Origin of the sequence: Streptomyces sp. NBRC 110028 (assembly GCF_001417735.1) — a bacterium.
GTDB lineage: Bacteria > Actinomycetota > Actinomycetes > Streptomycetales > Streptomycetaceae > Streptomyces.
The window spans coordinates 691535-748366 of the sequence record NZ_BBUZ01000024.1 but is presented as its reverse complement, the minus strand read 5'-3'; the positions used below and the strand labels follow the sequence as shown (position 1 = coordinate 748366).

Genomic DNA, 56832 nt, shown 5'->3' with positions numbered 1-56832 from the left:
CCGACCGCTTCCTGGACCTGCTGGAACAGATCAGAGGCAAGGCGCCGCAGGCGGGCGCCCGGTCGAACTTCATCGTCGGATTCCCCGGCGAGACCGAGGACGACGTGGCCGAGCTGGAGCGTTTCATCAGTGAGGCGCGGCTCGACGCGATCGGCGTCTTCGGATACTCGGACGAGGACGGCACCGAGGCCGCGGGCTACGAGGACAAGGTCGACCCGGACGAGGTCGCTGAGCGGCTGGAGCACATCTCGCGGCTCGCGGAGGAGCTGACCGCCCAGCGGGCGGACGAGCGGCTCGGCGAGACCGTCGCGGTGCTGGTGGACGAGATCGACGACACCGGTGCCGTACTGGGCCGGGCGGCCCACCAGGCGCCCGAGACCGACGGGCAGACCCTGCTGCGCACGTCGGCCCGGCCCGCCGTGGGACGTATGGTCGAAGCGAAGGTGATCGCGGCGGAGGGAGTGGACCTCGTCGCGGAGCCGCTGGAACCGCTGGAGCAGCGGGGCGGCGGCGTGTGTACCGAGGAGGCGGCCAGATGACAGGCGTCCCGGCCTCCGCCGCGGGGAGCCACCACCGGACCGCCGCGGCCGCCCGGCCGGCCGGATTGTGGAACATCGCCAACATCCTCACCATGGCGCGCCTGGTCCTGGTGCCGGGGTTCGTTTTGTTGATGTTCCACAACGGCGGGTACGACCCGGCCTGGCGCGCCTACGCCTGGGCCGCCTTCGCGATCGCCATGATCACCGACCTGTTCGACGGGCATCTGGCCCGCCGGTACAACCTGGTCACCGACTTCGGCAAGATCGCGGACCCCATCGCGGACAAGGCGATCATGGGGGCGGCGCTGATCTGTCTGTCGGCCCTCGACGACCTGGCATGGTGGGTGACGGGCGTGATCCTCCTCCGTGAGCTGGGGATCACCCTGATGCGGTTCTGGGTGATCCGGATCGGGGTCATCCCGGCCAGCCGCGGCGGAAAGATGAAGACCCTCGCCCAGGGCGTGGCCGTGGGGATGTACATCCTCGTGCTCACCGGGCCGCTGGCCACGCTGCGGTTCTGGGTGATGGCCGTGGCCGTCGCCCTGACCGTCCTCACCGGCCTCGACTACGTACGGCAGGCCCTGGTGCTGCGCCGGGCGGGCCGCGCAGCGCGGAGCGGCGGTGTGGGGGAGGAGCCCGGGCAGGAACCGGCCCTATGAGCGGCGAGGAGACGGCGGCGGTGCGAGGCGGTGCGGCGGCCGGAAGCGGTGCGGCCGGGGGCGGTGCGGCCGAGGTGCTGGCGCTGCTGGTGCGGCGCGGGCAGACCGTGGCCGTCGCCGAGTCCCTGACCGGCGGCCTGGTGGCCGCCGAGCTGACCGCCGTGGACGGGGCCTCCCGCGCCTTCCGCGGCTCGGTGACCGCGTACGCCACCGACCTCAAGCGCGAGCTGCTGGGCGTGGACGGCACCCTGCTGGTCGAGCGCGGCGCGGTGGACGCGGAGGTAGCCCGGCAGATGGCCCGGGGCGTACGGCGCGCCCTGGGCGCCGACTGGGGCGTGGCGACCACGGGTGTGGCGGGTCCCACACCGCAGGACGGCCAGCCGGTGGGAACGGTCCACGTGGCCGTCGCCGGGCCCTCGAACGGCCCGGCGGCCGCGGCGCTGCGGCTGGAGGGGGACCGGGCCGGAATCCGCGCACAGAGCGTCCGCGCCGCGGTCAAGCTGCTGTTCAGCGAATTGATCGCGACAGCGGGGGCACAGGATACGGAACAACACGGCGAATTTTGATGTTTGCAGCCCTGAGTGAACACGACATCGCTCCCCGCACGGGCAGAGCCAGAGGCGGTACGGTGGGGCGAGAAGGATCCGGATCCGAGGTCCGAGGAGGGAGCCAGCGATGATTCTGCTCCGTCGCCTGCTGGGTGACGTGCTGCGCCGGCAGCGCCAGCGCCAGGGCCGTACTCTGCGCGAGGTTTCCTCCTCCGCCCGGGTGTCGCTCGGCTATCTGTCAGAGGTCGAGCGCGGGCAGAAGGAAGCCTCGTCCGAGCTGCTGTCGGCGATCTGCGACGCCCTGGACGTACGGATGTCACAGGTCATGCGCGAGGTCAGCGACGAGCTGTCGCTCGCGGAGCTGGCGGAGTCGGCCACGGCGAGCGAGAAGGTGCCCGCACCGATGCGGCCCATGCTCAATTCGGTGTCCGTCACCTCCGTGACGGGCGTCCCGGACGAGCGGGTGACCATCAAGTCGCCCAAGGAGGCAGTGGACGTCGTGGCGGCCTGACGGCCTCCACGTCAGCGCGGAAGCTCTTCGAGCCCCGGTCGGTAGCGATACCGGCCGGGGCTCGATGTTTGATGGGCGGCTTTCCGGTCACCTGACTGGTGGAGAGGTAATCAAGGGGGGCAAACGGTCGAACAGGAGGAAGTGGATGTCTGTGGTCAAGAGCCCGCTCGCTGAGGAAAATCTCAAGGTCGTCGGCGACGCTCTGCAAGGCGCCCTCGTCGACCTCGTCGACCTCGCCCTGGTGGGCAAGCAGATCCACTGGACGGTCATCGGACCGCGTTTCCGCACGGTTCACTTCCAGCTCGACGACGTGGTGTCGACCGCCAGGACGCATGCCGACACCGTTGCGGAGCGTGCCGCGGCGCTCGGGATCGCGCCGGACGGACGGGCCGAGACGGTGGCCAAGCAGAGCGCGGTCGGCACGGTCAAGGACGGCTGGACCCAGGACACGGATGCCGTGAGGGCGCTCGTGGACGCACTGGGGTCCGTGATCTCGCGCATGCGCGAGCGCGTCGCCGCGACGGATGAGCCGGACCCGGTGACCCAGGACATTCTCATCGGGGTCACTCGTGACCTGGAGAAGCACCACTGGATGTTCCAGGCGGAGAACGTCAACGGACACTGAGTGACGAGACAGGCAGGACAGCGGTAGTTCCGCTCGCACCCTGTGTGGTCATCGCCGGGGCACGGCCCCCCGGCCTCCGGCGATGGCCGCACAGTCTGCGAGCTGACGGATGTCGGCTCAGGGGGCGGCCGCGGGTGTGCCCCGCTCTGGGTGCGCCCCGCGGTGCGGCTGGGCACACTGAGGGAGCGCGGGGGTCCGACACGCGCTGACGGGCCTTCTGTGCGCCCTCCCGCCGCGCGCGAACAGGCGTCTAGCGTCGCCCGCTAGTCCCCCGAAGGAGGCAGCATGGCAGCCGTGGGAGGGGCCGGCACGCTGCGCCGAAGGCCGGTTCGATGGGTGATCGCGCTCGTTCTCGGCTGTCTGTGGTGGTGGTCCGTGCTCCGGCTGGCGGTGCAGCCGTCCGGGGCCGGACCGATCGAGGGGGCGTTCGCCGTCGGCGGCTGGGGGCTGAGCCTGCTGCCCGTGCACTGCGGACCCTCGCCCCGGCGCGTAAGCGTGCGCGAGCGGATCACCAGGGCATCGCGACTCCGCCATTCGGGCGCAGGATCTGGCCGGTCGTGAACGCGGAGGCGTCCGACGCCAGGTGCAGGACCGCGTGGGCGACGTCCTCCGGCTCGCCCACCCGCCCCAGCGGTGCGTGGCGGACCATGGGAGCCTCGACGCGCCGCTGCTCCTCGGCGGTGCCGCGCCGTGTCATGGGCGTACGGACCCAGCCCGGGGCGACCGCGTTGACACGGATGCCGTGGGGTCCCACCTCGGCGGCGAGAGTCCGGGTCAGCTGGACCACGGCGGCCTTGGCGACGCCGTAGCACAGCAGGCCGGGGGTGCCGGAGTCGATCGCGCCGGAGGCCATGGTGACGATGGACCCGCCGGCGCCGTGGTCGACCATGGCGCGGGCCGCCTCCTGGCAGCCGTACAGCACCCCCTTGAAGTTGACCGCCAGCACCCGGTCCAGGTCGTCCTCGGCGGTCTCCAGGACCGTGCTGCGGTGCATGATCCCGGCGATGGCGGCCATCACGGCGAGATGGCCGCCATCGCGGACGGCCGCCGTGGCGGCGGCGGAGACGACCGCCGCGACCTGGGCGCGGTCGGTGACGTCGAGAGGGTGGGCGTGGGCGCCGCCGCCGTCGGCGGTGATGCGCTCCGCGGTCCGCCGGGCGCCCTTCTCGTCCAGATCGGCGCAGTGCACGACCGCTCCGGCCGCCGCCAGCAGGACGGCGGTCGCCCGGCCGATGCCGCTCGCGGCGCCGGTGACCAGTGCGGTGCGGCCGGTGAGGTCGTACGCCGTGACGGTCATGCGCCGACGGTACGACCGGATCTGACGACCCGTCAATTACTCTGGCGGGGGCGGCTCCGGCTGGCACCCCGGACACCAGAAGGTCGTACGCTCCTGACCCGCGGTGCCCTGGTCCGTCGCGCGCACCGGCGAACCGCAGCGCGGACAGGGCCGCCCGGCACGGCCGTACACCCACAACCGCCGGCCGGGGCGATCGTGGGGCGTGGTGACCCGGGCCCGGCGCGTCCGGTTCGCCTCCAGAAGCCGCTTGGCGAGGACCACCAGCCGCTCGGGGGAGGGGACGCGGCCGATCGGCAGCCAGGGCGGGATCCGCAGCAGGAAACACAGCTCGCACTTGTACACATTGCCGATCCCGGCCAGGTTGCGCTGGTCCAGCAGCGCCTCGCCCACCGTGCGGGACGGATCGGCGAGCAGCCGTCTCAGCGCCTCGTCCGGATCCCAGTCCGGGCCGAGGAGGTCGGGCCCGAGATGGCCCACCGCACGGTCTTCCTCCGCGGTGCGCAGCAGCTCCAGGACCGGGAGGCGGTAGCCGACGGCGGTGCGCTCGGCCGTGGCCAGGATGGCGCGGATCTGATGGTGCGGGCCGCCGCGCCAGCGCTCGCCGTGGCCGTACACCAGCCAGGCGCCGTCCATCCGCAGATGGGAGTGGAGGGTCAGCCCGCCCTCCACCCGGGTGAGCAGGTGCTTGCCGCGCGCGACCACCTCGAAGACCCGGCGGCCGGTGAGGTCGACGGTCGCCAGCCGGGGCACCCGCAGGTCGCAGCCGGTGAGCGGCGGGCCCGCCAGCGCGTCGTGGAGGCGCCGGGCCGTCTGCCAGACGGTGTCTCCCTCGGGCATCTGGCCCCCTCAGGGACGCAGCCGCAGGCCGCGCGGGGTCGCGTGGAAGCCCGCGGCCTCCAGGACGCGGCCGATCGGCGAGGACAGCGCCGCGGCGCCGTTGACCCGCTCGACGGTCACCGAGCCGAGGGCGCCCGCGCGGGCCGACTGGGCCAGGGCCTCCACCGCGGTACGCAGCCGGGCGTCGTCCTCCGGCGACGCCGCCTCCGCCTCGCCCGCGGGCCAGGCGAGCAGGGTCTTGCCGCCGCGCTCCATGTAGAGGCTCAGCTCGCCGTCGGCGAGCACCACCAGCGCACCCGCCTTGCGGCCCGGCCGGTGGTTCGCGCCCTCGGGCGGATCGGGCCAGGGGAGGGCCGCGCCGTACGCGTTGGCGGGGTCGGCGGCGGCAAGGACGACGGTGCGCGCGGAGGACGGCCCCGGCTGACCGCCGAAGGCCGCGCCCGCCGCCCGGTCGCGCGCCGTGCTGACCGCGCGCAGCCGGTCGACCGCGCCGTCCATCGCGAACTGCGCGGCGCCCAGCCCCTCCACCACATAGCCGCGGCGCGCCTGGCCGGTCTCCTCGAAGGCGGACAGCACCCGGTACGCGGCGGAGAAGCCGCCCTCGACCCCTTCGGCGGCGACCGCCCCGCGGGTGACCACGCCGTGCCGGTCCAGCAGGGTGCGCGCCAGGGCGTGCGCCCGGTGGGTGGGCTCGGGCTCGCGCTCCGGCAGCAGCGACCAGCGTCCGGCGACGGTCGGCGGCCCGCTGCGCGAGGCGGTGGGGCGGCCGGTGCGCCCGGTCAGCGTGCCGTACCGGCCCCGGGGGACCGAGCGCTTGGCGCGGTGGGCGGTGGCGCCCGCGGTGCGGCCCGAGCCGAGCAGGGAGCGCAGCGGGGCCAGGGTGTCGCCGGTGAGCCGCCCGGACCAGGCCAGATCCCATATCGCCTCGGCGAGCTGAGCGTCCTGGAACTCGTGACCGGCGGCCCGGACCTGCTCGGCGATCTGCCGGAAGAACAGACCGAAGCCCCCGGCCAGCGCGTCCAGCACGGCCTGGTGGAGCGGCTCCGCCTCGAAGGGGTGGGGGATGTGCAGGAGCAGCGGCGCCGTCTCGGCGAGATGGAGGCTGACCCAGCCGTCCTTGCCGGGCAGCGCGCCCGCCCCGGCCCAGACGACCTCACCGGTGGCGGTCAGCTCGTCAAGCATCGTCGGGCTGTAGTCGCCGACCCGGGAGGGCAGGACGAGCTTCTCCAGGGCGGACGCCGGGACCGGCGCGCCCTGCAGCTGCTCGATGGCGCGCACCAGCCCGTCGACGCCCCGCAGGCTGTGGGTGCCCAGATGCTGCCACTGGGGGAGGAAGGCGGCGAGCGCCGAGGGCGGTACGGGCTCCAGCTCCTGGCGCAGCGCGGCCAGCGAGCGGCGGCGCAGCCGGCGCAGCACGGCGGCGTCACACCACTCCTGTCCCAGGCCCAAGAAGGAGGGCGCGCGAAGCGCATCGTCAGAAGGGTGGTGGTGGGCGACGGGTGGGCGGAATTCGCCCTGGACGACGCGGCCGCTCGCGGCCAGGCGCTGCAGCGCGCCGTCGGTGACGGCCGAGCCCAGGCCCAGCCGGGCGGCCGCCTCGGCGGAGGTGAACGGGCCGTGGGTGCGGGCGTAACGGGCCAGCAGATCGCCGAGCGGGTCCGCGACCGGTTCGGTGAACGCCTCGGGGACGCCGACCGGCAGCGCCGTACCCAGCGCGTCGCGCAGCCGCCCCGCGTCCTCGACGGCCGCCCAGTGCTCCTCGCCCGCGATACGGACCCGGATGGCGCGCCGGGCCCGCTCCAGCTCCTCCGCCCACGCCGGTTCGGCGCCGCGCCCGGCCAGCTCGGCGCCGGTGAGCGGGCCGAGCAGCCGCAGCAGATCGGCGACGCCCTCGGCGTCCTTGACCCGGCGGTCCTCGGTGAGCCATTGCAGCTCGCACTCCAGCTCGGCCAGGACATCGGCGTCCAGCAGCTCGCGCAGCTCGGCCTGGCCCAGCAGCTCGGCCAGCAGCCGCGAGTCCAGGGACAGGGCCGCGGCGCGCCGCTCGGCCAGCGGCGAGTCGCCCTCGTAAAGGAACTGCGCGACGTAGCCGAAGAGCAGCGAGCGGGCGAAGGGGGACGGCTCCGGGGTGGTCACCTCCACCAGCCGCACCCGACGCGCCTCGATGTCGCCCATCAGCTCGGTGAGGCCGGGCACGTCGAAGACGTCCTGAAGACATTCGCGGACGGCCTCCAGGACGATGGGGAACGAACCGAACTCGCTCGCCACCTGGAGGAGCTGGGCGGCGCGCTGGCGCTGCTGCCACAGCGGGGTGCGCTTGCCGGGGTCGCGGCGCGGCAACAGCAGGGCGCGGGCGGCGCATTCGCGGAACCGGGAGGCGAACAGGGCCGAGCCGCCGACCTGGTCGGTGACGATCTGGGACACCTCGCCCTGGTCGAAGGCGACATCGGCCGCGCCGATGGGGCACTGCTCGCCGTCGTACTCGGTGCCCTGCCGCATCGGATCCGCGTCCAGCAGGTCCAGGCCCATGAGGTCCGCGTCGGGCAGCCGCAGCACGATGCCGTCGTCCGCGTGCATCACCTGGGCGTCCATGCCGTACCGCTCGGACAGCCGCGCGCCGAGCGCGAGCGCCCAGGGGGCGTGGACCTGGGCCCCGAAGGGGGAGTGGACCACCACGCGCCAGTCGCCCAGCTCGTCACGGAAGCGCTCCACCACGATCGTCCGGTCGTCCGGCACATGGCCGCAGGCCTGGCGCTGTTCGTCGAGGTACGCGATCACGTTGCCGGCGGCCCAGGCGTCGAGCCCGGCGGCCAGCAGCCGCTCCCGGGCCTTCTCGGGGGCGAGGGCGCCGACCTCCCGCAGGAACGCGCCCAGTGCCCGGCCCAGCTCCAGCGGGCGGCCGAGCTGGTCGCCCTTCCAGAAGGGGAGCCGGCCGGGGACGCCGGGAGCGGGGGAGACCAGGACGCGGTCGCGGGTGATGTCCTCGATCCGCCAGGACGTGGTGCCCAGGGTGAACACATCGCCCACCCGGGACTCGTAGACCATCTCCTCGTCCAGCTCGCCCACCCGTCGCCCGCCACCGCCCCGAGTGGAGGCGCTTCGCGCTGCTGTATCGGATTGGCCGCCGCCCTTCTTCGGGTCCGCGCCCGCCAGGAAGACGCCGAACAGCCCGCGGTCGGGGATGGTGCCGCCGGAGGTCACCGCGAGCCGCTGCGCCCCCGGCCGCCCCGTGACCGTATGGGCGACCCGGTCCCACACCAGGCGCGGCCGCAGCTCGGCGAAGGCGTCGGAGGGATAGCGGCCCGCGAGCATGTCGAGGACCGAGGTGTACGCCGACTCCGGGAGCGAGGCGAACGGGGCGGCGCGGCGGACCAGGGCCAGCAGCTCCTCCACGTCCCAGCTGTCCATGGCCGTCATGGCGATGAGCTGCTGGGCGAGCACGTCCAGCGGGTTCGCGGGCACCCGCAGCGACTCGATGGCTCCTTCCCGCATCCGCTCGGTGACCACCGCAGCCTGCACCAGATCGCCGCGGTATTTGGGGAACACCACACCGGTGGAGACCGCGCCCACCTGGTGGCCCGCCCGGCCCACCCGCTGCAGCCCGGAGGCCACCGAGGGCGGCGACTCGACCTGGATCACCAGGTCCACCGCGCCCATGTCGATGCCCAGCTCCAGGCTGGAGGTGGCCACGACGGCGGGCAGCCGGCCCGCCTTCAGATCCTCCTCGACCAGGGCCCGCTGCTCCTTGGACACCGAGCCGTGGTGGGCGCGGGCGAGCAGCGCGGGCGCGCCACGGGCCGCACCGGCCTCCGCCATCAGCTCGGCGGGGGAGTGGTCCTCGGGCAGCGCCTCACCGGTGGCCCGCTCGTAGGCGATCTCGTTGAGCCGGTTGCACAGCCGCTCGGCCAGCCGGCGGGAGTTGGCGAAGACGATCGTGGACCGGTGCGCCTGGACGAGATCGGCGATCCGCTCCTCCACATGCGGCCAGATCGACGGCTTCTCGCCCGGCTGCCCGTCCTGGGCCGGGGAGCCGCCCAGCTCCCCCAGATCCTCGACGGGGACGACCACCGACAGGTCGAACTCCTTGCCCGAGGGCGGCTGGACGATCTCCACCGCGCGCCGCGGCGACAGATAGCGCGCCACCTCGTCCACCGGGCGCACCGTCGCCGACAGGCCGATCCGCCGGGCGGGCCGCTCCAGCAGCTCGTCCAGCCGCTCCAGGGACAGGGCCAGATGCGCGCCGCGTTTCGTCCCCGCGACGGCGTGCACCTCGTCCAGGATCACCGTCTCCACGCCGCGCAGCGCCTCCCGGGTGGCGGAGGTGAGCATCAGGAACAGTGACTCGGGGGTGGTGATGAGGATGTCCGGTGGGCGGGTGGCCAGGGCGCGGCGCTCGGCGGCCGGGGTGTCGCCCGAGCGGATGCCCACCCGGATCTCCGGCTCGGGCAGGCCCAGGCGCGCCGATTCGTGCCGGATGCCGGTGAGCGGGCTGCGCAGATTGCGCTCCACATCCACCGCCAGGGCCTTCAGCGGCGACACATACAGCACCCGGCAGCGCTTGCGGGCCTCGGCGGGCGGAGGCTCGGCGGCCAGCCGGTCCAGCGCCGCCAGGAACGCCGCCAGCGTCTTGCCGGAGCCGGTCGGGGCGACCACCAGCACGTCCGAGCCCTCGCCGATCGCCCGCCAGGCCCCCTCCTGGGCGGCCGTGGGCGCGGTGAAGGCGCCCGTGAACCACCCGCGGGTGGCCGGGGACAATGCGTGCAGCGCCGACCGTGCCATGCCCCCCATCGTGCACCGCCCCACTGACAACGAGTCGTCTTCGCAGGTCAGTGCGGCGACCTCTCAGACCGCCCGCCCGTAGGCGCGCAGCGTGAGCAGCGCCTCGACGGTCACCACCGGCCGCCACTCCAGAGCCGCCCCCGCGGTCCAGGTCCGCCGCCGGACCGGCCAGCCGCCGTCCTCCCGCTGCGCGTCCGCCAGGAAGTCCAGCGAGCGCTCCACCTCCGCGTCGGTGAACCAGCGGCGGGCCAGCGAGCCGGGCGTACGGGCGATGTCGTACACGAAGGTGTGCTCACCGGGGCCGTGGCCGGGCGGCGGGGGGTCGTCCTCGGCGCGCTCGGGGTCCAGCACCACCAGCCGCCGCTCCCGCACCCGGCGGCCCAGCCGCTCGGCCATCTGCTCGGCGCGCGCCCGGTCCGGCGCGCCGTCCAGGAAGGCGACGGCCGCCCCCACCTCGTACGGACGCGCCGGCGCGCCCTCCTCCAGCGCCGTCACCGCCGCCCAGCAGAAGTCCGTGGCCCGGAACAGCCAGGCGTGCCACACCTCGTTGCGGTGCAGCAGCCCCACCACAGGACCGGTGGTCAGCAGATCGCCGCGCGGATGGTCCGCCGGCCGGATCCAGGGGGCGGCCGGGTAGTCGCGCAGCGACGGGTGACACGCGGGCAGTGCGCCGTCCCGGGTGGAGATCGCGGTCAGATAGCGGCACAGCCGCTCGACCCGCTGCCCGCCGCAGCGGCGGATCCCGTCGAGCACCCGCAGGGCGTGCGCGGCGTGCTGCGGCTGGCTCACCGGTCCGCGCAGATCCGGCTCCAGGGCGTGGCCGTAGCCCCCATCGGCGCCCAGGTACGCGGCGAGCGCGGTCTCGACCGGCTCGGCGTCGGCGTCCTGGAAGTGATACGCGAACCGGCGCTGCTCGAGCACGCGTGCGGTCAGCCACACGAACCGCGCGGCGCGCGCGAGCGGCGAGGCGGGCGCGGGCGGCGTGGACGGGGAGGAGGGGACTGCTGCGGATCGATCCATGGGACAGACCGTAGGGCGGAAAACGCCCCCGGAAGGGGGCTCACGCCCCGGTGCACCCCGGGAGCGCGATACTGGTCGCATGCGGTTGACGGTCTTCTGGCAGCGGATGGCGGATCACTTCGGCGAGGCCTACGCCGACTCCTTCGCGCGCGATCATGTGATGTCCCAGCTCGGCGGCCGGACCGTCCACCAGGCGCTCGCCGCGGGATGGGATGCCAGGGACGTCTGGCGCGGGGTGTGCGCCGCGATGGAGATCCCGGCCGAGAAGCGCTGACGCCAACGGGCGGCCGGCGGGCGCCGAGTACGGTCCGGGACGTGGGAGAGGGAGGCGGACTCCCGGGGCGGCCGGATTTTTTGGACGGGTGTACGCCACACTTGCCGGGTGGCCCCGACCGAAGAGACCCTCTCCCCCGACGCCGACGGCGTCCCGACCACCGCACAGGCCCCCAAGGACGCGTCGGCGCAGTCCGCGCGCATGCCGCGCTGGCTGCCCCGAGCCATGGTGCTCGCCCTCGCCCTGGTGGCCTGTTATCGGCTTGCCACCTGGGCCTTCGATCAGCTGACCGGACTGCTGCTGAACGTCCTGATCGCGTTCTTCCTGGCCCTCGCGGTCGAGCCGGCCGTGGACCGCATGGCCGCGCGCGGCGTCCGCCGGGGCCTGGCCACCGGGCTGGTCTTCCTCGGCATCCTCATCGGCGCCGCGGGCTTCTTCACCCTGCTCGGCTCGATGCTGGCCGACCAGATCATGACGATGGTCCAGGACTTCCCCAAGTACCTCGATCAGGTGGTCAGCTGGGTCAACGACACGTTCCACACCCGGTTGTCGCGGCTGGAGATCCAGGACAGCCTGCTCCACTCCGACTGGCTGCAGAGCTATGTGAAGAACAGCGCCGACAATGTGCTGGACGTCTCGACGCAGGTGCTCGGCGGGCTCTTCAAGCTCCTCACGGTGACGCTGTTCGCCTTCTACTTCGCCGCCGACGGCCCCCGGCTGCGCCGCGCGCTGTGCTCCGTCCTGCCGCCGAACCGGCAGACCGAGGTGCTGCGGGCCTGGGAGATCGCGGTCGCCAAGACCGGTGGCTACATCTACTCGCGCGGCCTGATGGCGCTGATCTCCGGGGCAGCGCACTACATCCTGCTGGAGAGCCTGGGCGTGCCCTACGCCCCGGCGCTGGCCGTCTGGGTGGGGCTGATCTCGCAGTTCATCCCGACCATCGGCACCTATCTGGCGGGTGCCCTGCCGATGCTGATCGCCTTCACCGTCAACCCCTGGTACGCGATCTGGGTGCTGGTCTTCGTCGTGGTCTACCAGCAGTTCGAGAACTACCTGCTGCAGCCGAGGATCACGGCGCGGACCGTGGACATCCACCCCGCGGTCTCCTTCGGCTCGGTGATCGCGGGCACCGCGCTGCTCGGCGCGGTGGGGGCGCTGATCGCGATTCCGGCGACCGCGACGCTGCAGGCGTTCCTCGGCGCGTACATCAAGCGCTACGACGTGACGGACGACCCGCGGATGCACGGGCGCACGCGGCGGCGCGGTGCCTCCGCGCTGGCGCGGGTGCGGCACGCGCTGTCCCGGCGCAGTTGACACAAAAATCGAACATCCATTCTCATGGAGGCCCGGCCCGGTTATCCACAGGCCGAGCACGTCCGGGCCGCTTGTCAGTGGCAGGCGCTAGCGTCATGGACGTGAAGCGATCGACTCAAGCAAACCGGGTGGAACCCATGGCAGGAAACGACCGCGAGAAGGCGCTCGACGCCGCGCTCGCACAGATTGAACGGCAGTTCGGCAAAGGCGCCGTGATGCGCATGGGCGACCGGCCGAACGACCCCATCGAGGTGATTCCCACCGGGTCGACCGCTCTCGACGTCGCCCTCGGTGTGGGCGGCATCCCGCGCGGCCGCGTGGTGGAGGTCTACGGCCCGGAGTCCTCCGGTAAGACGACCCTGACCCTGCACGCGGTGGCCAACGCGCAGCGGGCGGGCGGCGCCGTGGCCTTCGTGGACGCGGAGCACGCGCTCGACCCCGACTACGCGCAGAAGCTGGGCGTGGACACGGATTCGCTGATCCTGTCCCAGCCGGACAACGGCGAGCAGGCGCTCGAGATCACCGACATGCTGGTCCGCTCCGGTGCCCTCGACCTCATCGTCATCGACTCCGTCGCCGCGCTGGTGCCGCGCGCGGAGATCGAGGGTGAGATGGGCGACTCCCACGTCGGACTCCAGGCCCGGCTGATGAGCCAGGCGCTCCGGAAGATCACCAGTGCGCTGAACCAGTCCAAGACCACCGCGATCTTCATCAACCAGCTGCGCGAGAAGATCGGCGTCATGTTCGGCTCTCCGGAGACGACGACCGGTGGCCGGGCACTGAAGTTCTACGCCTCGGTCCGCATCGACATCCGCCGTATCGAGACCCTCAAGGACGGTACGGAGGCAGTGGGCAACCGCACCCGCTGCAAGGTCGTCAAGAACAAGGTCGCGCCGCCCTTCAAGCAGGCCGAGTTCGACATCCTCTACGGCCAGGGCATCAGCCGCGAGGGCGGTCTGATCGACATGGGCGTCGAGCACGGCTTCGTCCGCAAGTCCGGCGCCTGGTACACCTACGAGGGCGACCAGCTCGGCCAGGGCAAGGAGAACGCCCGCAATTTCCTGAAGGACAACCCCGATCTCGCCAATGAGATCGAGAAGAAGATCAAGGAGAAGCTCGGGATCGGTGTGAAGCCCGCGGACCCGGCCGCCGAGCCCGGCCCGGACGCGGCGGGTGCCGCGCCCGCCGCCGCGCCCGCCGCCGCGCCGGCGAAGGCCGCGGCCGCCCCGGCGGCCAAGTCCGGGGCGAAGGCGGCCAAGACCGCCGCCACGAAGAGCTGATCCATGACACGGCGGACCGACTGGCCGGACGGCCCGGGCCGTCCGGAGCCCCCGGACCGTCCGGATCGCGGCGCCCCCTCCTCGTCGAGGGCCGAGCAGGGGACGCCGCTCGGCCCGGAGGAGCAGGCGCGGGCGATTTGCCTGCGCCTGCTCACCGGGACCCCGCGCACCCGTAAGCAGCTCGCGGACGCCCTGAGCGCCCGTGGCATCCCCGACGAGGCGGCACAGGAGGTGCTGTCCCGGTTCGAGGACGTCGGGCTGATCGACGACGCGGCGTTCGCGGACGCCTGGGTGGAGTCCCGGCACCACAGCCGGGGCCTGGCCCGCCGGGCGCTCGCCCGAGAGCTGCGCACCAAGGGCGTCGACTCCGCGGTGATCGCGGAGGCCGTGGAACAGCTCGACGCCGACCAGGAGGAGCAGACCGCCCGCGAGCTGGTCGAGCGCAAGCTGCGCACCACCTGCGGCCTCGACCGGGACAAGCGGCTGCGCCGCCTCGCCGGAATGCTCGCCCGCAAGGGGTACCCCGAGGGCCTGGCGCTCCGGGTGGTGCGGCGCGCGCTGGAGGAGGAGGGCGAGGACCCGGAGCTGCTGGAGCACCATCTGCCCGACGCCTGACCCTGCGGCCCGCGGGCCCGAGGCCGCTACGGGGGCGGTCCGGCTCGGTCAGTGCACCGGGAGACCGGCCGCTCGCCATGCCTGGAAGCCGCCGACCAGATCGGTCGCCCGCGTCAGGCCCAGCTGCCGTAGCGAGACCGCCGCGAAGCTCGACGCGTAGCCCTCGTTGCAGACCACCACCACCCGCAGATCGTGGTGCGTGGCCTCGGGCAGCCGGTGGTCGCACTGCGGGTCGAGCCGCCACTCCAGCTCGTTCCGCTCGACGATCAGCGCCCCCGGGATGGTGCCGTCGCGCTCCCGCAGCGCCGCGTACCGGATGTCGACCAGCAGTCCGCCCGCGGACTGCACGGCAACGGCCTCCTCGGGGCCGAGCCGGTCCAGCCCCTGGCGGGCCTCGGCCAGCAGTTCGTCCACGCTCCGCTTCGTCGCGCCCATCGTCGCTACTCCCATTCCTGCGGCCGCTCGACCTGCTCCAGCCGCAGCACCTGGCCGGTGCGGCTGTAGCGCCGCATCAGCGGCAGCGGCGGATAGTAGGCGTGCACCGACACCGCGTGCCGCTCCGACGACGGGTTGATGACCTCATGGACATGGTGCGCGCCGAAGGCCCGGCCGAGCCCGGCGGACAGCCGCCGTTCGCGGTCCACGTCCTGAGCCAGTTCGAGGGTCTTCCAGCCTTCGGTGGGCAGGCTGACGGCCAGCGACTGTTCGTTCAGCTCACCGGCCGCCGTCACGAACGCCCCGTGCGAACCGCCGTGGTCGTGCCAGCCGGTGCCGGTGCCGGGCGGCCAGGCGATCAGCCACGCCTCGCTGCCGCCCGGACCGTCCAGCCGCAGCCAGGTGCGGCCCTCTGGATCGAGCGGGAGCGAGGCGACGAGGTCGGCGTCGGCGGCGGTACGACGGACGAAGTCCAGCAGATCGGCCGCGCTGGGCGGCGCGGCGGGACCGGCCGGAGAGCGCTCGGAGGAGAGAAGGGATGCGTCAGACACGGGAACCGTCCTGGGTGATCGCGAAAGAGGCGCGGCCGGGCCGCGCGGGAGGAAAAGCGGATCAACAGGACGGACGACACACGCAGCCCGCGTAGCGGAGGAGGTCCAGGTGGACCCTCCGCCAGAAGCGAGGCAGGCCGGTGTCAGTCACGCTCCGCAGTGAAGCATGATCTGGAAGGGAAGGTCAATCGTGTAGGCGCGGGCCCGGAGCGCTCACACCACGGCGTGCGACGTCAGCGGCATGGAGCGCGCGAGGGCGCGTGACTCACTCCTCACTACCGGCGTGCCGTGGCCTCTGTGTCCTGATGGTCCCGCTGCTCCGCGTCCGTACCCCGGGCGGTGTCCCCGCCCCGCGCCGCGTCCGCGCACGCGTACAGCTCGGCCGGCCGTACCCCGGACAGCGCCGCGGCGAGGTGACCGTCCGGTCGCACCAGCAGCACGGTGTGGGCCGGGGCCCCCGGGTACTCCTCGGCGACCAGCAGTTCCGTGCGCATCGGCAGGGCCGTGACGGCCGCCGCCAGCCGGGGCATCAGCCCGGCACGCATCCAGTGGCGGCGGTCCCACACCCCGGTGCCCGGGGCGACCAGCACCACCAGCAACTCCCGGCCCAGCCGCTCCCACAGCCGCACCACCGCGCCGTCCGGCGCGGTCACGCGGACGTTGGCCACCGGCGCCCCGGTCGGCGTGCCCACCGTGACGGAGCCCTCCGGCGGCGCGGCGGCGGCCAGCGGGGAGCGGTTGTAGACGGGGGGCGCCCCCAGCGGGCCGCGGCCGAGGTGACCGTCGGTGAGCAGCGCGTCTTGGCCGCGTGTGCCGCCCGGCAGCACCGTGCGCCGTACCGCGTGCCACCCTCCGGCCGCCCGGACCAGCGGCAGCGCCTGGTCGGCGGTGCGCAGCCGCGCGGCGAAGGCCGTGCGCCGCTCCGCCTGATAGCTGTCGAGCAGGGCGTCGGAGGCGCCGTGGTGCCAGGCGAGGGAGAGCTTCCAGGCCAGGTTGCCGACGTCCCGCAGCCCTTCTTCCAGCCCCTGGGTGCCCAGGGCGCCGTGCAGGTGGGCGGCGTCCCCGGCGAGGAAGGCGCGGCCCACGCGCCAGCGCCGGGCGAGCCGGTGGTGCACGGTGTGCACGCCGGTGTCCAGAAGCTCGTAGGGGACCGCGGCGTCCTCGCACCACCCCGCGAGGGTGTCGCGCACCCGGACCATCAGGGCGTCAGGGGTGACGAGGTCACGGCCGGGCGGGAGCAGCCAGTCGATCCGCCAGACGCCGTGCGGCAGCGGCCGGGCGGTCACCTCCGCGTCGATGCTGCGCCACGGCGGGGAGCGGTGCAGTACGGCCTCGCCGGGCCAGGGGAGGTCGGCGCGCAGGGCGGCGACGGCGTGCCGTTCCACCGCCGTACGCCCGGGGAAGCGCACCCCCAGCTGCTTGCGGACGGTGGACCGGGGGCCGTCGCAGCCGACCAGATGGCTGCCCCGCCACCAGGTGGCCTGGGCGCCCCGGGTCCGTACGCTCACCCCGCGCGCGTCCTGCTCGACGGTCTCCACGCGGGTGCCGGGGACGATCCGTACGAGGTCCTCGTCACCGATCGCGGCCAGTGCCGCCCGCAGCGCCCGGGTCAGCTCGTGCTGCGGCAGATGCAGCGGCGAGGACACCGTCGCCTCGGGCTCGTCGTCCCGCGCGGCCCCGTCCCGCCGGTCGCCCTCCTGCGGGCCGCCGTCCCCGGGGGCGCTCGCCGCCGGGGGAGGGGCGCCGAAGAGCGGGCCGGGTTCCAGGGGTACGTGCCGGACGAGCTGGCGCCGGCGCAGCGTGCGCCACCCCGTCCACGGCCGCGCGCCGGCCGCGGCCCGGCAGCCCAGCCGCTCCAGCAGGGCGGCGGTGTCCGGGCGCAGCACGACGGTGCGGGCCAGGCGTGGCTCATCGCCCCCGGTGGTCTCGTCGAACAGCACGACGGGGACGTCCAGACGGGCGAGTGCGAGGGCCAGGGTGAGCCCGACCGGGCCCGCCCCGGCGACGATCACCGGGTCCACGGCGCGGTTCCCATGGCCCTGCGGGGCGTACGTGACGTACGGAAACTGGCAGTTGAAACCCGGTGAGCGATCACAGAAAGCATGCAACCGATTGCGAGTGCCCGCGTCAAGCGGCGACGGGCGGTGGCGCGCGCGCCACCGCCCGTCAGGACCCGCTTGCCTCAGTTGGCCTTGCCGGCCGGCAGCTCCGGCGCGGGCTGATCCACCGTGTCGAGCGCGTCGACGGCCGCGAGCGGCTGGGCGGCGTCCGCGACCGGGATGCCGGTCTTGGCGCGCCGGCCGCGCCGTTCGATCCAGGTGGCCAGGGCGGAGAGGGCCAGACACATCGCGATGTAGATGGTGCCACCGACGATGATCACCGGGACGTACGGATTGTCGTCGTTGACGACGATGTTCCCGGCGAGCTGCTGGAGCTGGAACAGCAGCTCCTGGTAGGTGATGACGTAGCCGAGCGAGGTGTCCTTCAGGGTCACCACGAGCTGGCTGATGATGGTCGGCAGCATCGCCCGGACGGCCTGCGGGATCAGGACCGTCGTCATGACCTGGGTCTTGCTCATACCGAGGGCGTAGGCGGCTTCACTCTGCCCGCGGGGCACCGAGTTGATGCCCGCCCGCAACACCTCGGCCTGCACCGAACCGTTGTAGACGGTCAGCCCGACGACCAGCGCCCAGAAACCGGTGCTGTCGCCGGTGAGGCCCAGGTCGGAGCGGTAGGTGAGGAGGAGTACCCACAGCATGTAGATGGTGATCAGCAGCGGGATGGCGCGGAACAGCTCGATGAATCCGGTCGCGAACCAGCGCACGGGCTTGTGGTCCGAGAGCCGGGCGACCGCGAGCACGACGCCCAGGGCCAGCGAGAGCACCGACGCCACGGCGAACACCTGGAGAGTGGTGAGCACGCCGTCACGGATGCTGGTCCGCACGCCCGCGTAGTTGAAGATCTCCCACATCTCCGGCGCGAACTGGCCCTTGGCGTTCAGCCGCAGGACGACGAAGACGATCAGGCCGAGGACGGCGAGGGTGCCGATGGCCGAGTAGACGCGGTTACGGATACGGGCCTTGGGGCCGGGCGCGTCGTACAGGACGCTCGCGCTCATCGGGCCACCTCCAAACGGCTCTCCAGCAGTCGGAAGGCACCGCTGATGGTGAAGGTGATGACGAGGTAGCACAGGGCGATCCACAGGAAGGTCCACCCGATCGCGAAGCCCTTGTCGGTGAGCAGCTTCGAGATGTTGAACAGTTCGGCGTTGCTGAAGGCGCCCGCGATGGCCGTGTTCTTCGTCAAAGCGATGAAGATGCTGCTCATGGGAGGGATCACGGTCCGGGTGGCCTGCGGAAGGACGATCATCCGCAGCGTCTGGGCGAAGGTCATGCCCAGGCTGCGGGCGGCCTCGGCCTGACCGAGCGGCACGGTGTTGATACCGGACCGCACGGCCTCGCAGACGAAGGACGACGTGTAGCAGCCCAGCGCCAGCATCGCGAGAACGAACGGACTCGTTCCCGGGAAGAAGATCTGCGGGACCACGAAGAAGGCGATCAGGAAGAGCAGGGTCAGCGGGGTATTGCGCAACAGGGTGACCCACGCCGTGCCGAAGGCGCGCAGCGGCGGGATGGGGGACACCCGGAAGCCGGCCATGATGATGCCCAGGACGAGGGCGAGCGCCGCACTGGCCGCCGTGAGGGCGAGGGTTCCGAGGAACCCCTCACGGAACTGGGGCAAATGATCGAGGAGTACGTTCATCGATTCTCCGCGGTAGCGGTCGGGTCAGCGGCGTGCGGAGCGCACCGGCTTCACGGGTGAACGGGGTACCGGGGGCCGGCTCGCTCAGTAGCGGGGCAGCGGGGTCTTCGGCGCGACGTAGGAGGAGCCGGACTTGCCGAGCGTGCCTTCGTACGCCTTCTTGTAGTCGCCGTTCTTGATGTGCTTCTCGATCGAGTCGGTGATCGCGTTGCGCAGCACCTTGTCGTTCTTGTTCATCCCGACGCCGTACGGCTCCTCGGTGAACGGCTTGCCGACCAGCTTGAGCTTGGAGGGACGCTGGGCCGCGTAGCCCTTGAGGATCGCGTCGTCGGTGGTGACCGCGTCGACCTGGCCGTCGAGGAGCTGCTTGACGCAGAGCGAGTACTTGCTCAGCTCGGTGGTCTCGGCGCCGTACTTCGGCTTCTTGATCTCCTGGAGCGGAGTGGAGCCGACGATCGAGCAGACCTTCTTGCCCTTGACGCTGTCCGGGCCGGTGATGCCCTTCTCGTCCTTGCGGACCAGCAGGTCGGCGCCCGCCTGGTAGTACGGGCCCGCGAAGCCGACCTGCTTCTTGCGCTCGTCGTTGATCGTGTAGGTGCCGACGTAGTAGTCGACCTGGCCCTTGGAGATGGAGGTCTCGCGGACGTTGGTGTCGACCGTCTTCCAGGTGATCTTGTCCGCGGAGAAGCCGAGGTCGGCGGCGATCATCTTGGCGATCTCGATGTCGAAGCCGGAGCGCTTGCCATCGGTGTCCGCGAAGCCCAGGAAGGGCTGGTCGGCCTTGGCGCCGATGATGATCTTGCCGCGCTTCTGCGCCGCCTTCAGGGCCGGCGAGTCCAGCTTCACGTCCTTGGCGACCGTGTACGAGCCTTCGTACAGCTCGCCGCCCTTCGGCTTGTCGCCGGCGGTGCCCTTCTCGCCGCCACAGGCGGTCGCGGTCGCCGCCAGAGCGAGTGCCACCGCTGCGGCCGCTGCCGCGTTACGCATCCTCATGGTGCTGCCCCATCCTTGGTTCCGTACGTCTTCGCAAACGTGGTGACTGTCGTGGCCACATGTCTCAGTGGTGGAGGATCTTCGAGAGGAAGTCCTTGGCCCGGTCGCTGCGCGGGTTGTTGAAGAACTGGTCCGGCTCGGCTTCTTCGACGATCCGGCCGTCCGCCATGAAGACCACCCGGTTCGCCGCGGAGCGCGCGAAGCCCATCTCGTGGGTGACGACGACCATCGTCATGCCGTCCCGGGCGAGCTGCTGCATCACTTCCAGCACCTCGTTGATCATCTCCGGGTCGAGCGCCGAGGTGGGCTCGTCGAAGAGCATCACCTTCGGGTCCATGGCCAGCGCGCGGGCGATGGCCACGCGCTGCTGCTGGCCGCCGGAGAGCTGCGCGGGGTACTTGTCCGCCTGGGCGCCGACGCCCACCCGGTCGAGCAGCTTGCGGGCCTTGTCCTCGGCGGCCTTCTTGTCCGCCTTGCGGACCTTGATCTGGCCCAGCATCACGTTCTCGAGCACTGTCTTGTGCGCGAAGAGGTTGAAGGACTGGAAGACCATGCCGACGTCCGCGCGCAGGCGGGCCAGCTCCCGGCCCTCCTGGGGCAGCGGCTTGCCATCGATGGTGATGGATCCGGCGTCGATGGTCTCCAGCCGGTTGATCGTGCGGCACAGTGTGGACTTGCCGGAACCCGACGGCCCGATGACGACGACCACTTCGCCGCCGGATATGGTCAGGTCGATGTCCTGGAGGACATGCAGCGCGCCGAAGTGCTTATTGACTCCGGACAGCGCGACCAACGCGTTCGCCACCGGTGCAACGTCCTTGGTCACCGATACTTCGCTCATTCGGCTTTCCGCTCCCGTCCTCCTTGGTTGGGAGGACATTAATGAGCTGTCACGATCAGCGTCATTACATCTGAGCGGAAATTGAGGATAACGATCTGGCTTCGGCTGGGCACTCTGTGTAAAAACGCGCCGCGGCGTCGTACCGGCTGCATAACGGAAACCTTCCTGTGACTGTATGCGTCTTGACGCATGGGCGTGGATCGGAGTGGATTCCCTGGGGCCGTGTCTTCGGTCACGTTCGGGCCGCGCGCGGCGGAAGGCGCGCACCCATGAGAGGGAAGGTGGGGAGGGGCTGGTGAGGCTGCTGCTCGTCGAGGACGACAACCATGTCGCCGCGGCTCTGAACGCGGTGCTGTCCCGGCACGGCTTCGACATCACCCACGCCCGAGGCGGTGAGGAGGCACTGCGGGCGCTGCTGCCCGGTGCGGGCGCGCCCTTCGGCGTCGTGCTCCTCGACCTCGGCCTGCCGGACCAGGACGGTTTCGAGGTGTGCGGCCGGATCCGCAAGCTCACCGCGACGCCCGTGATCATGGTGACGGCGCGGGCGGACGTACGGTCCCGCATACACGGGCTCAACCTCGGCGCCGACGACTACGTGGTCAAGCCGTACGACACCATGGAGCTGCTCGCCCGCATCCACGCCGTCAGCAGGCGCACCCTCCCGGCCGACTCCGGCGCCGGGGGCGGGGGCGCGGCCGGCGCCGAGGAGGGCCGGGACGGCCCGCAGCCGCCGCTGAGGCTCGGTCCGGTCACCATCGAACTGCCCACCCGCCAGGTCTCGGTCGACGGTGCGACGATCTCGCTCACCCGCAAGGAGTTCGACCTGCTCGCGCTGCTCGCCCAGCGCCCCGGCGTGGTCTTCCGCCGTGAGCAGATCATCAGCGAGGTGTGGCGCACCAGTTGGGAGGGGACCGGGCGCACCCTGGAGGTGCACATCGCCTCGCTCCGCTCCAAGCTGCACATGCCCGCCCTGATCGAGACGGTCCGGGGCGTGGGCTACCGTCTCGTCGCCCCGGCCGGCTGAGCGGCCAGGGCTGCCCACGTGCGCACTCGTCTCCTCCCGCTGCTGATCGTCCTCATGGCGGGCGTACTGCTCGCGCTCGGCTTCCCGCTCGCCGGGAGCCTGGCCGCCCGCGAACAGCAGCGCGTGGTCGTCGACCGGATCGACGACACGGCCCGCTTCGCCGCGCTCGCCCAGTTCGTCACCGCCGGTCCGACGGCCGTGGCGAGCGAGGAGGGCAACGAGCGGCTCCATACGCTGAGTTCGGAACTCACCCGCTACCACGACCTGTACGGCATCCGGGCCGGGGTGTTCTACCGGGACGGTCTGCGGATGGCCAAGGCCCCGGCCGACTGGCGGCTGCCCCGGAGCGGAAACGGCGCCGAGGCCTTCGAGGAGGCCCTGGCCGGGCGCCGCAGCCACGATCCGCCGCAGGTCTGGCCCTGGCAGGAGGGCAGGCTCGCCGTCGCGTCCCCCGTGGTCCGGGACGGGGACGTGGTGGCCGTCGTCGTGACCGACTCGCCCACCGGCAGGATGCGCTCGCGCATCCTGCACGGCTGGCTGGTCATCGCGGGCGGGGAGTGCGCCGCGATGCTGCTCGCGGTGGGGGCCGCGTTCCGCCTCACCGGCTGGGTGCTGCGGCCCGTACGCATCCTGGACACCGCCACGCACGACATCGCGACCGGGCGCATGCAGTCCCGGGTCGCGGCCGCCTCGGGCCCGCCGGAGCTGCGCCGGCTGGCCCGCTCGTTCAACGAGATGGCCGACAACGTCGAGGAAGTCCTCGAGCAGCAACGGGCCTTCGTCGCCGACGCCTCCCACCAGCTGCGCAACCCGCTCTCCGCGCTGCTGTTGCGCATCGAGCTGCTGGGTCTCGAACTGCCCGAGGGCCATGAGGAGATCGCCTCGGTGCGCACCGAGGGCAAACGCCTGGCCCGCGTCCTGGACGACCTCCTCGACCTCGCCCTGGCCGAGCACACCGCGGCCGACCTGCGGCTGACCGACATCGCCGCACTGGCCGCCGACCGGGTGGACGCCTGGCTTCCGGTCGCCGTCCGCGAGGAGGTCGGTCTCGCCTATACGGGCCCCTCGGCCATCACCGGCTGGGCCGACCCGATCGCCCTGTCCAGCGCGCTGGACGCGGTCGTCGACAACGCGCTGAAGTTCACGCCCCCGGGGTCGCACGTCGAGGTCTCGGCGCGGACCGACGGCGAGACCATCGCCCTGACCGTCGCCGACGGCGGCCCCGGCCTCACCGAGGACGAGCTGGCCCGGATCGGCGACCGCTTCTGGCGCAGCAGCCGGCACCAGAACGTCTCGGGTTCCGGGCTGGGCCTGTCCATCTCCCGGGCGCTGCTCATGGCGGGCGGCTCCACCATCGCCTACGCCCCCAACGAGCCCCGCGGACTGCGCGTCACCATCACCGTGCCGCGCGACAAGCCGCAGTGAGGCGGCCGCGCCGCCGGGGCGTCGGGGCTTCTCCGGGCGGCCGGGGCCTCAGGGCTTCTCCGAGCGGTAGTAGCGCGCGGCGCCCTGGTGCAGCGGCAGCGGATCGGTGAAGACGGCCGTCCGCAGGTCCACCTTCTGCGCGGCGTGCACCTTCGCCCCGATGCGGTCCCGGTTCTCTATCACCGTGCGCGTGACGCCCTTCGCCAGCTCCGGGTCCACCCGGTCCGTGGTGACCAGGAGATTCGGTACCGCGATTGTCTTCACGTCATCCGGCTGGCGTATCTCCAGGTACGCGTCGGCGGGCACGGTCGCCGCCCGGTAGTAGCGCGTCACCCCGCCCTGCCGGTGCAGCGGTCCGGTGAGGTCGCCGAGCTGGACCAGCCGGATCGGATACTCCCGGGCCAGGGTGCGCACCGCGGTGGTCGGCAGTCCGCCCGACCAGAAGAAGGCGTCCAGCTTTCCCTTCCGCAGCAGTCCCGGCATCTTGTCGATACCGGAGCGCACGGCGGTGAAGTCCTTGTCGAAGCTCAGCCCCGCGGCCTTGATCAGCGCCCGTGTGATCAGCTGCACGCCCGAGCCGTCGTCCCCGACGCCGACCCGCAGGCCCCGCAGATCCCGCGCCGAGCGCACCTTCGAGCCGCGCGGCACGACCAGCTGCATGTAGTCGTCGTACAGCCGCGCGCAGGCACGCAGCCGCCCGGCGCCCTTGCCGTGGTAGGCGGCGACGGCGTCGGTGGCGGCGACGGCGAAGGTGGCCCGGCCCCGGGCCAGCCGCTCCACGTTGTCCGGCGACCCCCGGGTCTCCAGGAGGCTGACATCCAGATTGGGCAGGTCACGGGAGAGGTCCCGCTTCAGCATCTCGCCGTAGGTCTGGTAGACCCCGGTGGACACCCCCGTCGCGAAGGTCACCTTCCCCCGGGGCTTCTCCTCGCCGCCGACCGGCAGGAGCCACCACAGCAGCAGTGCGAGGACGACCAGGCCCGCCGCGGCGGACTGCAGGGCGCGGCGCCGGTCCGGGCGCGGAAGTTGGACGGCCATGGGCAGGATCCTGCCAGTACCCGTCCCGGGAAGGGAGGGGCGGGGGAGCGGGACGAACACGTACCCTGGTCGATTGAGATGAGTGCGAAGACTTACGAGGTGCGCACCTACGGGTGCCAGATGAACGTCCACGACTCCGAGCGCCTGTCCGGCCTGCTGGAAGGCGCCGGTTATGTCCGTGCGCCCGAAGGCACCGGTGAGGGAGAGGCCGACATCGTCGTCTTCAACACCTGCGCGGTGCGGGAGAACGCCGACAACCGGCTGTACGGCAATCTCGGCAGGCTCGCACCGATCAAGGCGCGGCGCCCGGGCATGCAGATCGCCGTGGGCGGATGCCTGGCCCAGAAGGATCGCGACACCATCGTCAAGAAGGCCCCCTGGGTCGACGTCGTCTTCGGCACCCACAACATCGGCAGCCTGCCGGTGCTGCTGGAGCGCGCCCGGGTCCAGGAGGAGGCCCAGGTCGAGATCGCCGAGTCCCTCGAAGCGTTCCCCTCCACCCTTCCGACCCGGCGCGAGTCCGCGTACGCCGCGTGGGTCTCCATCTCCGTCGGCTGCAACAACACCTGCACGTTCTGCATCGTCCCCGCGCTGCGCGGCAAGGAGAAGGACCGCCGCCCGGGCGACATCCTCGCCGAGGTGGAGGCGCTGGTCGCCGAGGGCGTCACCGAGATCACCCTGCTCGGCCAGAACGTGAACGCGTACGGCTCCGACATCGGCGACCGCGAGGCGTTCAGCAAGCTGCTGCGCGCCTGCGGAAAGGTGGACGGGCTGGAGCGGGTCCGGTTCACCTCGCCCCATCCGCGCGACTTCACGGACGACGTCATCGCCGCCATGGCGGAGACGGAGAACGTGATGCCGCAGCTGCACATGCCGCTGCAGTCCGGCTCGGACACCGTGCTGAAGGCGATGCGCCGCTCGTACCGGCAGGAGCGCTTCCTCGGCATCATCGAGAAGGTGCGCGCCGCGATGCCGGACGCCGCCATCACGACCGACATCATCGTCGGCTTCCCCGGTGAGACCGACGAGGACTTCGAGCAGACGCTGCACGTGGTGCGCGAGGCGCGGTTCGCCCAGGCGTTCACCTTCCAGTACTCCAAGCGGCCCGGGACGCCCGCCGCCGAGATGGACGGGCAGCTGCCGAAGGCGGTCGTCCAGGAGCGGTACGAGCGGCTGGTCGCCCTCCAGGAGGAGATCTCCTGGGAGGAGAACAAGAAGCAGGTGGGCCGCACGCTGGAGGTGCTCGTCGCCGAGGGCGAGGGCCGCAAGGACGACGCCACCCGGCGGCTGTCCGGCCGCGCCCCCGACAATCGCCTGGTGCACTTCGCCCGGCCCGAGGAGCCGGTGCGCCCCGGTGACGTCGTCACCGTCGACATCACCTACGCCGCACCGCACCACCTGCTGGCCGAGGGCCCGGCGCGGGGCGTCCGGCGCACGCGCGCGGGCGATGCCTGGGAGCGGCGGAACACGGCCGAGGAGAAGAAGCCGGCGGGCGTGATGCTGGGACTGCCCACCATCGGCGCCCCGGCTCCCGCCCCGGCGTCCGCGGCGGGATGCGGCTGCGACTGACGAGCGGCGGGTGACGCGCGGCGCTCACGGCGCCGCACAGGACCGACGGGGGATGGGATGACGACGTGGTGGGGCCTGCTGGTCGAGGACTACCTCCAGATCATGGGCCCGGGGGCCCGTAACCACTCGATCACGGCGCTGGGGCATGTCCGGGGGACCCGTGAGGAGGCGCTGGAGGCCCTGCGCGAGCGCGTGCTGCGGTACGAGCCCCGGCACCCGGTGAACCCCTACCGGAAGCTGGTGTACCGGGACGGGGACGTCTTCCTGATGGTCCTGGAAGCCGCGACCGGCAACTACTGCTACCGGTTCAGGGTGGCCGAGCTGCTGTGGGACTCCGCGCCCCGCCCCGAGCCCGCCGGATAAGCTGGCGATCATGCTGATCGCCGCCGCCGTCTGTCCGTGTCCGCCGCTGCTGGTGCCCGAGCTGGCCGCGGGAGCGGCCCCCGAACTGGACTCGCTGCGCGCGGCGTGTCTGGACGCGGTCGCGGCGCTCGCGGCGGCCCGGCCGGAGCGGCTGATCGTGGCAGGTCCGGCGGAGCACTCCGGGCGCGGGTCCCATCCGCAGGGCGCGACCGGATCCTTCAGCGGCTTCGGCGTGGACGTGGAGGTACGGCTCGGGGGCGTGGCGCCCGCGCCGGGGGCGGGGGCGGGCGCGGGTGCGGGGGCGGGCGCGGACCAGGGTGGTGAAATCGGGGACGGGGGGCCCGGGCGGCCGCTGCCGCCGTCGCTGGCGGTCGGCGCCTGGCTGCTGGAGCGCGCGGGGTGGGACGTTTCGCCCGTCGAGGGGCTGGGGGTGGGGGAACCTCTCGCGGCCGAGCGGTGTATCGAAGTCGGAAGGAAGCTCGCCGCGTCGGCGGAGCGGGTCGGGCTGCTGGTCATGGGTGACGGCAGCGCGTGCCGGACGCTGAAGGCGCCGGGCTATCTCGACGAGCGTGCGGCCGCGTTCGACGCCGAGGTGGCGCGGGCGCTGGCGGCGGCCGACACCGCGGCCCTCGCTGCGCTCGACGAGGAGCTGGCCTACGAGCTGAAGGCCGCGGGCCGCGCCCCGCTGCAGGTGCTCGCGGGGGCGGCCGAAGGGGCGGGGCTGAAGGGGGAGTTGCGGTATGACGAGGCGCCATACGGCGTGGGGTATTTCGTGGCCCGCTGGGCGTAGCGCGGGCATCGCCCGGCGCGGGCGCCGGACCACGGCGCCCCGGGGTGCACCGCTGCTGGAGCGGCGAGACGTGCGGTGGCGAGACGTGCGGTGGCAAGACGTGCGGTGGCGGTGTGCGGGGGCGCGGGACCACCGCGGCCGCGAGGCATCCGCTTCGCGGCCGCGTACCGGCGGTGATCAGGCGCTGTCGCCGCCCTGGTCCTTGCCCTCGGTCCGGTTGTGGTCCTCGTTCCGGTGGGAGAGGCGGCTGAGGGCGTCCTTCGCCTTGCCCGTGCCAGTCTCGATCTTCGCGCTGTACTTGCCCTTGGTCCTGGTGTCGACCGTCTTGGCGGCCTTGTCGAGGCCTCGCCCGATCCGGGCCTCGTGCTGCTGGGCGAAGCTGCCGGCCCGGTCCTTCATGACACCGGCCTTGGCCTTGAGGTTGTCCATCAGGCCCATGGGCCACCTTCCCTTGTCGGATCCCTTATGCGCGGGCGCCCTCACCGGCCTCGCTGTCCGCCGACTCGGCCGCGGACTGCTGCTTGGGGATCGTCGCCGCCTCACCCGTCGCGGGCTCCTCCTCGCTCCGCTCCGGTTCCGCTTCGGCGGCGGGCTCGGGGGCCGGTGCCGCCGTCACGGCGTCGGCCGCGGTCTGCACGGAAAGCGCCTCTTCGGTCGGACGGCTCGTCTCCTTCGACGCACGACGAAACCTGGAAAACACGCCCATATCTACTCCATAGCCTACTCGTGTGGGCGAAATCCCGTGCCGCTCGGAGCGTCCCATTGCGCCGCTCGCGGGGACCGGTTTCCCGAACCGGTCCTCGGAACCTCGCAACTGGCAACGACCGCGGCCATCCCCCGTCACGTCGCTCGTTCGAGGAGGCGCCCCGGGGTTTGCGAGACTGGGCGGGTGAATACAGCAGGCCATCCGCCGCGAGTCATCGCCGTCGTCGGCCCCACCGCGGCCGGCAAGTCCGATCTGGGCGTCGCACTCGCCCGGCACCTCGATGGCGAGGTCGTCAACGCCGACTCCATGCAGCTCTACCGGGGCATGGACATCGGCACCGCCAAACTGACGGAAGAGGAGCGGCAGGGTGTGCCGCACCGCCTGCTCGGCATCTGGGACGTCACCCAGACGGCCAGCGTCGCCGAATACCAGCGACTGGCCCGCGCCGAGATGGACCGGCTGCTCGCCGAGGGGCGTACGCCGATCCTGGTCGGCGGCTCGGGCCTGTACATCCGCGGGGCCATCGACGCGCTCGACTTCCCGGGCACCGACCCCGCCGTGCGGGCCAGGCTCGAGGCCGAGCTGGCGGAGCTGGGCCCGGGGGCCCTGCACGCCCGGCTGGCGGCCGCCGATCCCGAGGCGGGCCGGGCGATCCTGCCCAGCAACGGTCGGCGGGTGGTGCGGGCGCTGGAGGTCATCGAGATCACCGGCCGGCCCTTCACCGCCAACCTCCCCGGTCACGAGGCGGTCTACGACACCCTCCAGATCGGCGTGGACGTCGAGCGGCCCGAGCTGGACGAGCGGATCACCGTGCGCGTGGACCGGATGTGGGAGGCCGGGCTGGTGGACGAGGTCAGCCGGCTCGAAGCGGCCGGGCTGCGGGAGGGGCGTACGGCCTCCCGGGCCCTCGGCTATCAGCAGGTGCTCGCCGCCCTCGCCGGAGAGTGCACGGAGGACGAGGCACGGGCCGAGACCGTGCGCGCGACCAAGCGGTTCGCGCGCCGTCAGGACTCCTGGTTCCGGCGCGATCCGAGGGTCCACTGGCTCAGCGGAGCGGCGGCGGACCGGAGGGAACTCCTCAGTAACGCGCTCGCGTTGGTTGAACGGGCGGTCACAGCCTGATCACGTGATGGCATCGGGACGCTCCGCTCGTCATTGAGGCCCCCGCGGGCATGCCATCATCAAGCTCCGATCGTGGTGTCTGGAGTTGGGAGGGCGCGTGGCGATGGAGGCCGGCCCTCGCAACGCATCGCAGCAAGCAGCGCGGGACTCGCCACGGGGCGAGCCCGGGCCGCTGACCCCTGACGGCCCCGACGAGGTGCCCGCGCTGCCCGAGCTGCTGGGCCCGGCCCTCGACGAGGCAGAGGAGCTGGGGGAGCCGGGCGAGCCGGGCTCCGGGGAGTCCTTCCGTGAGCTGCGCCCGCCGCGCCGGCTGCGGATCTGGCAGATCGCGCCGATCGTCGGCCTCGCCATCCTCGGCTCGCTGATGTTCGCCTTCCCGCTGGCCTTCGAGTTCGGCGACGGAGGCGCGGTCGTGGCGATGCTGGGCCTGCTGCTGAGCTGCTGCGCGGCGGGCTGGGGCCTGATGGCCGCCCGCCGGGTGGGCTACACCTGGCCCGGCCTGCCGCCTCGGGGCTCCGGCCGCCGCCCGGACTGGCGCTTCGTGGTGCTCTACGTGGTGATCGTGGTGCTGCTCGCGACCCTCACCTTCTGGCGCGTGGCCCGCCTGCGCTAGGGGCCTCCCCGTGCCCGTACCGCGCGGAGCGACGGCCCGTGCGGCGCGCCGTAGGATCGAGGGATGAGCAACGCGCCCCGGCTGCGGTTCCTGAAGGGCCACGGCACCGAGAACGACTTCGTCATCGTCCCCGACCCGGACGGTCGGCTGGAGCTGTCCGCCGCCGCCGTCGCCCGGATCTGCGACCGCCGCGCCGGTGTCGGCGGCGACGGGCTGATCCGCGTCGTGCGGTCGTCGGCCCACCCCGAGGCGCGGGCCATGGCCGCCGAGGCCGAGTGGTTCATGGACTACCGCAACGGTGACGGCAGCATCGCCGAGATGTGCGGAAACGGCGTCCGGGTCTTCGCCCGGTATCTGCGGCGGGCGGGGCTCGTCGAGGAGGGCGATCTGACGATCGCGACCCGGGCCGGACTGCGGCACATCCACATCGCCAAGGCCGCCGGTGAGCCCGAGGGCACCTCGGACGAAGGCACGGACGGAGGCGCGATCACTGTCGGCATGGGCAACGCCGTGCTGCCCGAGCCCGGCCCCGACGGCGGTATCACCGTGGCGGTCGGCGACCGGACCTGGTCCGCCCGCAACGTGAACATGGGCAACCCGCACGCGGTCGCCTTCGTCGACGACCTCGCCCAAGCCGGGGACCTGTTCACGGCCCCCGCCGTCCACCCCGCCTCCGCGTACCCGGACGGCGTCAACGTCGAGTTCGTCGTCGACCGCGGCCCGCGGCACGTGGCGATGCGCGTGCACGAGCGCGGCTCCGGCGAGACCCGTTCCTGCGGCACCGGCGCCTGCGCCGTCATGGTGGCCGCCGCCCGCCGGGACGGGGCCGACCCCGGCGTCACCGGTCGGCCCGTCACATACACGGTGGACGTGCCCGGTGGGCGGCTTGTGATCAGCGAGCGGCCGGACGGTACGGTGGAGATGACGGGCCCTGCCGTGATCGTCGCCGAGGGGGAGCTTGACCCCGTATGGCTGGACACGGCCCTCGACTGACGCGTCCCTCTCATGGGTGATCCGTTTCACTCTGGGCGAGAGCCGGTCGGCCGTGCGTGGTGGGCTCGATAGCATCAAGCACCGGCCCGGGGGAGTGCCCACGCCGGTTGACGCTCGACGCCGCCGGAGGTGCCCATGAGCGCAGAGGCCCCAGATCAAGCCGCTCTCGGCCGCAGGCGCGGCCTCCCCCGCATCGATCTGCGCAATATCCGCAGATTCGGCCGGGCCGCGCTGCTGGGACCGGCGTCACGGGACCGGCTGCCGGACGCGATCGAACACGTCGCGAAGGTGCACCGCGCCTACCACCCCGGCGCCGATCTGGATGTGCTGCGCAAGGCGTACGTCCTCGCCGAGTCCTCCCACCGCGGCCAGATGCGCAAGAGCGGTGAGCCGTACATCACCCATCCGCTCGCCGTCACGCTCATCCTCGCCGAACTGGGCGCCGAGACCACCACATTGACCGCGTCCCTGCTCCACGACACGGTCGAGGACACCGAGGTGACGCTCGACCAGGTGGGGGAGGAGTTCGGCGAGGAGGTGCGCTATCTCGTCGACGGCGTCACCAAGTTGGAGAAGGTCGACTACGGGGCGGCGGCCGAGCCCGAGACGTTCCGCAAGATGCTCGTCGCCACCGGCAATGACGTCCGGGTGATGTCGATCAAGCTCGCCGACCGGCTGCACAACATGCGCACCCTGGGCGTGATGCGCCCCGAGAAACAGGTCCGCATCGCCAAGGTCACCCGCGACGTGCTGATCCCGCTGGCCGAACGGCTCGGCGTGCAGGCGCTCAAGACCGAGCTGGAGGACCTGGTCTTCGCGATCCTCCACCCCGAGGAGTACGCCCACACCCGGGAGCTGCTCCAGGCCCACGCGGGCCGCCCCGACCCGCTCGCCCGCGCCGCCGAGGACGTACGGGCGGTGCTGCAGGAGGCGGGCATCACCGCCGAAGTCCTGGTGCGCCCGCGCCACTTCGTCTCCGTGCACCGTGCCGGGATCAAGCGCGGCGAGCTGACCGGATCCGACCTCGGGCGGCTTCTGGTCCTCGTCGCCGAGGACGCGGACTGTTACGCGGTCCTCGGCGAGCTGCACACCTGTTTCACCCCGGTGATCTCGGAGTTCAAGGACTTCATCGCCGTCCCCAAGTTCAACCTCTACCAGTCGCTGCACACGGCCGTGGCCGGGCGGACGGGCGAGGTCGCCGAAGTCCTCATCCGTACCCACCAGATGCACCGGGTCGCCGAAGCCGGGGTGATCGCCCTCGGCAATCCGTACGCCCCGACCGAGGCGGCGGCCGCGCCCGAGGGCGAGCGGGCCGACCCCACCCGCCCCGGCTGGCTGTCCCGGCTGCTCGAATGGCAGAGCGCCACCCCCGACCCCGACATCTTCTGGACCGCGCTGCGCGACGACCTCGCCCAGGACCGGGAGATCACGGTCTTCCGGTCCGACGGCGGCACCCTGGGCCTGCCCGCGGGCGCGAGCTGTGTGGACGCCGCGTACGCCCAGTACGGCGAGGACGCCCACTCCTGTATCGGCGCCAGGGTCAACGGGCGGATCGCGACGCTCAGCACCGTGCTGTGCGACGGCGACACGCTCCAGCTGCTCATGGCGGGTGACGCGGCGTCGTCCGGGCCGTCACCGGAATGGCTCGATCACGCCCGTACCCCGGCCGCGCGCATCGCCATCAACCGCTGGCTGGCCGCCCATCCGGCCGACCCGGCGCACGAGCCGCCGCAGGGCGAGGCGCCCGGCGCCGAGCACCTGCACGCTCCCGCGGAACCGGAAGGGACCGAGCCGGGGGAGACCGGGTCGGACGATGCCGGGCCGGACGATGCCGCGCTGCCCGTGGCCCCCGTGGGCCGCCCGGAGGCGGGCATCGTCGTCGACCTGCCCGGTGTGATCGTACGGCTGGCCCGGTGCTGCACCCCCGTACCGCCGGACGCGATCACCGGTTTCTCGGTGCGCGGCGGCGCCGTCACCGTCCACCGCGAGCGGTGCCCCGCCGTGGCACGGATGACCGCGGCCGGACGGGCCCGGGTCGGGGTCCGCTGGTCGGAGGAGTACGACGGGGACGGGGGCGACTACCGGGTCACCCTCTTCGCGGAGGCGTTCAGCAGGCCCCATCTGCTCGCGGACCTCACCGAGGCCATCGCCGCGGAGGGCGCCGAGGTGGTCGCCGCCGCCGTCGAACCGCCGCGTGAGCAGCGGGTTCGCCATACGTACACGCTCCAGCTGTCCGACGCGGGCCGGCTGCCGACCCTGATGCGGGCCATGCGCGACGTCCCCGGGGTCTACGACGTGACAAGGGAGGGCCGTCGCGTGGCGACCGCCCGTTCCTGAACTCCTTCGGGTGGATCGGGCCCGGGTCGGACTGCGGCCTCGTCCGGGCGCTGGTAGCCGTAAGGCATGACGCATTCTCCGGGCCCTCGCCCCGGCCCCCTCCCGCGGCCGGCCCAGGCCCATCCCCTCCCGCGGAGGGGGCGCCGCAGGACCGCCCTCGTGGCCGTCGCCCTGGCCGCCGTGCTCGCCTCGGTCGGCCCGTCCTCCGCCGCCGGGCCGGTCGGCGCCACGGGCCCGCGGCCGCTCGGCATCGGCGACCCGCTCTACCCGAGGCTCGGCAACCCCGGGTACGACGTCACGGCGTACGACATCGCCTTGGACTACCGTCGCCCGGACCGGCCGCTGGACGCCGTCACCACCATCGACGCCCGCGCCACCGCCGGATTGCGCACCCTCAATCTGGACTTCGCCCAGGGCACCGTGCGCTCCGTACAGGTGGACGGCGCACCCGCCGCGTTCGTCACCGCGGGCGAGGACCTGGTCATCACCCCGCGCACCAGGATCGAGCGGGGCGCGGACTTCCGGGTCACCGTCCGGCACACCAGCGACCCGGGGGACGGCGCGAGCGGCGGCTGGGTCCGCACCCGGGACGGGCTGGCCATGGCAAACCAGGCCGACGCCGCCCACCGGGTCTTCCCGTGCAACGACCATCCGTCCGACAAGGCGCGCTTCACCTTCCGGGTCACCGCGCCGAAGACCCTCACGGTCGTCGCCGGTGGTCTCCCGGACGGGCGCGTCCGCGACGGGGCGCGTACCACCTGGTCGTACCGCCTCGCCCATCCCATGGCCACCGAGCTGGCTCAGGTCTCGATCGGCCGTTCCGCCGTGCTCCACCGCACCGGCCCGCACGGGCTGCCGGTGCGCGACGTGGTGCCCGCCGCGGACCGCGGGAAGCTCGCGAAGTGGCTCGCGCGCACTCCGGGGCAGCTGAGCTGGATGGAGAAGAAGGTCGGACCGTATCCCTTCGAGGACTACGGCGTGCTGATCTCCCACGCCACCACGGGCTTCGAGCTGGAGACCCAGACGCTCTCGCTCTTCGAACGCGGTCTCTTCACCGACGACGAGTTCCCGCGGTGGTACGTGGAATCGATCATGCTGCACGAGCTGGCGCACCAGTGGTTCGGCGACAGCGTCAGCCCGCGCCGCTGGTCGGATCTGTGGCTCAACGAAGGCCACGCCACCTGGTACGAGGCGCTGTACGCGGAGCAGTACGGCAAGGCGAGCCTGGAGCGCCGGATGCGGCTGGCCTACGAGCAGTCCGACGCGTGGCGCGCCGCCGGAGGGCCACCCGCCGCGCCCAGGCCCGCCGAGCCCGGCAAGCAGATCGGGCTCTTCCGGCCGGTCGTCTACGACGGCAGCGCGCTGATCCTGTACGCGCTGCGGCAGCGGATCGGCCGGGCGGACTTCGAGCGGCTGGAGCGGCAGTGGGTGCTCCGCCACCGTGACGGCGTGGCCTCGACCGCCGATTTCGTCCGGCTCGCCTCGGAGGTGGCGGGCCGCGATCTGAACGGCTTCCTGCACCCCTGGCTGTACGGGGAGAAGACGCCGAAGATGCCCGGGCACCCCGACTGGAAGACCGCCCCGGACCCGGACGCGAAGCCTGGGGCCAAGGCGGGCGCCGCACAAGGGACGAAGCCGGGTGCGAAACCGGGCACCAAGGCGGGCGCCGGGCCCGGGGCCCACTCCGTCCCGCACGGCCCGGCGGCGCGCCGGAGCGCGAAACCCGAGTGACGGCCCTGCCGTCGCGTGCGACCATCGAGGGGTCGGCGTCGCCGCCGGAGCGGTGGGGAATCCCACGGGCCCCTCGTGCGTTGTCGACAGTGACGATGTCCCTCGACGTAAGGATTCCTTTGACCCACTCCTCTTCCCTTCCGCAGGACCGGCAGCGCCTCGCCGAGAGCCTTCGGGCCGACGCCCTGATGGAAGAGGACGTCGCCTGGAGTCACGAGATCGACGGGGAGCGTGACGGCGACCAGTACGACCGCTCCGACCGCGCCGCGCTGCGGCGTGTGGCGGGACTCTCCACCGAACTCGAGGACGTCACCGAGGTCGAGTACCGGCAGCTGCGCCTGGAGCGCGTGGTGCTGGTCGGCGTCTGGACGTCCGGTACGGTGCACGACGCGGAGAACTCCCTGGCGGAGCTGGCCGCGCTCGCGGAGACCGCGGGCGCCCTGGTGCTCGACGGCGTCATCCAGCGCCGCAACAAGCCCGACCCCGCGACGTACATCGGCTCCGGCAAGGCCGAGGAGCTGCGCGATGTCGTGATCGAGACCGGTGCCGACACCGTCGTGTGCGACGGCGAGCTGAGCCCTGGCCAGCTGATTCACCTCGAGGACGTCGTCAAGGTCAAGGTGGTCGACCGCACCGCCCTGATCCTCGACATCTTCGCCCAGCACGCCAAGTCCCGCGAGGGCAAGGCGCAGGTCTCGCTCGCCCAGATGCAGTACATGCTGCCGCGGCTGCGCGGCTGGGGTCAGTCGCTGTCCCGGCAGATGGGCGGCGGTGGCTCCGGATCGTCGGGCGGCGGTATGGCCACCCGTGGTCCCGGTGAGACCAAGATCGAGACGGACCGGCGCCGCATCCGCGAGAAGATGGCGAAGATGCGCCGTGAGATCGCCGAGATGAAGACCGGCCGCGACATCAAGCGGCAGGAGCGCAGGCGTCACAAGGTCCCCTCGGTCGCCATCGCCGGGTACACCAACGCGGGCAAGTCCTCGCTGCTCAACCGGCTCACCGGCGCGGGTGTGCTGGTGGAGAACGCGCTGTTCGCCACCCTGGACCCGACCGTGCGCCGGGCCGAGACGCCCAGCGGACGGCTGTACACGCTGGCGGACACCGTCGGCTTCGTCCGCCATCTGCCCCACCACCTGGTCGAGGCGTTCCGTTCCACCATGGAGGAGGTCGGCGACGCCGATCTGATCCTCCATGTGGTGGACGGCTCGCATCCGGCGCCGGAGGAGCAGTTGGCCGCGGTGCGCGAGGTGATCCGTGACGTGGGCGCGGTCGACGTGCCCGAGATCGTGGTCATCAACAAGGCGGACAAGGCCGATCCGCTCGTGCTGCAGCGGCTGCTGCGCATGGAGCGGCGCGCGATGGCCGTCTCGGCCCGCTCCGGGCAGGGCATCGACGAACTGCTCGCGGTGATCGATGACGAGCTGCCCCGGCCGCAGGTCGAGATCGAGGTCCTGGTGCCGTACACCGACGGCAAGCTGGTCGCGCGTACGCACGCCGACGGCGAGGTGATCTCCGAGGAGCACACTCCGGAGGGCACTCTGCTCAAGGCGCGGGTGCACGAGGAGCTGGCAGCCGAGCTGCGGCGGTTCGTACCGGCCGCGGCGAGCACGCGGCAGTAGAGCGGAACGGCGCACGCACGGCGAAGGCCCGCCCCATCCCGGCGCCCCCGGGGCGGGCCTTCGCCGTTGCCGGCCGCGGGTGACTACCGCCCCGCGAACTTCTTGCTGACCGCGTTGTAGACGCCCTTGGCCTCGGGGCCCAGGTGCGGGCCCGCCAGCCAGGTGGCGTTGGACGGGCCGATCGAGGTGTTGGACACCAGCGCGGGCTTGCCGTCCGCACCGTTCGCGACCCAGCCGCCGCCGGAGGAACCGGCGGTCATCGTGCAGCCGATGCGGTACATGGTCGGCTGCTTGGCGTCCAGCGACAGCCTGCCCGGCTTGTCGGCGCACTGGTTCATCTTCTGGCCGTCGAACGGCGGGGCCGCCGGGTAGCCGGTGGCCGTGATCTCGGCTATGGACTTCACGGCGGGAGCGTTGAAGTCGACCGGCAGTGCGCCGCCGACCGTCTCCTCCAGCGACTTACCGCCGCTGACCTCCGGCTTCACATGCATGACCGCGAAGTCGTACGGGGCGCCCTTGCCGCCGGTGGCCGCGCCGCTGTCGATCCACTGGGAGGAGGTCTGGGCCCAGTCGGCCCACCAGACACCCTTGGGGGCGAGTTCTTCCCGGGTGGCGTTCTCCAGCTCGGCCGCCGACTTGCCGGAGTCGTTGTACGAGGGCACGAACATCAGGTTCTTGTACCAGCCGCCGCCCTTGCCCGCGTGGACGCAGTGGCCCGCCGTCCAGACCATGTTGGACTTGCCGGGGTGGGCGGGGTCCTCGACCACGGTCGCGGAGCAGACCATCGACCCCTCGGGGCCGTCGAAGAAGACCTTGCCCGCGTAGGGAACGCGGGAGCTGTACGGGCTGCCGACCTCCTCGGCCTTCACCGGCTGCGGATCGGGATCGGTCACACCCTGGTCGTCCGCGATGTCACTGTCGTCGACCGGCTTGTCCGGCTCCTGAGCCTCCCGCATCCGGTCCGGCTTCCACAGCCCCTTGATGATCGGGTTGATGAAGTCGCCCGCCTCGCGGAGCCAGTCGTCCCGGTTCCACTTGTTCCAGGCGCCGTTCTTCCACTGGTCCAGATCGACGCCGAGGTTCTTCAGCTTGTCGTTGAGGTTGTCGGGCAGCTTGATGTCGTCCGCGCCCTGCTGGTCCGACGATGCGGACGCCTTGGCATCGGCCGAGTCGTCCGACGATCCGCACGCGGTGGCGGTGAGCGCCAGCACGGCGGCGACGGCCGCCGTGGCGAGCGCGGGCCGGCGTTTGAAAGGCATGGGCGGGACTCCCCCTGATGATCTGAACTGCTTCACGGCCTGTCCGGAATTGTCATGCTCCCCCCGACAGCGGGGCGATCCCCCACTATGCCGGTGCCGCCTACGACGGCTACAGGCGGGGCCCTGGTTCCCGGCGGCAAGGATCTTCGGTCAGCCCGTGATCCCGGGCCTGACCCGTCGTTGGTACGTACGGGGGACAGCCGGAGGGTGTTCAGCAGCGAGAGGACCGTGAGCCGTGGCCATGACCCAGCTCCCGCCGATGACGCCGGACCCTTCGCCGCCCGTCGTGCCGGACGGCGACGGGTCCGGCGAGGACGCCCCGGCCATCCTGCGGCGCCAGTCGCTGCGGGAGTCGGCCGCCCGCACCTACGCCCGGGCGCTGCCCATCGTCCCGGTGCGCGCCCGCGGGCTCACGATCGAGGGGGCCGACGGCCGCCGCTACCTCGACTGCCTCTCCGGGGCCGGAGCGCTGGCGCTCGGGCACAACCATCCGGTGGTGCTGGAAGCGATCCGCGCCGTCCTGGACTCGGGAGCCCCGCTCCAGATCCTGGACCTGGCCACGCCGGTCAAGGACGCCTTCACGAACGAGCTGTTCGCCACACTGCCGCCCGAACTCGCCGCACACGCGAGGGTGCAGTTCTGCGGGCCCGCGGGCACGGACGCCGTCGAAGCCGCACTGAAGCTGGTCCGGACCGCCACCGGGCGAGACGGCCTGCTGGCCTTCTCCGGGGCCTACCACGGGATGACGGCCGGGGCGCTGGCCGCCTCCGGCGGCGCCCCGGCGGTGAGCGTGACCCGGCTGCCCTTCCCCTACGACTACCGCTGCCCGTTCGGGGTGGGCGGCGAGCGCGGCGCGGAACTCGCGGCGCGCTGGACCGAGCGGCAGCTGGACGACCCGAAGGGCGGGGCGGGCGCACCGGCCGGGATGATCCTCGAACCGGTCCAGGGCGAGGGCGGGGTGATCCCCGCGCCGGACGGCTGGCTGCGCCGGATGCGGCAGATCACCGCGGCCCGCGGTATCCCGCTCATCGCGGACGAAGTGCAGACCGGGGTGGGGCGCACCGGTTCCTTCTGGGCGGTCGGACACAGCGGCGTGGTGCCCGACGTGATGGTCCTGTCCAAGGCCATCGGCGGCAGCCTGCCGCTGGCCGTCGTGGTCTACCGGGAGGAGCTGGACGCCTGGCGGCCCGGCGCCCACGCGGGCACCTTCCGGGGCAACCAGCTGGCGATGGCGGCGGGTGCGGCCACCCTCGCGTATGTCCGCGAGAACGGCCTCGCGCAGCGGGCCGCGGTCGTCGGCGAGCGCATGCTGACGCGGCTGCGCGCCCTCGCCGCGCAGTGGCCCCACATCGGGGACGTCCGCGGCCGCGGCCTCATGATCGGCCTGGAACTGGTCGACCCGGCGGAGCCGGGCCCCGGTCCTGAGCGCGGTACCGTCGCCCGTCCCGCCGCCCCGCTGCTGGCGGCCGCCGTACAGCGGGAGTGCCTGCGCCGCGGCCTGATCGTCGAACTCGGGGGCCGCCACTCCGCCGTGATCCGCCTCCTTCCGCCACTGACCATCACCGACGAGCAGGCCGAAGCCGTACTGGACCGGCTCGCCGAGGCACTGGACGCCGCGATCCGCGCTCTCGGCGACGGCGCCGCCCATGAACTCCCGCCATCCGCCCCGCCCGTCACCGGAGACCGCCGGTGACGGGCGGGGCGGCCGTGAGACCGCCCCACCACCGCACCATCGAAGGAGGCAGGCGCGAGGCTCCCGGCGTGAAGGCCGTGACGCGAGCGCCGCACCCACCATGCCGCACTCCCCTGGGCGCGCCCCCCTGTATCCCCAGCCGGACCCGGAGGACGGTGCCATGAGCGACCGTACGGCCCGCACCCCCGCCGCCGGGCACCCCCCAGCCGGAGGCGAGGCACCGCCCGCCGTGCCCTCCGCGGCCGAGCCGCTCGTGCCCCAGCCGCCCGTGGCCATCGCCGCGGGGGAGGCCACCGGACTCCCGCCCGCGCCGCCCCGGGTCACACCGATCCGGCCCGCGTCGGCCCAGCTCGCACCAGCCCGGGCCACGGCACTCACACCGTCGGCAGCCTCTGCCGGGCCGCCCCACCTCGTGACGGCCCCGGTGCCGCGTCAGGATCACAGCGGTCCTGACGCTGCCGAAAGCCTCGCCCCCACCGCCGGACAGGACCCGCTCGACCACCCCGACCCACAGCTCGCCGCAGACGCCGCGGGGGTCGAGAACCTGCTGCGCTGCTGGGTACGGGAGACCGCCGCGGGGCCCTTGGACGGCGACACCCTGCGCATCCCCCTTCCCGCGAGCGGCACCTCCCTCCAGGTGCCAGTCCGCTACTGGTCGGCCACCGGCTGGCACCGCTTCGGCGCACCTGTGCTGGAACACGGACCCTGGGACGCCCCGCCCGTCGGCGCCGTGGCCCTTGCGGCGCTGCTCACCCGGGAGGCGGCATACGCGGCCCGGCAGGACGAAACCGACGCGGAGGCATCCGACCTCGTCGGCCGGGTCGCGGACTCCGTACGACGCACTGCCCAATTCCTCGCCCACCGCCGGGCCGTGCCCGCCGATCCCGGCGCCGGCACCCTCTTCCTCAGCGCGGAACAGTCCCTCCTCCTCGGTCACCCCCTTCATCCCACGCCGAAGAGCCGCGAAGGTCTCTCCGATGCCGCGTCACCTGTGTGCTCACCCGAATCGCGTGGCTCCTTTCCCCTGCACTGGCTCGCCGTTGACCGCTCCGCGCTCGCCTGCGAGTCGGCCTGGACCGAACGCGGCAGAACCGTGCCGGCCGAGAGGCTGGCCCTCTCTCTCGCGGGCAGCGGTCTGCACCTGCCCCCCGGATCCGTGCCCCTGCCCCTGCACCCCTGGCAGGCCCACGAGATCCGGCACCGCCCGGCCGTCGCCGCGCTGTTCGACGCGGGCCTGCTGCACGACCTCGGCCCGGCCGGCGGACACTGGCACCCCACCTCCTCGGTCCGCACCGTCTACCGGCCCGGCGCGCCCGCGATGCTCAAACTCTCCCTCGGTCTGCGGATCACCAACTCCCGCCGCGAGAACCTCCGCAAGGAGCTTCGCCGCGGTGTCGAGGTACACCGGCTGCTGCGCAGCGGACTGGCCGAGCAGTGGCGGGCCGCCTTCCCCGGATTCCCCGGCTTCGACATCGTCCGCGACCCGGCCTGGCTCGCGGTGGACGGGCCGGACGGCGAGCCCCTGACCGGGCTCGACGTCGTCATCCGGCACAACCCGTTCGGCCCGGGCGACGACGCCGTCTGCGTCGCCGGGCTCCTCTCGCTCCGGCCCTGGCCGGGACAGCCCGCGATGCGCTCACGGCTGGCCCGTCTCATCGCCCGGCTCGCCGCCCGCACCGGTCGCTCCTCGGCGGCCGTCAGCGCCGAGTGGTTCCTGCGTTACCTGCGCACGGTCGTACGCCCCGTGCTCTGGCTGGACGGAGAGGCAGGCATCGCCCTGGAGGCACACCAGCAGAACACCCTGGTGCTGCTGGACCCGGACGGCTGGCCGGTCGGGGGCCGCTACCGGGACAACCAGGGTTACTACTTCCGGGAGTCCCGATATGACGACCTCCAGCGGCGGCTGCCCGGCATCGGCGGGCGCAGCGACACCTTCGTGTCCGACGAGGTCACCGATGAGCGCTTCGCCTACTACCTCGGCGTCAACAACGTCCTCGGAGTGATCGGAGCGTTCGGGGCGCAGCGGCTCGCCGACGAGCGCGTGCTGCTGGCCGCGTTCCGCCGCTTCCTCGCCGACGCCGCGTCCGGCCCCGGCAAACTCCGCTCGCGGTTGCCCGCCCGTCTCCTCGAGACGCCCACCTTGCGCTGCAAGGCCAATCTGCTCACCCGCCTGCGCGGCCTGGACGAACTCGTGGGGCCGGTCGACACCCAGTCCGTCTACGTCACCATCACCAACCCCCTTGTCACATCCGCCGCTTCCCTGGCATGACGTCCGTCCATCCCGCCGACCACGCCCCTCACGGCGCGTCTGAGATCCATGAGAGGAGAGCGTCGCCGTGCCGCACTCCGACTCCAGCACCGACGACACCATCGACATGCGGATGCGCCAGGAAGAGGACACCGCGCGAATCCCCGAGAACCAGCTGAGCGGCCTGGATGCCGACAGCGGCCCCGACCTCCTCGACCGCATCGCCGAATGGGGCCCCACCAGCACCCCGGTGGGGGCCTTCCAACTGGTCCCGGTCCGCGTCGGGCGCGATCTGCGGCTCATCGCCCGATGGATGAATGACCCGTCCGTGGCCGCCTTCTGGGAACTCGACGGCCCGGACGACATCACGGCGAGCCACCTGGGCGGCCAGCTCGACGGTGACGGCCGGAGCGTGCCCTGCCTGGGAGTGCTGGACGGCGTGCCGATGAGCTACTGGGAGGTCTACCGCGCCGATCTCGACCCGCTCGCCCGGTACTACCCGGCCCGGCCGCACGACACCGGCATCCACCTGCTCATCGGCCGCGTCAGCGACCGTGGCCGGGGCCTCGGCTCGACCCTGCTCCGTGCCGCGGCCGATCTGGTGCTCGAACACCGCCCCTCCTGCGCGCGCGTCGTGGCCGAACCCGATCTGCGCAACATCCCCTCCGTCGCGGCCTTCCTCGGCGCCGGTTTCCGCTTCTCCGCAGAGGTGGACCTCCCGGAGAAACGGGCGGCGCTGATGCTGCGCGACCGGTCCCTGCGCCACCTGCTGTGAGCCATCGTGACCCCCTGTGATCCGCGACGGCCTCTGAACGCCGCCTTTTCCTGTGATACACCGCTCGGCCCGTCCAGGTTCCGCCGCTATCACGGGTTCCCTCCGCGGAGGCTGATGCGGCCGTTAACGGGAGTGATGTCGGTGCCGCCGCGTAGGCTGGCAGCCCTATGACTGACACGTCCTCGCCTCCACTCGCAGACCTGCTGCACGCCGCCGTCACCGCTGTCGGTGGTACCGAACGCCCTGGCCAGACAGCCATGGCCGAAGCCGTGGCCGAGGCGATCGACGACAATTCCCATCTGCTGGTCCAGGCCGGCACCGGCACCGGCAAGTCGCTCGGCTATCTGGTGCCCGCCCTCGCCCAGGGCGAGCGCGTCGTCGTCGCCACGGCGACCCTCGCCCTGCAGCGCCAGCTCGTCGAGCGCGATCTGCCGCGCACCGTCGACGCTCTGCATCCGCTGCTGCGCCGCCGCCCCGAGTTCGCCATGCTCAAGGGGCGCTCCAACTATCTGTGCCTGCACCGCCTCCACGAAGGGGTGCCGCAGGACGACGCCGACGAGGCCGGGCTGTTCGACCCCTTCGAGGCGGCCGCGCCCACCAGCAAGCTGGGCAAGGACCTGCTGCGGCTGCGTGACTGGTCCGACGAGACCGAGACGGGCGACCGCGACGACCTGACCCCCGGCGTCTCCGACCGCGCCTGGTCCCAGGTGTCCGTCACCTCCCGGGAATGCCTCGGCGCGTCCAAATGCGCCTATGGCGCCGAGTGCTTCGCCGAGGCCGCCCGCGAGCGCGCCAAGCTCGCGGAGGTCGTCGTCACCAACCACGCGCTGCTCGCCATCGACGCGATCGAGGGCGCCCCGGTTCTGCCCAGCCACGAGGTGCTGATCGTCGACGAGGCACATGAGCTGGTCTCCCGCGTCACCGGCGTCGCCAGCGGCGAGCTCACCCCCGGCCAGGTCAACCGGGCCGTGCGGCGCGCCACCAAGCTGGTCAACGAGAAGGCGGCCGACGCTCTCCAGACCGCCTCGGAGACCTTCGAGCGGATCATGGAGCTGGCCCTGCCCGGCCGCCTCGAGACCATCCCCGAGGACCTGAGCTATGCCCTGATGGCGTTGCGCGACGCGGCCCGTACGGTGATCTCAGCCCTCGGCGCCACCCGCGATGCCTCGGTTCAGGATGAGGACGCCGTCCGTAAGCAGGCCCTGGGCGCGGTGGAGAACATCCACCAGGTGGCGGAGCGGATCGTGGAGGGCTCCGAGTTCGATGTCATCTGGTACGAGCGGCACGACCGTTTCGGTGCCTCGCTGCGTGTCGCTCCGCTGTCCGTGTCCGGGCTGCTGCGCGAGAAGCTGTTCGATGACCGCTCGGTGATCCTCACCTCCGCCACGCTCAAGATCGGCGGGGACTTCAACGGGGTGGCCGCGTCGCTCGGCCTCGCTCCCGAGAGCCCGCAGGACCCCGAGGGCGGCGAGGAATCCGCTCCGCGCTGGCAGTCCCTCGATGTCGGCTCGCCCTTCGACTACGCGAAGCAGGGGATCCTCTACGTCGCCAAGCATCTCACCCAGCCCGGCCGCGAGGGCAGCCGCGGCGACATGCTGGATGAGCTGGCCGAGTTGGTGGAGGCCGCGGGCGGGCGCACACTCGGGCTGTTCTCGTCCATGCGCGCCGCCCAGGCCGCCGCGGAAGAGCTGCGCGGACGGCTCGACATGCCCATCCTCCTCCAGGGCGAGGAGACTCTCGGCGAGCTGATCCGGGCGTTCGCCGCCGATCCCAGGACCTGCCTGTTCGGCACGCTGTCGCTGTGGCAGGGCGTGGATGTGCCGGGCCCGAGCTGTCAGTTGGTGGTCATGGACCGGGTGCCCTTCCCGCGCCCCGACGACCCACTGATGAGCGCCCGCCAGAAGGCCGTGGAGGAGGCCGGTGGCAATGGCTTCATGGCCGTCGCGGCCACGCATGCCGCCCTGCTGATGGCGCAGGGCGCGGGCCGGCTCGTGCGGGCCTCCGGGGACCGCGGCATCGTCGCCGTTCTGGACCCGCGGGTCGAGCGGGCCCGCTACGGCTCGTTCCTGCGGAAGACCATGCCGGACTTCTGGTACACGACCGATCGCAACCAGGTGCGCCGTTCCCTGGCCGCGATCGACGCGGCGGCCAAGGCCGACGGGGCGTAGCGCGCGGGCATACAGCAGGGCCCCGGAACCGGCGCAGTGGTCCCGGGGCCCGGTCGTGGGGCGCGCTGGGGCGCGCCTCGCTCAGCCGGTTCAGACGCGCCGCAGCACCGCGACGACCTTGCCCAGAATGGTCGCCTCATCACCGGGGATCGGCTGGTACGAGGCGTTGTGCGGGAGCAGCCAGACATGGCCGTCCTCGCGCTTGAAGCGCTTCACCGTCGCCTCCCCGTCGAGCATCGCGGCGACGATGTCACCGTTTTCGGCGACGGGCTGACGGCGCACCGTGACCCAGTCCCCGTCGCAGATGGCGGCCTCGATCATCGAGTCGCCGACCACCTTCAGGACGAACAGCTCTCCGTCGCCGACCAGCTGGCGGGGGAGGGGGAAGACATCCTCGACCGACTCCTCGGCGAGGATCGGCCCGCCGGCCGCGATCCGGCCGACCAGCGGGACGTAGGAGGCGGCGGGCTTGCCGGTGGTGTCCGTCGGCTGCGTGCTGGGCTGGTCCGAGCCACGGACCTCATATGCCCGGGGCCGGTGGGGGTCGCGCCGCAGGAAGCCCTTGCGCTCCAGGGCCATCAGCTGATGGGCGACGGACGAGGTGCTGGAGAGACCCACCGCCTGGCCGATCTCCCGCATGGACGGCGGGTAGCCGCGCCGCTGCACAGAGTCGCGGATGACCTCGATGACGCGACGCTGCCGGTCGGTCAGCCCTGAACTGTCCGCCCGGATTCCTGGAGGTCGCCCGGGTAGTGATCGGGTCGCTTTCTGCCCCTCCGGGTTCGTGCTCGCGTCGTTGATCGCGTGGGTCTGATGCATCGCGTGCGTCTGTTCGAGTCGGCTCTGGGAGCGCTCCTGGGCGGTAACAGCGGCGCTCTCTGCGGTGGTGGTCACGACGGCCCCTCTCGAGATGTTCTCCCTAGTTGGACAACGGTAGTTGCTTTCGAAAGGTTGCGCCAAACACACGTTCGAGTGAAATATCCCAGTTGAGCTGACGTGATCAGAGGCTTGGGTGTATAGGCCGGTTCCGGTGCGGGCTGAGGGGCGATCTTCGGTCGTGTCGGCGGCGGGTCACAGTCTCGCACCCGGCTCCCCGTGGAGCCGGGACCCGTGGGGTTCGCGTAGTCTCGTGCCTGCTCCCGGGTCATGACACGCCATTCGGTGCGGTTGGGTGCCAGACACCAGATCTAGTGGTTTGATGGATGTCAGCCACCCACAGCTTGTGGTCCCCGGTGATTCGTTGCCGAGATCTTCGCCTATGCTTGTGGTCGCTCCGGCGGGCCCGCGCGGCCGGCGGGGGCTTATCAGTCATGCGCCGTTCTTGAGGGTGAGGGAGGGTACGGAGTCATGCACTGCCCCTTCTGCAGGCACCCGGACAGCCGCGTCGTCGACAGCCGGACCACGGATGACGGCTGCTCGATCCGCAGGCGCCGCCAGTGCCCCGACTGTTCGCGCCGCTTCACGACCGTGGAGACCGCGTCACTGATGGTGATCAAGCGGAGCGGGGTCACCGAGCCCTTCAGCCGCGACAAGGTCATCTCCGGGGTCCGCAAGGCGTGCCAGGGCCGTCCCGTCACCGAGGACGCCCTCGCCAAGCTCGGTCAGCGCGTGGAGGAGGCCGTCCGGGCCACCGGCAGCGCCGAGCTGTCCACTCATGACGTGGGGCTCGCCATACTCGGTCCGCTCCAGGAGTTGGACCTCGTCGCCTACCTCCGCTTCGCCTCCGTCTACCGCGCCTTCGACTCGCTCGAGGACTTCGAGGCCGCGGTCGCGGAGCTGCGTGATCAGCAACGGCCTCCCGCGCACGACCGCGGGCCCGGCGCCGGGGCCGCGGAGGCCCCCGCGCCCGTCACCGCCGCCGACTGACCGGCGGCCGAAGATCTGCCCGGGGCCTATCGCGCCGCCGGGTGAAGAACAGAGACACCGTGCCCGGGAAGAAATGGGCACATCAGGGCGTTTTCGCCCGTACTGGGAGGCGGAATGACAGAGACGGCGAGCGGCCCCGCACGAGGCTCCCGCTCCAAGGGAAGCAAGAACAAGGGTCTGCGTATCGAGCGCGTCCACACCACCCCCGGCGTGCATCCGTACGACGAGGTGGCCTGGGAGCGTCGTGACGTCGTCATGACCAACTGGCGTGACGGCTCGGTCAACTTCGAGCAGCGCGGCGTGGAGTTCCCCGACTTCTGGTCGGTGAACGCGGTCAACATCGTCACGAGCAAGTACTTCCGCGGTGCCGTCGGCTCCCCGGAGCGCGAGGCGAGCCTCAAGCAGCTCATCGACCGGGTGGTGAGCACCTACCGCACCTCCGGCGAGGTCAACGGCTACTTCGCCTCCCCCGCAGACGCCGAGATCTTCGACCACGAGCTCACGTACGCGTTGCTGCACCAGGTCTTCAGCTTCAACTCGCCCGTGTGGTTCAACGTCGGCACCAAGCAGCCGCAGCAGGTCAGCGCCTGCTTCATCCTCTCCGTGGACGACTCCATGGAGTCGATCCTGGACTGGTACAAGGAAGAGGGGATGATCTTCAAGGGCGGCTCCGGCGCCGGCCTGAACCTCTCCCGCATCCGCTCCTCCAAGGAACTGCTCTCCTCCGGCGGCAACGCCTCCGGGCCCGTCTCCTTCATGCGCGGAGCCGACGCCTCCGCTGGAACGATCAAGTCGGGCGGTGCGACCCGCCGGGCCGCCAAGATGGTCGTTCTCGACGTCGACCACCCGGACGTCGAGGCGTTCATCGAGACCAAGGTCAAGGAGGAGGAGAAGATCCGCGCCCTGCGCGACGCGGGCTTCGACATGGATCTGGGCGGCGACGACATCACGTCCGTCCAGTACCAGAACGCCAACAACTCCGTCCGCGTGAACGACGCGTTCATGAAGGCCGTGGAGTCCGGCTCGCCGTTCGGTCTGCGCAGCCGTCTCAACGGTGAGCCCATCGAGGAGGTCGACGCCAAGTCCCTCTTCCGCAAGATGGCCGAGGCGGCCTGGGCCTGCGCCGACCCGGGCATCCAGTACGACGACACGATCAACTACTGGCACACCTCGCCGGAGACGGGCCGGATCACCGCCTCCAACCCGTGCAGTGAGTACATGCACCTGGACAACTCCTCGTGCAACCTGGCCTCGCTCAACCTCATGAAGTTCCTCGAGGACGACGGCGCCGGCAACCAGCGCTTCGACGCCGAGCGCTTCGCCAAGGTCGTCGAGCTGGTCATCACCGCGATGGACATCTCCATCTGCTTCGCGGACTTCCCGACCCAGAAGATCGGCGAAACGACCCGCGCCTTCCGCCAGCTGGGCATCGGCTACGCCAACCTCGGCGCCCTGCTGATGGCCACCGGCCACGCCTACGACAGCGACGGCGGCCGGGCCCTGGCCGGAGCCATCACCTCCCTGATGACCGGCACCTCGTACAAGCGCTCCGCCGAGCTGGCGGCCGTCGTCGGCCCGTACGACGGCTACGCCCGCAACGCGGACGCCCACAACCGCGTCATGAAGCAGCACTCGGACGCCAACGCCATCGCCAAGCGCATGGACGACCTGGACACCCCGGTCTGGGCGGCGGCCACCGAGGCATGGCAGGACGTGCTGCGCCTCGGCGAGAAGAGCGGCTTCCGCAACGCCCAGGCGTCGGTGCTCGCCCCCACCGGCACCATCGGCCTGATGATGGACTGCGACACCACGGGCGTCGAGCCGGACCTGGCCCTGGTGAAGTTCAAGAAGCTGGTCGGCGGCGGCTCGATGCAGATCGTGAACAACACGGTCCCCAAGGCGCTCAAGCGGCTCGGCTACCAGCCGGAGCAGGTCGAGGCGATCGTCGCGCACATCGCCGAGCACGGCAATGTGATCGACGCGCCCGGGCTGAAGCCCGAGCACTACGAGGTCTTCGACTGCGCCATGGGTGAGCGCTCCATCTCGCCGATGGGGCACGTGCGGATGATGGCCGCCGCCCAGCCGTTCCTGTCCGGCGCGATCTCCAAGACGGTCAACATGCCGGAGTCGGCCTCCGTCGAGGAGATCGAGGAGATCTACTTCGAGGGCTGGAAGCTGGGCCTCAAGGCGCTGGCGATCTACCGCGACAACTGCAAGGTCGGTCAGCCGCTCTCCGCCAAGAAGAAGGAGGAGAAGGCGGTCGAGCAGGCCGCGCCGGAGGTCGAGAAGGTCGTCGAGTACCGCCCGGTCCGCAAGCGCCTGCCCAAGGGCCGTCCCGGGATCACCACCTCCTTCACGGTCGGCGGCGCCGAGGGCTACATGACGGCCAACTCCTACCCGGACGACGGGCTCGGCGAGGTCTTCCTGAAGATGTCCAAGCAGGGCTCGACCCTCGCGGGCATGATGGACGCCTTCTCTATCGCCGTCTCGGTCGGCCTCCAGTACGGGGTGCCCCTGGAGACGTACGTCTCGAAGTTCACCAACATGCGCTTCGAGCCGGCCGGTATGACGGACGACCCGGACGTGCGGATGGCCCAGTCGATCGTCGACTACATCTTCCGCCGGCTGGCGCTGGACTTCCTGCCGTTCGAGACCCGGTCGGCGCTCGGCATCCACTCCGCCGAGGAGCGCCAGCGTCACCTGGAGACCGGTTCGTACGAGGCGTCCGAGGACGACGTCGACGTCGAGGGCCTGGCCCAGTCGGCGCCGCGGAGGCTGGAGGCCCCGAAGGCCACCACGACCGCGTCCCAGTCCGAGACGTCCGCCCCGAAGGAGGCCCACAGCTCGACCGAGCTGGTCGAGATCCAGCTGGGCCTGAACGCGGACGCACCGCTGTGCTTCTCCTGCGGCACCAAGATGCGCCGCGCGGGCAGCTGCTACCTGTGCGAGGGCTGCGGCTCGACGAGCGGCTGCAGCTGATCGTCCGCCCCGAAGGGTGACCTTCGACGCGGGGCGTGGCCTTCGGGCCGCGCCCCGCTCGCGCGTGTGGGGGGAGCAACTGCCGACCGGTGGGAGCCCTGCTCGGGGGCAGGCGTAAGCCGGGGAACTGTAGCGGTTCCGGTATCTCCTGTCACTCGACTTCTCATACGCACCATGAAATTCGGCAACGCCCCGACTGGCGGTGGCTCGTGCGCGACGCTCTGTGCAAGCGGAGCCGCGCGTCGTGCCCAGCACGGCCCATGTGACCGAGGAGGTCTTGCTGTGACTGTCGCCGCCTTCGGCAGCACGGGTAACGCCGCACAGCTTTTCCGGGGCACCAACCACAGTCCGTCGTACTTCATGCTGAATCGCGCGGGAGTTTCAGGCGGCGGACAGGACATCGTGGATTTCTGCATCCCCTGTAATCCGTACTTCCCCACTCCCGGCATGTTCGACGAGCTGTCGGCCATGCTGCGGGACATTCTCACCTATTACCCCAGCTCCGCCGAGACGATCACGGCCGAATTGGCGCATCTGCTCGATCTCCAGCCACAGACCATGGCGATGGGCAATGGATCGACGGAACTCATCACGTGGATCGATCATCTGCTGGTCAAGGACAGCCTGGCCGTCCCGATCCCCACCTTCGGCCGCTGGACGGATCAGCCGGACGAAACCGGCAAGCGTGTGGACATGTTCCGGTTGCCGGAGCGAAACGGCTTCGCCCTCGATCCCGATGCCTTCGTCTACTTCATACGGCAGCGGGGATCACGGGCCGCCGTCATCTGCAATCCCAACAATCCCGACGGCGGACTCCTCTCCCGCGACGCCGTCATATCGTTCATGGACTCCCTCTCGGACCTCGATCTGGTCGTCATCGACGAGTCCTTCCTGGAGTTCGCCGACCCTGATTCCGGTCCCTGGCCGAGCGTCGTCGACGAGGCCGTGGTGCGCCCGAACGTCGTCGTCCTGCGCAGTCTGGGAAAGAACTTCGGCCTGCACGGCGTGCGTTTCGGCTACCTGGTGGCGAATCCCTCGCTCGCCGGGAAGATCCGGTCCAGGCTGCCGAAGTGGAACCTCAATTCCTTTGCCGAGGTCATCGTCTTCATGCTCAAGGACCATCAGCAGGACTACGAGATGAGCCTGCGGATGCTCGGCCGCGACCGGCAGGAAATGATCGCGCAGCTGGGATGTCTGCCGGGCATGACCGTCTTCCCCTCCCAGGGCAACTTCGTGTTCGTCAAACTGCCGGACGGGGCGAACGGTGTGCAGGTGCGGGACCGGCTGCTGTCCGAACACGGCGTGCTGGTGCGCGAGTGCGGCAACAAGCTCGGCAGCAGCAGCCGGTTCATGCGGCTCGTGGTGAGATCGGAACCCGATGTCCAACGGCTGTTGTCCGGACTCAGCAGCGTCCTGTACGGGAGCGCCTGGTACGCGCCACTTCCCGGCGGCCGGCAACTGCAGGCGGCGTACGCGCCGAGTCCGGGCATGCGGCCTCCGGGCCCCGGTGCCGGAATGCCGGGTGCCGGTGCGGGGCTTCCGGGGCCGGGGACGGGACGCAGGCGCCGCTGACCAAAGGCCTGGGGGAGGCCGGATGCGCTCTCTTGTGGTGGCACCCCCTGTCCACCCCCGAAGCCCTGAGTTGACGGTTCGCTGTGTGATGCGGGCCACCGTCGGGGCCGTAGGATGGCGCGGTGCTGGTCAAGTGGATTCGCTGCACCGTGGTGGACCGTCCGGGCTTCGAGCGGGGGCAGCGGAAGTGGGCGGGGATGCCCGGCGAGCCGGGATTCCGGGGGCAGGGCGGCGGCTGGAGCCGGGGGCGACCGGACGTGGCGCACATCTTCGCGTTCTGGGAGAGCCGGGCGTTCTACGACTCCTTCATGGCGCGATCGCACAACCGGCTGGCGGCCGCTCAGTCGGGCACGTACCGGAACATGCAAGTCCGGCTCTTCGAGCATCGCTTCGATGTGAAGGTCGGCTTCCAGCCCCGGTTCAACGACGCGGACGTGCTGCGGGTCGCGCACTGCCGCGTGCACGCGGAGCGGGTGGACCACTTCACGCTGGTGCAGGAGAAGGTGTGGAATCCGGCGATGGCCGGATCGCCCGGCATGCTGCGCGGGGTCTTCGGTGAGGCGCCGGGCAACGAGTTCCTCGTGCTGTCGATGTGGAATTCGGCCGCCGAGCACGGGAAGTACCGGGTGGAGCGGGTGGAGCGGCTGGGTTTGCGTGCCCAGACGGAGGCGGACGTGGCCGCGATAGCCGGCGATGTGGTGGGCGTCGAGTCCGCCTGGACGGTCTGAGACGGTCTGGGACGGTCCGGTACGGCGACCGCGCCCGGATGCGGCATCGGCCGCGCGGTCCGATCGTCACCCGGCCGGGAGATAGGCCCCGGCCCGGACGGCGGCGGCGACCGCTGCCGCCGACTGGTCGGCCAGCGGTGTGTCGATGGATTCGCGGGTGACCAGCGCCCGGAAGAACAGCGGAGCGGACAGGGCCCGTACGACCGCCCCGGCGTCGGTGCCCACGGGTGCCTCACCGCGCTCGACGGCCCGCGTCACCAGGGATTCGCACCGGGCGAGCCGCTCGGCGTAGAAGGCGCGCAGTGCCTCCGCCGCGCGCGGGGACTGGAACGCGGCGGCGACGAAGGCGGTCGGCGCGGCCGCGGCCGGAATGTCGCCGAACGTCTCGGTCACCTCGCGGGCCAGGGCCCGCAGATCGCCGTCGAGGCTGCCGGTGTCGGGTGGCCTCCAGGAGTCCTCCCCGGCGAGCTGGAGCGCGTCGGCCACCAGCCCCTCGACGCTGCCCCAGCGCCGGTAGACCGTCGTCTTGTGGACGCCGGAGTGTTCGGCCACGTACTCGACGGTCAGGCCCGGGTAGCCGTGCTCGGCGAGACCGGTGAGCACGGCGTCGCGCACCGCGGCGCGGGTGCGCGCGGTGCGTCCGCCGGGGCGGACGGTGCCCGGGGTGTGGGATGTGTCCTCTGCGGACAATCGCAACTCCGATCGCGTTAGTGGGTTTACCGTGCCACACAGAGGGTAATGCAACTGTGGTTGTGTTTACCGGCTCGTCGAACGGGCCGCCTGGTGGCGGACGAGGGAAGCGAGGCGGTCTCCGCGCACCCGCTCTAGGGTGGGCGGCATGGCACGACCCCGGCGCATCATCCTCATACGTCACGGAGAATCGGAGGGGAATGTCGATGACTCGGTGTACGAACGCGTGCCCGACCACGCCCTGAGGCTGACCGAGACCGGGCGGCGGCAGGCCCTCGAGGCGGGCGTCCGGCTGCGGGCCACCTTCGCCGACGAGCGCGTGTCGGTCTATGTGTCGCCGTACCGGCGCACCCACCAGACCCTGGGTCTGCTCGGCCTGGATCCGTCCCGCACCCGGGTCAGGGAGGAGCCGCGGCTGCGCGAGCAGGACTGGGGAAACTGGCAGGACCGCGAGGACGTGCGGAAGCAGAAGTCCTACCGCGACGCCTACGGGCACTTCTTCTACCGCTTCGCGCAGGGCGAGTCCGGGGCCGATGTCTACGACCGGGTGGACGCGTTCCTGGAGAGCCTGTGGCGCAGCTTCGATGACCCGGCCCATCCGCCGAACGTGCTGCTGGTCACCCACGGGCTGACCATGAGGCTGTTCTGCATGCGCTGGCTCCACTGGAGCGTCGCCGAATTCGAGTCCCTGTCCAATCCGGACAACGCCGAGACGCGGATGCTGCTGCTGGGCTCCGACGGCCGCTACCACCTCGACCGGCCCTTCGAGCGCTGGTGCACCCCCGAGCCCTACGGACTCACCGGTTAGAGTGCCCAGCGATGACCGCTGACCGTTACCACCGGGCTCTGGCGAGCCTGCGCGGGCTGTCCGTGGGCGACGCCCTCGGCTCCCAGTTCTTCGTCCCCGCCAACCATCCCTTCCTCAAGCGCCGAGAGCTGCCACCCGACCCCTGGCAGTGGACCGACGACACCGAGATGGGCTGCTCCGTGCTGGCCGCTCTCGCCGAGCACGGCCGGATCGACCAGGACGACCTCGCCCGGTCGTTCGCCGTGCACCATGACTTCGACCGGGGGTACGGCCCCGCCGTGAACCGGATGCTCCGGCTGGTCAGGGAAGGTGGCGACTGGCGTGATCTGGCCGCCGGTCTGTTCCAGGGGCAGGGATCATGGGGTAACGGCGCCGCCATGCGGATCGCCCCGCTGGGCGCCTGGTACGCGGGCGAGGTGGAGCAGGCGACGCATCAGGCGGAGATCTCCGCGTACACCACGCACCAGCACCGGGAGGCAGTGGCGGGGGCGATGGCGGTAGCCGCCGCGGCGGCGGTGGTGGCCGACCCGGCGGGCCACGGCGGGCCGGAAGCCCTGCTGGACCGGGTGGTCGAGGCCGTCCCGCGCAGCGCCGTCCAGGCGGGGCTGCGGCGCGCCCGCGACATGCTGGACTACGGGGATGCCGGCACCGTCGCCGCGGTGCTGGGGTGCGGCCGCCGCACCAGCGCCCATGACACCGTGCCCTTCGCGCTGTGGGCCGCGGCCCGGCACCTGGACTCCTTCGAGGACGCGTTCTGGGCGACCGCGCAGGCCGGCGGGGACGTGGACACCACCTGCGCGATCGCCGGCGGAGTCGTCGCGTCCGGGGCGCGCGGCACACCGCCGCGCGGGTGGCTGGAGCGCACCGAGCCTCTCCCGTCGTGGATCCCGGCGGCGGATTGACGAACGGCGGCGGGCGTCGTCCCCGCTCAGGGCAGGGTGCGCCGCGCCGCCGGACAACCGCCCCCGCACCGCGTCGGGTTGGGTACGGAGGGCCACCGCGGCCGTCCGCGGCCGTCCGCGACCGGGCCCGTTCCGGGGGCCCGGGGGCGTACCGCCTGATCCGGGTACACGGCGCCGGGGTGAGCGGCGTAATGTTGTCCTCGCCATGGCCTACCAACCGCCCACCCACAGTGTCGAGCGCTCGCTCCGCGCCACGACAGGAGCCAAGATCGTCGTCGGTGTCGACGAGGTCGGGCGAGGGGCCTGGGCAGGTCCGGTGACGGTCTGCGCGGCGGTCACCGGTCTGCGGCGCCCGCCGACCGGGCTCACCGACTCCAAGCTGCTGAGCCCCAAGAGGCGCACGGAGCTGGCGCACGAGTTGGAGTCGTGGGTCACCGCGCATGCCCTGGGTCACTCCTCGCCCGAGGAGATCGACGACCTGGGGATGACGGCCGCCCTCCGGCTCGCCGCGACCCGGGCTCTCGACGGGCTGCCCGTCCGTCCGGACGCGGTGATCCTCGATGGCAAGCACGACTACCTCGGCGCTCCCTGGAGGGTCCGCACGGTCATCAAGGGCGATCAGTCCTGTGTGGCCGTCGCTGCCGCCTCCGTGATCGCCAAGGTGCGGCGGGACGCGTTGATGGCCGAACTGGGGGACGCACACGCGGACTTCCGGTTCGGGGACAACGCCGGATACCCGTCCCCCGTGCACCGCGCCGCCCTGCGGGAACAGGGGCCCACGCCCCACCACCGGCTGTCCTGGGCCTACCTGGACGGGCTGCCCCGCTGGCGGCACCTCAAGCGCGTGCGCAATACACCTGAATCGGTCGAGCTGGAGGTCGGCGGCCAACTCGGCTTCGACTTCTGAGCAGACCGACCGGTTCGAACCACCACCCGCCGGTGCGAGTCGCACCGACGTTTGATAGACATCAGCCCATGCCTCTCATCCCCGAGGAGCCTCAGATTCACGAGAGTGTCCCGGGTCCTCGCGCGACACCGGCCGCAGGCCGCACCGCGCCGACCCCTCGTCCTGTCCCTGGTCCCGGCCCCCGGCCCGCCCCGCGGCGTCCGGGAAGCCCCGGTCCGAACCGTGGTTCCGCCGGGACCTCGTCGGCTCCGTCGCAGCGCACCACCAGCGATGCGGCGAAGCCCGCGCCGACCGCCCCGGCGGCCTCGGCCGCCAAGACCGCCCCCGCCTCGACGGCCGCGCCCCAGATCCAGCTGATCCCCGCCTCGGTGGACGGCGCCGTGGACGCGGCGGACGAGGCGGTCGACCTGCTGCTGGACTCCGGCCGGGCGCCAGGCGACATCCTGGTGCTGACCACCGGGGACCAGCATCCGTGGGCGGCACACGAGTTGTCCTTCGGCGAGGCGTCCTACTGGGCGCAGCACGACGCCGGTGACGACGTCTTCTACGCCGCGGTGGACGCCGACCGCGCGGGCGGCCGCCCGGTCGTGGTCGTCGCCGTCAACGGCGGAGCGGACGATGCCGTGGCCGGAGCACTGACCCGGGCGATGAGCCGTGCCTCGGCGCTGCTGATCGTCTGCGGTGACCCGCAGCGCATCAACGGCCTCATGGCCGCGGGTGTCTGATTCCGCACTCCCCGTACGACCGGTGCCCGGCAGCCCCTGACGCGCGTCGAGGAGCTGTCCGGCGTCCGGACGGTCGGCGGTCACACGGCCGCTGAGCGGTGCAGCACGCCGCGAGCCCCGCCCAGGGGCCGCGGCAGGGGCGCCGCGTCGCCATCGGGTTCGGGTGCGGGGGCGATCCCCAGTGTGGTCCGGAGCGAAGCGGAGTGCGGCCGACGGCCGCCCCGCCCTTCGCCGAGGACCTGCCAGCCCTCCCGGGTCAGGGTGATGTACGCGCCACAGCGCAGCCCGTGCAGGGTGCAGGCGTCCCGCAGCCCCCACATCCAGGCGCCGTCCTCTTCCGTCCACCGGCTCCCACCCTCGCGGCAGTAGAGCAGCACGGCGGTGCGGACCGGCGAGCGGCGCCGCAGATCGTGCGGGATCACCCGGCGCAGCTGGGTCAGGAGCGCGTTGCGGAACTCCCACCCGTCGGGTGTGGTGGAGCCGTGCTGCCTGAACGAGGCGCTGGCCGTGAGGCGTTCCTCCGGATCGAGGACCGCGACGACGGCCGTCGAGGGAGTCGGCAGGTGGCGGCTGTGCAGCCCGTGGACGACCTCGCGCGGATTGCGCAGCAGCGGAATACCGGCGGCGGCCCATTCGGCGGGTTCGAGCATCCGGCTCAGCCGGACGGCGGGTTCGGCGGACGGTGGCGGAGCGAAGCCGAAGGTCACGGTCCTCCCTTCGTCTGCGCGCCCATGGTCCGTGCGAGGGTCGGGCGCGGGCGCACGCCACGACACGGCCCCGTCAGGACCACGCGAGGGCCGGCGCGGGGAGCTTCTGCCAATTCTCGCCGGTAGCGCTCGGATGCGGCAATGAGTAGTTGGCGCACCTGGCCGGTTTGCGGGTATGTGCCTCCTATGTTCTTCGCCCCCTCCCGGTCACCGTCGTCGCTCAGCGCCGCACGGCGAGGACCAGCGGAAACAGCGCGGCCGCACTGGCCCGGCGGAGCGGCCGGGCCAGTACGGGTCGGCACGCCCGGAGCGAATTGGCCGATTGTCAGTGCCATCGGGTTGCATGGGGGCATGGACAACCTTGAGCTCCGCACCGAAGCCGACGCCATCCTCGCTGAGCTCGTCGGTGCCCCGGAGGGTTCGGCGCGGCTGCGGGAGGATCAGTGGCAGGCCGTGGCGGCTCTGGTGGAGGAGCGCCGCCGGGCACTGGTGGTGCAGCGGACCGGCTGGGGCAAGTCGGCGGTGTATTTCGTCGCCACCGCTTTGCTGCGGCGGCGTGGCTCGGGTCCTACGGTGATCATCTCGCCGCTGC

The 56832-nt window shown here is 72.0% G+C and carries 51 protein-coding genes and 1 pseudogene (2 of these 52 only partly in view); 33 read left to right on the top strand and 19 right to left on the bottom strand.

Annotation, left to right across the window (positions count from 1 at the left end):
* The 5 genes from rimO to ASC60_RS12480 form a co-directional block, all read left to right on the top strand.
* Positions 1–539, top strand: partial view of a 30S ribosomal protein S12 methylthiotransferase RimO gene (gene rimO, locus ASC60_RS12500; RefSeq protein ID WP_055549942.1) — the final stretch only. It extends 958 nt beyond the left edge of the window; only the last 539 of its 1497 coding nucleotides appear in the window; its start codon lies off the left edge, out of view; its stop codon occupies positions 537–539.
* Complete coding sequence (pgsA, locus tag ASC60_RS12495; protein WP_055549940.1) at positions 536–1198, top strand: CDP-diacylglycerol--glycerol-3-phosphate 3-phosphatidyltransferase; 663 nt, start codon at positions 536–538, stop codon at positions 1196–1198. Before rimO ends, pgsA begins: the two co-directional genes overlap by 4 nt.
* Positions 1195–1764: a CinA family protein gene (locus tag ASC60_RS12490; RefSeq protein WP_234356906.1), complete on the top strand. Its 570-nt coding sequence runs from the start codon at positions 1195–1197 to the stop codon at positions 1762–1764. Before pgsA ends, ASC60_RS12490 begins: the two co-directional genes overlap by 4 nt.
* A 109-nt stretch (positions 1765–1873) precedes the next feature.
* Positions 1874–2257: a helix-turn-helix domain-containing protein gene (locus ASC60_RS12485; protein WP_055549938.1), complete on the top strand. Its 384-nt coding sequence runs from the start codon at positions 1874–1876 to the stop codon at positions 2255–2257.
* Between the two features lie 145 nt (positions 2258–2402).
* Positions 2403–2882, top strand: a complete 480-nt coding sequence (locus tag ASC60_RS12480) for a Dps family protein (protein ID WP_055549936.1) — start codon at positions 2403–2405, stop codon at positions 2880–2882.
* Positions 2883–3390: 508 nt separating this feature from the next.
* Here the strand turns inward: ASC60_RS12480 and ASC60_RS12475 are convergent.
* From ASC60_RS12475 to ASC60_RS12460, 4 genes are all read right to left on the bottom strand, one after another.
* Complete coding sequence (locus ASC60_RS12475; protein WP_055549934.1) at positions 3391–4179, bottom strand: SDR family NAD(P)-dependent oxidoreductase; 789 nt, start codon at positions 4177–4179, stop codon at positions 3391–3393.
* A gap of 36 nt (positions 4180–4215) precedes the next feature.
* Positions 4216–5016: an Fpg/Nei family DNA glycosylase gene (locus tag ASC60_RS12470; protein ID WP_055549932.1), complete on the bottom strand. Its 801-nt coding sequence runs from the start codon at positions 5014–5016 to the stop codon at positions 4216–4218.
* A gap of 9 nt (positions 5017–5025) precedes the next feature.
* A complete protein-coding gene (locus tag ASC60_RS12465) occupies positions 5026–9795 on the bottom strand; it encodes an ATP-dependent helicase (RefSeq protein ID WP_055549931.1) in 4770 nt (1589 codons plus the stop codon).
* Positions 9796–9858: 63 nt separating this feature from the next.
* Entirely contained in the window at positions 9859–10815 is a 957-nt protein-coding gene (locus ASC60_RS12460; protein ID WP_055549929.1) for a hypothetical protein, read from the bottom strand.
* A gap of 79 nt (positions 10816–10894) precedes the next feature.
* Here ASC60_RS12460 and ASC60_RS12455 point away from each other — a divergent pair, with 79 nt between their 5' ends.
* The 4 genes from ASC60_RS12455 to recX all read left to right on the top strand — a co-directional run bounded on the left by ASC60_RS12455 (position 10895) and on the right by recX (position 14298).
* Positions 10895–11089 (top strand): DUF3046 domain-containing protein, encoded by a 195-nt coding sequence (locus tag ASC60_RS12455; RefSeq protein WP_055549926.1) that lies wholly within the window; start codon positions 10895–10897, stop codon positions 11087–11089.
* Between the two features lie 108 nt (positions 11090–11197).
* A complete protein-coding gene (locus tag ASC60_RS12450; protein ID WP_055549924.1) occupies positions 11198–12403 on the top strand; it encodes an AI-2E family transporter in 1206 nt (401 codons plus the stop codon).
* Positions 12404–12540: 137 nt separating this feature from the next.
* On the top strand, positions 12541–13683 hold the full coding sequence (recA, locus tag ASC60_RS12445; RefSeq protein WP_055549922.1) for a recombinase RecA: 1143 nt from the start codon (positions 12541–12543) through the stop codon (positions 13681–13683).
* Positions 13684–13686: 3 nt separating this feature from the next.
* Positions 13687–14298, top strand: coding sequence for a recombination regulator RecX (recX, locus tag ASC60_RS12440; RefSeq protein ID WP_055549920.1), 612 nt, complete (start codon positions 13687–13689; stop codon positions 14296–14298).
* A 48-nt stretch (positions 14299–14346) separates the two neighbouring features.
* Here recX and ASC60_RS12435 read toward each other — a convergent pair whose 3' ends face one another.
* From ASC60_RS12435 to ASC60_RS12405, 8 genes are all read right to left on the bottom strand, one after another.
* Positions 14347–14733, bottom strand: coding sequence for a rhodanese-like domain-containing protein (locus ASC60_RS12435; RefSeq protein ID WP_055549918.1), 387 nt, complete (start codon positions 14731–14733; stop codon positions 14347–14349).
* Positions 14734–14738: 5 nt separating this feature from the next.
* Positions 14739–15284, bottom strand: coding sequence for a cysteine dioxygenase (locus ASC60_RS12430; protein ID WP_055549916.1), 546 nt, complete (start codon positions 15282–15284; stop codon positions 14739–14741).
* A 61-nt stretch (positions 15285–15345) separates the two neighbouring features.
* Positions 15346–15435, bottom strand: a complete 90-nt coding sequence (locus tag ASC60_RS44015) for a putative leader peptide (protein ID WP_324618140.1) — start codon at positions 15433–15435, stop codon at positions 15346–15348.
* A gap of 124 nt (positions 15436–15559) precedes the next feature.
* A complete protein-coding gene (locus ASC60_RS12425; protein ID WP_055549914.1) occupies positions 15560–17305 on the bottom strand; it encodes an FAD-dependent monooxygenase in 1746 nt (581 codons plus the stop codon).
* 161 nt (positions 17306–17466) lie between these two features.
* On the bottom strand, positions 17467–18402 hold the full coding sequence (locus ASC60_RS12420; RefSeq protein ID WP_055549912.1) for an amino acid ABC transporter permease: 936 nt from the start codon (positions 18400–18402) through the stop codon (positions 17467–17469).
* Positions 18399–19046 carry an amino acid ABC transporter permease gene (locus ASC60_RS12415; protein ID WP_055549910.1) on the bottom strand — a complete coding sequence of 216 codons (648 nt, stop codon included), beginning with the start codon at positions 19044–19046 and terminating at the stop codon, positions 18399–18401. The genes ASC60_RS12420 and ASC60_RS12415 overlap by 4 nt, the downstream gene beginning before the upstream one ends.
* An 84-nt stretch (positions 19047–19130) precedes the next feature.
* Positions 19131–20039, bottom strand: a complete 909-nt coding sequence (locus ASC60_RS12410) for a glutamate ABC transporter substrate-binding protein (RefSeq protein ID WP_055549908.1) — start codon at positions 20037–20039, stop codon at positions 19131–19133.
* Between the two features lie 64 nt (positions 20040–20103).
* Positions 20104–20880, bottom strand: a complete 777-nt coding sequence (locus tag ASC60_RS12405; RefSeq protein ID WP_055549906.1) for an amino acid ABC transporter ATP-binding protein — start codon at positions 20878–20880, stop codon at positions 20104–20106.
* A 295-nt stretch (positions 20881–21175) separates the two neighbouring features.
* Between ASC60_RS12405 and ASC60_RS12400 the strand changes: the two genes are divergently transcribed.
* Positions 21176–21904 (top strand): response regulator transcription factor, encoded by a 729-nt coding sequence (locus ASC60_RS12400; RefSeq protein WP_055549904.1) that lies wholly within the window; start codon positions 21176–21178, stop codon positions 21902–21904.
* An 18-nt stretch (positions 21905–21922) separates the two neighbouring features.
* The gene (locus tag ASC60_RS12395; RefSeq protein WP_055549901.1) at positions 21923–23329 is read left to right on the top strand and encodes a HAMP domain-containing sensor histidine kinase; all 1407 of its coding nucleotides are present in this window, start codon (positions 21923–21925) and stop codon (positions 23327–23329) included.
* 48 nt (positions 23330–23377) lie between these two features.
* Here ASC60_RS12395 and ASC60_RS12390 read toward each other — a convergent pair whose 3' ends face one another.
* Positions 23378–24367, bottom strand: coding sequence for a TAXI family TRAP transporter solute-binding subunit (locus ASC60_RS12390; RefSeq protein WP_055549899.1), 990 nt, complete (start codon positions 24365–24367; stop codon positions 23378–23380).
* A gap of 78 nt (positions 24368–24445) precedes the next feature.
* Between ASC60_RS12390 and miaB the strand changes: the two genes are divergently transcribed.
* From miaB to ASC60_RS12375, 3 genes are read left to right on the top strand one after another with little or no spacing between them, the layout of a single operon-like run.
* Entirely contained in the window at positions 24446–25936 is a 1491-nt protein-coding gene (gene miaB / locus ASC60_RS12385) for a tRNA (N6-isopentenyl adenosine(37)-C2)-methylthiotransferase MiaB (RefSeq protein ID WP_055549897.1), read from the top strand.
* 57 nt (positions 25937–25993) lie between these two features.
* Positions 25994–26299 carry a hypothetical protein gene (locus ASC60_RS12380; RefSeq protein ID WP_055549895.1) on the top strand — a complete coding sequence of 102 codons (306 nt, stop codon included), beginning with the start codon at positions 25994–25996 and terminating at the stop codon, positions 26297–26299.
* Positions 26300–26309: 10 nt separating this feature from the next.
* Positions 26310–27089 carry a class III extradiol dioxygenase subunit B-like domain-containing protein gene (locus tag ASC60_RS12375; RefSeq protein WP_055549893.1) on the top strand — a complete coding sequence of 260 codons (780 nt, stop codon included), beginning with the start codon at positions 26310–26312 and terminating at the stop codon, positions 27087–27089.
* 177 nt (positions 27090–27266) lie between these two features.
* Here ASC60_RS12375 and ASC60_RS12370 read toward each other — a convergent pair whose 3' ends face one another.
* Positions 27267–27527, bottom strand: coding sequence for an antitoxin (locus ASC60_RS12370; protein WP_055549891.1), 261 nt, complete (start codon positions 27525–27527; stop codon positions 27267–27269).
* Between the two features lie 25 nt (positions 27528–27552).
* On the bottom strand, positions 27553–27726 hold the full coding sequence (locus tag ASC60_RS38460; RefSeq protein ID WP_234356905.1) for a gliding motility protein: 174 nt from the start codon (positions 27724–27726) through the stop codon (positions 27553–27555).
* A gap of 252 nt (positions 27727–27978) precedes the next feature.
* Here ASC60_RS38460 and miaA point away from each other — a divergent pair, with 252 nt between their 5' ends.
* From miaA to hflX, 6 genes are all read left to right on the top strand, one after another.
* Positions 27979–28917 carry a tRNA (adenosine(37)-N6)-dimethylallyltransferase MiaA gene (gene miaA / locus ASC60_RS12365; protein ID WP_055549888.1) on the top strand — a complete coding sequence of 313 codons (939 nt, stop codon included), beginning with the start codon at positions 27979–27981 and terminating at the stop codon, positions 28915–28917.
* 103 nt (positions 28918–29020) lie between these two features.
* Positions 29021–29530, top strand: coding sequence for a hypothetical protein (locus ASC60_RS12360; RefSeq protein WP_055550089.1), 510 nt, complete (start codon positions 29021–29023; stop codon positions 29528–29530).
* A 63-nt stretch (positions 29531–29593) separates the two neighbouring features.
* Entirely contained in the window at positions 29594–30523 is a 930-nt protein-coding gene (gene dapF / locus ASC60_RS12355; RefSeq protein ID WP_055549886.1) for a diaminopimelate epimerase, read from the top strand.
* Positions 30524–30658: 135 nt separating this feature from the next.
* Positions 30659–32860 carry a bifunctional (p)ppGpp synthetase/guanosine-3',5'-bis(diphosphate) 3'-pyrophosphohydrolase gene (locus ASC60_RS12350; RefSeq protein WP_055549884.1) on the top strand — a complete coding sequence of 734 codons (2202 nt, stop codon included), beginning with the start codon at positions 30659–30661 and terminating at the stop codon, positions 32858–32860.
* 66 nt (positions 32861–32926) lie between these two features.
* Entirely contained in the window at positions 32927–34591 is a 1665-nt protein-coding gene (locus ASC60_RS12345) for a M1 family metallopeptidase (protein ID WP_234356904.1), read from the top strand.
* Between the two features lie 119 nt (positions 34592–34710).
* On the top strand, positions 34711–36213 hold the full coding sequence (gene hflX / locus ASC60_RS12340; RefSeq protein WP_055549882.1) for a GTPase HflX: 1503 nt from the start codon (positions 34711–34713) through the stop codon (positions 36211–36213).
* A gap of 83 nt (positions 36214–36296) precedes the next feature.
* Here hflX and ASC60_RS12335 read toward each other — a convergent pair whose 3' ends face one another.
* The gene (locus ASC60_RS12335) at positions 36297–37472 is read right to left on the bottom strand and encodes a serine protease (protein ID WP_055549880.1); all 1176 of its coding nucleotides are present in this window, start codon (positions 37470–37472) and stop codon (positions 36297–36299) included.
* Positions 37473–37731: 259 nt separating this feature from the next.
* Between ASC60_RS12335 and ASC60_RS12330 the strand changes: the two genes are divergently transcribed.
* From ASC60_RS12330 to ASC60_RS12315, 4 genes are all read left to right on the top strand, one after another.
* Complete coding sequence (locus ASC60_RS12330) at positions 37732–39165, top strand: diaminobutyrate--2-oxoglutarate transaminase family protein (RefSeq protein ID WP_107097061.1); 1434 nt, start codon at positions 37732–37734, stop codon at positions 39163–39165.
* A 160-nt stretch (positions 39166–39325) separates the two neighbouring features.
* The gene (locus ASC60_RS12325; protein ID WP_079038339.1) at positions 39326–41434 is read left to right on the top strand and encodes an IucA/IucC family siderophore biosynthesis protein; all 2109 of its coding nucleotides are present in this window, start codon (positions 39326–39328) and stop codon (positions 41432–41434) included.
* A gap of 67 nt (positions 41435–41501) precedes the next feature.
* Positions 41502–42188, top strand: a complete 687-nt coding sequence (locus tag ASC60_RS12320; protein ID WP_055549878.1) for a GNAT family N-acetyltransferase — start codon at positions 41502–41504, stop codon at positions 42186–42188.
* A 167-nt stretch (positions 42189–42355) separates the two neighbouring features.
* Positions 42356–44356, top strand: coding sequence for an ATP-dependent DNA helicase (locus tag ASC60_RS12315; protein WP_055549876.1), 2001 nt, complete (start codon positions 42356–42358; stop codon positions 44354–44356).
* 90 nt (positions 44357–44446) lie between these two features.
* Here the strand turns inward: ASC60_RS12315 and lexA are convergent, their stop codons facing one another.
* Positions 44447–45250 carry a transcriptional repressor LexA gene (gene lexA, locus ASC60_RS12310; protein ID WP_055549875.1) on the bottom strand — a complete coding sequence of 268 codons (804 nt, stop codon included), beginning with the start codon at positions 45248–45250 and terminating at the stop codon, positions 44447–44449.
* Positions 45251–45703: 453 nt separating this feature from the next.
* On the opposite strand from lexA, the gene nrdR reads away from it, so the two are divergent.
* The 4 genes and pseudogenes from nrdR (at position 45704) to ASC60_RS12290 (ending at position 51501) form a co-directional block, all read left to right on the top strand.
* Complete coding sequence (gene nrdR, locus ASC60_RS12305) at positions 45704–46222, top strand: transcriptional regulator NrdR (RefSeq protein ID WP_055549873.1); 519 nt, start codon at positions 45704–45706, stop codon at positions 46220–46222.
* Between the two features lie 114 nt (positions 46223–46336).
* Positions 46337–49201: a vitamin B12-dependent ribonucleotide reductase gene (locus ASC60_RS12300; protein WP_055549871.1), complete on the top strand. Its 2865-nt coding sequence runs from the start codon at positions 46337–46339 to the stop codon at positions 49199–49201.
* A 360-nt stretch (positions 49202–49561) separates the two neighbouring features.
* Positions 49562–50749, top strand: a pseudogene (locus tag ASC60_RS12295) (histidinol-phosphate transaminase); the annotation flags it as partial.
* Between the two features lie 146 nt (positions 50750–50895).
* Entirely contained in the window at positions 50896–51501 is a 606-nt protein-coding gene (locus ASC60_RS12290) for a YdbC family protein (RefSeq protein ID WP_055549869.1), read from the top strand.
* A 66-nt stretch (positions 51502–51567) separates the two neighbouring features.
* On the opposite strand, the gene ASC60_RS12285 is transcribed toward ASC60_RS12290, so the two are convergent.
* Positions 51568–52197: a TetR/AcrR family transcriptional regulator gene (locus ASC60_RS12285; RefSeq protein ID WP_055549868.1), complete on the bottom strand. Its 630-nt coding sequence runs from the start codon at positions 52195–52197 to the stop codon at positions 51568–51570.
* A gap of 142 nt (positions 52198–52339) precedes the next feature.
* On the opposite strand from ASC60_RS12285, the gene ASC60_RS12280 reads away from it, so the two are divergent.
* The 4 genes from ASC60_RS12280 to ASC60_RS39040 all read left to right on the top strand — a co-directional run bounded on the left by ASC60_RS12280 (position 52340) and on the right by ASC60_RS39040 (position 55533).
* A complete protein-coding gene (locus ASC60_RS12280) occupies positions 52340–52999 on the top strand; it encodes a histidine phosphatase family protein (protein ID WP_055550080.1) in 660 nt (219 codons plus the stop codon).
* 11 nt (positions 53000–53010) lie between these two features.
* Positions 53011–53901 carry an ADP-ribosylglycohydrolase family protein gene (locus ASC60_RS12275; protein ID WP_055549866.1) on the top strand — a complete coding sequence of 297 codons (891 nt, stop codon included), beginning with the start codon at positions 53011–53013 and terminating at the stop codon, positions 53899–53901.
* Positions 53902–54106: 205 nt separating this feature from the next.
* Positions 54107–54808: a ribonuclease HII gene (locus tag ASC60_RS12270; protein WP_055549863.1), complete on the top strand. Its 702-nt coding sequence runs from the start codon at positions 54107–54109 to the stop codon at positions 54806–54808.
* 68 nt (positions 54809–54876) lie between these two features.
* The gene (locus ASC60_RS39040; RefSeq protein ID WP_079038337.1) at positions 54877–55533 is read left to right on the top strand and encodes a hypothetical protein; all 657 of its coding nucleotides are present in this window, start codon (positions 54877–54879) and stop codon (positions 55531–55533) included.
* 80 nt (positions 55534–55613) lie between these two features.
* On the opposite strand, the gene ASC60_RS12260 is transcribed toward ASC60_RS39040, so the two are convergent.
* The gene (locus tag ASC60_RS12260) at positions 55614–56240 is read right to left on the bottom strand and encodes a hypothetical protein (RefSeq protein WP_055549859.1); all 627 of its coding nucleotides are present in this window, start codon (positions 56238–56240) and stop codon (positions 55614–55616) included.
* A 351-nt stretch (positions 56241–56591) separates the two neighbouring features.
* Here ASC60_RS12260 and ASC60_RS12255 point away from each other — a divergent pair, with 351 nt between their 5' ends.
* Positions 56592–56832, top strand: partial view of a RecQ family ATP-dependent DNA helicase gene (locus ASC60_RS12255; protein ID WP_055549857.1) — the start only. The gene runs 1919 nt beyond the window's last position; 241 of the gene's 2160 nt are visible here — the first part of the coding sequence; it begins with the start codon at positions 56592–56594; its stop codon lies off the right edge, out of view.

Bases quoted from the DNA above. Each gene is read 5' to 3' on its own strand.
- ASC60_RS12390 (WP_055549899.1), bottom strand. From the start codon at position 24,367: ATGGCCGTCCAACTTCCGCGCCCGGACCGGCGCCGCGCCCTGCAGTCC.
- ASC60_RS12360 (WP_055550089.1), top strand. From the start codon at position 29,021: ATGGAGGCCGGCCCTCGCAACGCATCGCAGCAAGCAGCGCGGGACTCG.
- ASC60_RS12455 (WP_055549926.1), top strand. From the start codon at position 10,895: ATGCGGTTGACGGTCTTCTGGCAGCGGATGGCGGATCACTTCGGCGAG.
- ASC60_RS12270 (WP_055549863.1), top strand. From the start codon at position 54,107: ATGGCCTACCAACCGCCCACCCACAGTGTCGAGCGCTCGCTCCGCGCC.
- ASC60_RS12380 (WP_055549895.1), top strand. From the start codon at position 25,994: ATGACGACGTGGTGGGGCCTGCTGGTCGAGGACTACCTCCAGATCATG.
- ASC60_RS12370 (WP_055549891.1), bottom strand. From the start codon at position 27,527: ATGGGCCTGATGGACAACCTCAAGGCCAAGGCCGGTGTCATGAAGGAC.
- ASC60_RS12475 (WP_055549934.1), bottom strand. From the start codon at position 4,179: ATGACCGTCACGGCGTACGACCTCACCGGCCGCACCGCACTGGTCACC.
- ASC60_RS12300 (WP_055549871.1), top strand. From the start codon at position 46,337: ATGACAGAGACGGCGAGCGGCCCCGCACGAGGCTCCCGCTCCAAGGGA.
- ASC60_RS12470 (WP_055549932.1), bottom strand. From the start codon at position 5,016: ATGCCCGAGGGAGACACCGTCTGGCAGACGGCCCGGCGCCTCCACGAC.
- ASC60_RS12435 (WP_055549918.1), bottom strand. From the start codon at position 14,733: ATGGGCGCGACGAAGCGGAGCGTGGACGAACTGCTGGCCGAGGCCCGC.
- ASC60_RS12335 (WP_055549880.1), bottom strand. From the start codon at position 37,472: ATGCCTTTCAAACGCCGGCCCGCGCTCGCCACGGCGGCCGTCGCCGCC.
- pgsA (WP_055549940.1), top strand. From the start codon at position 536: ATGACAGGCGTCCCGGCCTCCGCCGCGGGGAGCCACCACCGGACCGCC.
- nrdR (WP_055549873.1), top strand. From the start codon at position 45,704: ATGCACTGCCCCTTCTGCAGGCACCCGGACAGCCGCGTCGTCGACAGC.
- ASC60_RS12465 (WP_055549931.1), bottom strand. From the start codon at position 9,795: ATGGCACGGTCGGCGCTGCACGCATTGTCCCCGGCCACCCGCGGGTGG.
- ASC60_RS39040 (WP_079038337.1), top strand. From the start codon at position 54,877: ATGCCTCTCATCCCCGAGGAGCCTCAGATTCACGAGAGTGTCCCGGGT.
- miaB (WP_055549897.1), top strand. From the start codon at position 24,446: ATGAGTGCGAAGACTTACGAGGTGCGCACCTACGGGTGCCAGATGAAC.
- ASC60_RS12375 (WP_055549893.1), top strand. From the start codon at position 26,310: ATGCTGATCGCCGCCGCCGTCTGTCCGTGTCCGCCGCTGCTGGTGCCC.
- ASC60_RS12280 (WP_055550080.1), top strand. From the start codon at position 52,340: ATGGCACGACCCCGGCGCATCATCCTCATACGTCACGGAGAATCGGAG.
- dapF (WP_055549886.1), top strand. From the start codon at position 29,594: ATGAGCAACGCGCCCCGGCTGCGGTTCCTGAAGGGCCACGGCACCGAG.
- ASC60_RS12330 (WP_107097061.1), top strand. From the start codon at position 37,732: ATGACGCCGGACCCTTCGCCGCCCGTCGTGCCGGACGGCGACGGGTCC.
- recA (WP_055549922.1), top strand. From the start codon at position 12,541: ATGGCAGGAAACGACCGCGAGAAGGCGCTCGACGCCGCGCTCGCACAG.
- ASC60_RS12410 (WP_055549908.1), bottom strand. From the start codon at position 20,039: ATGAGGATGCGTAACGCGGCAGCGGCCGCAGCGGTGGCACTCGCTCTG.
- ASC60_RS12415 (WP_055549910.1), bottom strand. From the start codon at position 19,046: ATGAACGTACTCCTCGATCATTTGCCCCAGTTCCGTGAGGGGTTCCTC.
- ASC60_RS12480 (WP_055549936.1), top strand. From the start codon at position 2,403: ATGTCTGTGGTCAAGAGCCCGCTCGCTGAGGAAAATCTCAAGGTCGTC.
- ASC60_RS12345 (WP_234356904.1), top strand. From the start codon at position 32,927: ATGACGCATTCTCCGGGCCCTCGCCCCGGCCCCCTCCCGCGGCCGGCC.
- ASC60_RS12420 (WP_055549912.1), bottom strand. From the start codon at position 18,402: ATGAGCGCGAGCGTCCTGTACGACGCGCCCGGCCCCAAGGCCCGTATC.
- ASC60_RS12460 (WP_055549929.1), bottom strand. From the start codon at position 10,815: ATGGATCGATCCGCAGCAGTCCCCTCCTCCCCGTCCACGCCGCCCGCG.
- ASC60_RS12405 (WP_055549906.1), bottom strand. From the start codon at position 20,880: ATGAGCGAAGTATCGGTGACCAAGGACGTTGCACCGGTGGCGAACGCG.
- ASC60_RS12490 (WP_234356906.1), top strand. From the start codon at position 1,195: ATGAGCGGCGAGGAGACGGCGGCGGTGCGAGGCGGTGCGGCGGCCGGA.
- ASC60_RS12275 (WP_055549866.1), top strand. From the start codon at position 53,011: ATGACCGCTGACCGTTACCACCGGGCTCTGGCGAGCCTGCGCGGGCTG.
- ASC60_RS12325 (WP_079038339.1), top strand. From the start codon at position 39,326: ATGAGCGACCGTACGGCCCGCACCCCCGCCGCCGGGCACCCCCCAGCC.
- ASC60_RS12485 (WP_055549938.1), top strand. From the start codon at position 1,874: ATGATTCTGCTCCGTCGCCTGCTGGGTGACGTGCTGCGCCGGCAGCGC.
- ASC60_RS12315 (WP_055549876.1), top strand. From the start codon at position 42,356: ATGACTGACACGTCCTCGCCTCCACTCGCAGACCTGCTGCACGCCGCC.
- recX (WP_055549920.1), top strand. From the start codon at position 13,687: ATGACACGGCGGACCGACTGGCCGGACGGCCCGGGCCGTCCGGAGCCC.
- ASC60_RS12350 (WP_055549884.1), top strand. From the start codon at position 30,659: ATGAGCGCAGAGGCCCCAGATCAAGCCGCTCTCGGCCGCAGGCGCGGC.